This window comes from Streptomyces sp. NPDC048751, from assembly GCF_043198595.1.
GTDB lineage: Bacteria > Actinomycetota > Actinomycetes > Streptomycetales > Streptomycetaceae > Streptomyces.
On sequence record NZ_JBICUX010000027.1, the window covers coordinates 1 to 57,671 of the forward strand.

The following is a 57,671-nucleotide window of genomic DNA, read 5'->3' on the forward strand; positions in this document are numbered from 1 at the left end:
ACTCGGCTACGGGCGTCGCGTCGGCATGCCTCCGGCGTATCGCCACGGACCCGAGTGCGCCCAGGCGCACAGCAGTGGCGACAGAAGCACGCAGCTCCGGCGTCCGCTCCTCCCGGGCGATCCAGCGCAAGTGCGCCGACGAAGTCGCGTTCCGGTTCCTGGCCGCCGACCAGGCACCGGACTTCCGCCCAGGGAGGGCCGGTTCCCCGACCTGATCGACACCGTCCGGGAGGTCCACGTCCCGCCCGCCTGGACGGACGCGGACGCGTTCGTAGCGGAGATGCCCAGCTGGTTCCGCCTTGACCGCACCGAGGGCCAGGAGCACGCTCTGGACGTCGCGGCGGAGAAGGACACCCTGCGCCAGCAGCTGACCGGCTGGCTCGCCGACGCGCGTCTGGCACTCCGCGAAAGGCACAGCGCATGCACGTCGTCCCCGGGCTCAAGGTCCTGTACTTCGGAACTCCGGTGGTGCTGGTCAGCTCACTCAACATGCCGCACCAGCTCCAATCCACGACCGTCTGAGCAGGCAACCGGCGGCCCTCGCCTGCCCCCGAAGGCGTCGACGGACCCGCCCCCTGCGTCGTCCTGGCGCACGGTTTCGGCGGCATCAAGGAGATGCGGGCTCGCAGCCTACGCCGAGCGGTTCGCCGCCGAGGGGCTCGGCGCCCTGGTCTTCGACTACCGGTCCTTCGGCGAGTCCAGCGGGCGTCCGCTCAACCTGCTCGAGATCAAGCGGCTGGTCGCCGACTATCACGCCGCCGTCTCCGCGGCGAGGTCCCGTCCTGAGGTCGACTCCAGGCGTGTCGCTGTGTGGGGCAGCTCCATGTCCGGCGGCACCGTGGTGCTGGTCGCCGCGGAGGACCCGAGCATCGCCGCAGTGGTGTCGCAGGCGCCCCTCGCCGACGGCCGGGCCGCGCTGGTGCACATGGTGAAGAGGTCGGCGACCCATGTGCTGGGCCTGGGCGTGGCGGGCGTCCGGGACGCCCTCGGGGCTCACCTCGGCCGTGAGCCGTACACCGTGAAGGCCGTGGGCCGCCGCGGTGAGCAGGGCGCCGTGCTGGCCACTCCGGACGCCTACGAGGGAATGCTGCGCCTCCTTCCGGCGGAAGCCCTACGACAACGAGGTCAGCGCGCGCGTGATCCTGTCGCTGCCCTTCTTCCGCGCCGTCGTGGCCGCCCCCCGGCTCACCTGCCCCCTGCTGGTCCAGGTGATGGACCACGACGACCTCACGCCGCCGGGCCCCGCTGCCGCTCTCGCGGCCGCGGCTCCGCACGGCAAGCTGCTCGCCTACCCCGGCGGCCATTGGGACCCCTACGTCGGGGAGGGCTTCGACCAGCTGGTTCCCGACCAGATCGCCTTCCTCAAGCGGACTCTCGGGGCTCCAGCCGCTCGGTGACGGTGCGGCGCACCCTCACCGGCGCGTCGGCGGGGACCGCTCCCTCGCCGGCGCCGGTGTCGTACGCACGTCGGTGCGATCTGCCTGATCAAGTCGCCCTCGCGTCAGCACCGCGCACTGTCGGGACTGCCGCAGCGGCTGGCCACACTGGCTGATCCGCGGCACCGGCGCGGGAAGCGTCACCCGTTCGTGAGCGTGCTGCTGATCGCGTGCTCGGCCGTACTGGTCGGGCCCCTCGTTCGCCGTGATCGGCCAGTGGGCCAAGAACGCTCCGCAGGAGGCTCTCGCCCGGCTCGGTGCCCGCACAACCAGCGTGTTCGCCGTCCGCGTTGCGCCGAGCCCGGCGACCGTCCGCCGGATCATCAACACCACCTGTCACGGCGGCCTGGCCTGCTCGGCGCCGACCCGGCCGGGTCCGACACCCCGGCCGTGGACGGCAAGAGCACCCGCGGCTCGTGCAGCGGCGACAGCCCGGCCGCACATCTGCCGGCCGCTGTGACCTGTGCCATGACGGCCGTCACCCAGCTGCGAGTGCCGGACAAGACCAACGAAATCACCTGCTTCGCGGCCCCGTTAGAGCCCTACAACCTGACCGGCGTGAGGTGACCGCCGACGCCCTGCACACCCAGCGCGCACACGCCCACTTCCTCGTCGAGCAGAAGGACGCGCACTATGCCTTCCCCGTCAAGAAGAACCAGCCGATCCCTTATGCGCAGCTCAAGACACTGCCCTGGGACAAGGCGACGGCGAAGTTCTACGACCGGTCCCACGGCAACGGGCGGTTGGAGACCCGGACGGTACAGGTCCTGACGTCACCGCCCTCGGCATCGACTTCCCGCACGCCGCGCAGATCGTCCGCCACCGGACCTGCGTGAAGAGGGGCAGACGCACCCGCGAGACGGTCTACGTGCTGACCGACCTCACCAGCCACCAGGCATCCCCCGAGCGTCTCGCGAAGATCGTGCGCTCGCAGTGGACCATCGAGAACCGGCTCCACTTCGTTAGCCCTCCACCCGAACGCAGGCTGCCGACTCTCGCTCCTCCAGCATTCCCAGCACCGATGCCACCGCGCCCCCCTCGACCATGCAGCGGACACAAGACGTCGCGATGCCTCCCTCAACCCAATCGAAACCATGCCTGACCAGCAGGAATCAAGGGATCACGTTCGGTTGGGATACGGCTTCTGAGGATCGGGGGCGCGGTCGACGATCCAGACGCCTCGTCCCCGGTCGGCCAGGAAGGCCACGAGCGCGAGCAGGAGCGCGCCTCCTGTCACGGCTTGTGCGCCGACTGTCCCGAGGGGGCCGCCGGCGCACAGGACGGTCATGGGGACCGCCGCCCATTCCACGGGAGCGAGCCGTCAACGTAGTGGGGTCGAACCGGAATCGCTACGGCGCCCACGCCCGTAGTGCCGCATCCACCACCGCATCCACCGTGTCGTGACCGAGCCGGGCGCCCACAAGAAAACGCTGGTAGACGAGTGGGCCGACAGCCGTCATGGCGAACGTCTCGGCCGTGACGTCATCGCGCAGCCGCCCCCGGTCGACGGCCGCGGTGATGGCGGGCCGCAGGGCGTCCACGATCTGGGTCAGCAGGGTCTGTCGGAGGTGCTGCATGCCGTCGTCGTACTGTGCCCCGCCCAGTACGGCGGCGAGAACGGCCCCGGCCTGGGCGTCGTCGAGCCGCTCGCCGAGCTGGCGCAGGTAATGGACCAGCTCGGCGCGCGGCTCAGCACCTGACGCCGCCCGCACGTCCTCGGGCGCCGGTGACAGGGGCGGCATACCAGCCTGCAGCGCCGCCAGACGGAGACCGAGCACGTCGGGCCAGTGGCGGTACACCGTGGCCCGGCCGACCCCGGCTCGGGTGGCAACCGCCTGGTGCGTGACGGCCTCCAGGCCGCCCTCGGTGAGCAGCGTGGTGGCTGCGGCCACCATGGCCTCGCGGCTGCGCACCTGGCGTGGATCCACTCGTTCCTCCTGCATGCGCCGCCCTTCGTGTGAGACAAGTTGCCTCACATGCTAGTCGCAAGGCTTCTTGATCCGGAGGCATCGGTCAGCCTGCCGCTAGCCTCGCTGGCGCGCCGGACCAGCGCGTACGAGCGGCTTGTCTGCCGCATGACCATGGTCTGCAGGGCGAGTTGGAGCCCTCGGTCGACATCACCTCCGACCATGAGCCAGAAGTCGGCGGCGTGGTCGGCATACGCCCCCGGGTGGCGTGTCACCAGTTCCTCGTAGCGTCTCGCTGCCCGGTCCCGCCACGGTTGGGCCTCCTGGTGGCGGCCTGCCGCTCGCAGGGTAAGCGCGAGGTGGGCGATGTACTCGGGGTCGTCGCTCGTCTCCGCCAGCGGGCGCAGGCGGGTCACAGCGGTCTCGGGGTCACCCAGGAGCAGGTCGACCTCGGCGAGATGACCGGTCGCCGGGGCATAGCCCGGCACGCGGCGCCGGGCCGCGTCGAACCAGGACCGAGCCGTGGGTAGGTCACCTTCGCGCAGCCACATCACCCCGCGGCGGAAGTCCAGTTGGGCGAGCGGGAAGGGCGAGACGCCCCGGTAGGCGGCGCGCGCCTCGTCGAACACGTGCTCCGCCTCGGCGGTCTCGCCGCGTTCCGCCTGGAGCACGGCGAGAGCCGACAGCATCGTGAAGTCGGACTGGTGGAGGGCTGCGCTCCGCAGCAAGGAGTGGGCTTCGGCGTAGCAGCCGACCGCTTGCAGGATCGCCGCCCGTTCCGCGTCCAGAGTGGCCTGCGCCGCGCCAGCCCGGCGTGCCGCGTCGAGGTCGGCCATGGCCTCGGCGAACCGGTGCAGGGTCGCCCGGGTCCGGGCTCGGGCCAGCAGGGCGGCACGGTCGTCAGGTGCGTTCCACACCATGTGTTCGGAGAGCTGTGCGGCTTGCTCGTAGTCGGCGACGCGGCCCAGGAGGTGTCCGCGGAGTGTAAGGAGGTCGACCAGGGCCGCTTGTTGTGCGACGGCGAGTGGCGCGGTCGAGGCCGCCCGGCGTACGGGTGCGGCCAGGCCGTCGATCTGGGCCGACAGGTTCACCAGGGCCAGGGCGCCGTTGGTCGTGACAAGTTCCTGGTCGGTCGGCTCGCGCCGGTTCTTCATGCTGCTTCCTCCTCCGGCTCCGGCGGGGCGAGCAGCGCGGTCATCACCGTCATGAGGTCCGGCGGGTTCGGGTTGGGGGCCACGAGGTATGGGAAGTCGTGCGTGGCCGGCCGGGTGGCCTGGTCGACGCCGTCGCTGATGCGCGGGCCGTCGACGCCGCCCACCAGGAGTGTGTAAAGGGTGTCCACGATGTCGTCGTTGGGCGCACGGCCACCGCAGGTGGTGTGCTCACGTCCGGCGAGCAGCGCGGTCTCGATTTCGAAGCAGCTGTCCTCGGCGAACGGCTTGGAGATGTCGACGACAAGGAAGTCAGCCAGGAGGAGTTCCGTCATCGGGTGAGTGCCTTGGTCGTCCGGCGGCCAGACGAGCTCGCCGTCGAGGCGGTCGAAGAAGGCCAGGTTGGCGTCGAACCGCGCCCGGTAGGCCCCGGCGTAGTCCGGTCGCACAGCGAAGGCGTCCTCCTCGTTGTAGAGGTCTCGGATCTCCAGGTCGCTGTTGACGGGGTCGTGGCTCTTGCTCGCCAGGACGACGTTCTTGATCTCGGGGCGGCCCATGCGTTCCAGCCGGACCGGGCGGCCGCCGGAGGTCACGGTCTCGCCGACGACGCCGAGCAGGGGGCCACAGTCCAGGCCGAACACCACTTCGGGGTCGACCTCGACGACGATGCTCAGCACGTTCATCCCTTCGAGGACGTTGTTCGCGCCGGGCCGGAAGGCCAGCTTCTGTGTGGCGTCGGCGGCCAGAACGCCTGCGAGGTCGATGAAGAACGGGTCGAGTCGTGGTCCGGCGAAGATCCTCAGCCCTTCGGCCTCGGCGGGTGTGTCGCCGCCGACCTGGAAGAGGACCTGCTCACTGCTGGGCGTCGTGCAGGTGCCTATCTGGACCGGTGCGTCGCTGCCGGGGATCTTACCGGGCGTGGCGAAGGTGAAGTCGAGGCCGTACTCGGTGTCTCCGACAGTGAATGCGGCCCGCTCGGCCGCCGGGGCGACCGGCCGGACCCGGAAGCGGTAGGTGATCGCGTCGGAGAACAGCGCGGTGGGAGCGGCGGCCGGAAACACGTCGAGGACGAGTACCAGGCAGCCGGGGTGGTCCGGGCTGGGGAAGGCGAAGACGTCGGCGACGTCGGACGCAGGGTCGAAGAGGATGCGCGGTCCGGAGAAGTGATCCGCCATCGGGAACTCCTTCGAGTGATGGGTGGGTCGAGGTGTGCCACCTGTGAGACACGATGACTCACAGAGCTGCTGTGGGTCAATCTGTCTCATAGTGGCGAGCGCCATGCGACTGCTTGCGAGTAGTGCATTGACAAGCCGAATCGGCGAACTGATGATGTGATCAGTCCTGCGGAGATGGTCAGAAAGTGGGGCTCGTCCCGCTTGCCCGCCACTCCGTGGTCGCCTATTTATGGCGATACGTGAAGTATTGCCGCCCACGCCCAAGGAGAGGCGCCATGAGCGAGACAGACCTGCACGCCAAGTTCCAGCAGTTCCCCGATGCGGTCCGCGAGAAGGTCGAGACCGCCCTGTTGGACGCGAAGATCGCTCTCAAGGTCAAGGCCGCCGAGATCCTCGTCGACAAGGAGGAGATGGCCGAACACGCGGTCACCACCGCCGGCCGGATCGGCGCCAAGAGCGGTGAGGTGTCCGAGCTGACGACGATCCTGCCGCTGAAGCCGAACGGTGCGGCGCACCTGCGGAAGTTCTTCCGGCTGGTCGGGGGGAACCTGGCGGGCGCCGGTCAGGTCGGCACCCTTCACAACATGCGGTTCGCGTTCCTCGAGAACGACACGAAGCTGCTGTTCGCGACCGCCTTCGACGGCGAGTGGGACCCCTACATCGACGACTTCGCCACCAAGATCCCCGAGATGATGGACTACCTGTTCAGCAATGTCGAGGGCTGGCCCGGCATCACCTCGCCAGATGTGAAGGACTTCATCGTCAAGTACCAGATTTCGGCGGAGGCGTGGTTCGTCGCCCACCCGGGCCTCACCGTCGCGGAGGGCCACCGGCTCAAGCGGCAGGAGGCCGCCGTGCAGCGTTTCCTGTCGGACCTCAACTGAAGGCAGGCGCACCATGCCTTCCCCGCTGTTCCGGCGGCTGCGCCGCCCGCCCACTCTGGATCTCGACGACATCCAGGCGACGTTGCTGCGGGCCCGGCCCGAGCCCTACTTCGGCACCCACGCGATCCTGGAGATCACCGAACCGGCCGCGGGCAGGGAGCTGCTGCGCCGACTGGCCCCGCGGGTGACATCGGCGGCCCGCTGGGACGAGCCGCAGCCTTCCTGGCTGGCCCTTGCGATGAGCTACCAGGGACTGGTCGCACTGGGGCTGCCTGAGACCTCACTGGCCTCCTTCCCGGCCAACTTCCGCGCCGGGATGGCAGCCCGCGCCGAGCGGCTGCGGGACACCGGCGTGAACGCGCCGGACCGCTGGGAGTTCCCCTTCGGCACCCCGCGGGTGCACGCGGCTGTCTCTGTCTACGCCGCGAGCGAGGACGACTGGCGGGCCGAAGTCGCCGCCTACGAGAAGGAGTTGGGCGAGGTACCGGGCGTCCGGCTGCTGTCGCACCAGGACTTCGCGGCCGACGGGTTCAACGTCTTCGGCTACCGGGACGGCTTCAGCCAGCCGGTGGTCGAGGGCAGTGGCGCCGAACCTCTGCCCGGCGACGGACGGCCCATCAAGGCCGGTGAGTTCGTCCTCGGCTACCCGAGCGAGACCGGCGTGCCGCTGCCCGTGCCGGCTCCGGACGTCCTGGGCCGCAACGGCACCTACGTCGTCTTCCGCAAGTACCACTCCCACGTCGCGGCCTTCAACAAGTGGCTGCACGACAACGCTTCCACCGAGGCCGAACGCGAACTGCTGGCCGCCAAGCTGGTCGGCCGCTGGCGCAGCGGCGCACCGCTCGCCCTGACCCCGGAACGGGACACCCCCGCGATCGGTGAGGACCCGAACCGGATCAACGACTTCGACTACTCCGCCGACCCGCGCGGGCTGCGCACCCCGCTCGGCTCCCACATCCGCCGGATGAACCCGCGCGACACCAAGCTGACGGTCCTCACCGACGTCAACATCCGCCGCATCATCCGGCGCGGCACCTCCTACGGCACCCCGCTTCCCCCGGACCGCCTCAAGGACGACGGCACACCGCGCGGCCTGGACTTCATCGCCCTCGGCGCGCGGGCCATCGACAACGTCGAGTTCCTGCAGAGCGAATGGGTCGGTTCCGGCAACTTCATGGGCCTGGGCAAGGAGAAGGACCCGATGATCTCACTCCAGGACAAGGGCGCCTACTTCACCGTGCCCGGGACCCCGCCGCGCCGGGTGCAGAACATCCAGTCCTTCAACACCCTGCTCGGCGGCGAGTACTTCTTCATGCCCAGCCTGTCCGCCATCCGCTGGCTCGGCAGCAACTGACCCCACCTCGCGCGGAGGCACTCCCCATGACCTCGTACGTCCGCTACAGCCCTGACCTCGAACAGCCCTTTCCGGACGAGGACGAACTCGTCCGCCAGGTCGTCGCGGCCATGGGCAAGGCCAACCAGCAGGTCGCCGACAAACACCGGCACGGCCTGCGCGACGCCCACGCCAAGAGCCACGGCGTCCTCGCCGGCGAGCTGCGCATCCAGTCCGGCCTTCCGGCACACCTCGCCCAGGGCCTCTTCGCCGCACCGGCCACCTACCCGGTGATCGTCCGCTTCTCCTCCGCCCCCGGCGACCTGCGCTCCGACCAGGTGCCCGTCCAGCGCGGCCTCGCGATCAAGGTGATCGGTGCCCCCGGGTCGCGCGCCCTCGACGACGGCTTCAGCACCCAGGACTTCCTCCTCGTCAACCACCCCACCCTGCCTTTCGGCAACATCGCCGAGTACGCCAAACTCCAGGACCTGCTGGAGAAACAGCCCCGCCAGAGCGACCAGCAGCTCCAGCTCACCGGCGCGGCCGCCCGAGTGGCCGCCAAGGCCCTCACGCGCGTCGGACGCCCGCTACCGCCTGCCGTCGAGACCCTGGCCGCCGCCAACGACCACATCCTCGGCGAGACCTTCCACTCCATGGCCGCCCTGCGCTACGGCGACCACGTGGCGAAGATGTCCGCCGCGCCCCGCTCGGCGAACGTCAAGGCCCTCACCGGCAGCCACGTCGACAAGAAGGCCGGCGAGTCGGCCCTGCGCGACCTCGTCACCGACTTCTTCGCGCACAACAGCGCCGAGTACGACATCCGCGCCCAGCTGTGCACGGACCTTGACCGGATGCCGGTGGAGGACGCCTCGGTCCTGTGGCCCGAGGAACTGTCACCGCACCAGACCGTGGCCGTGCTGCACCTGCCCGCCCAGGACGCCTACAGCGACGCCCGCCGCCGCTACGCCGACGACGTCCTTTCCTTCAGCCCCTGGCACGCCCTGGAGGCCCACCGCCCGCTGGGCTCCATCATGCGTTCCCGCCGCGCCGCCTACCCCGCCTCCAGCGACTTCCGCCACCACTACAACGGCATCGAGCCGCAGGAGCCGTCCGACATCAAGGAGCTGCCCGCCTGACCAGGTCCCGACCGACCCCGGACGCGTCCGGGGTCGGTCGGGACTCGCGTGCCAGAATGGAGAAGTCCCTTCTCCGCCCTGGCTTCTTCGAGGTTCCTTTCGTGTCCCAGCCCGTCGGCCGCGTGCCCCAGCGACGCAACGCCCGGTCCAACCGGGCCCGGATCCTCGCCACCGCCCGCCAGGAGCTCGGTCGGAACCCCGACATCACCCTGGAGGAACTCGCCCGCGCCGCCGGCGTCGTACGGCGCACGCTGTTCGGGCACTTCCCCGGCAGGGCGGCACTCCTGGACGCGCTGGCAGAGGAGGCCACCGAGGCGCTCCAGGCCGCCGTCGCGGTCGGCGCGGAGGTGACGGAACCGGCCGACCGGGCGCTCGCCCACTTCACGTTGGCGCTCTGGCCCGTGGGCGACCGCTACCGGATGCTCCTGGCGCTGGCCCGAAGAGACCTCGGCATGGACCGCGTCGCCGGGATCCTGGAGCCCGCCCGGGTCAGGGTCACGGCCATCCTGGAGCAGGGACAACGGGACGGCGTCTTCCACACCCACCTGCCGGCCCCGGTGCTGAGCGTCGGCCTGGAGGCGATGACGGTCGCCCTGCTGGAGGAGGTCAACACCGGGGCGCTGGAGGACGACGGCACCCGGGTGGCCGTCACCACGCTCATCGCGGCCGGTGTGCCGGAGAAGCGGGCGCAGATCGTCGTCGACGAGATGGCCGCCACCGAGGCGTGAGTTCGCCCCCCACAGTTCGACGTGACCCCGATGCGAAGCGCCGGGGTCTTTCCTTGTCCGCCCCCGCGCCAGCGTCGTGGCGATGCGGTAGTGCCGGGCCAGCGCCGCCACGTCATATGGGTAGGTCCACTCCGCCCGCCGGACCGGGTCCCGAGGGCCAGGACCAGATCTTCGACGATGCGCACTTCCTAGCGAAACACTTGGCCGGACCGCGCAGTTCGTCGAGGCCGACCTGCATGCCTTGGAACACATTCGGCGGAATCGGGACGGCAAGCGCCGCCTTGCCGTGGTTGAGGTCTTCCAGATGCGCGTTGAATTCTCGTTCCCTGATCAGGTCCACGGGCACAGGCGACTACCACCGGCACGGCCGAACTACCTGGACATACCTCGGCTCGGAACTCCTCCAGGGCGTGTTCCGACGTCCCATCCGTGATCTGCTGACGGGGCTCAGCGAGAGCGCCGTCGTCCCGCCCGGGCTCCCAGCCCTTGAATGGTGCCTGCGCAGTGCGCTCCACCGCGAGCAGCCCGGCGGACGCATGTTCAAGACGAGCCGCAGCCCCGTGGAACGGCAAGGGCACGGACGCGGCACATTGGCCGGCCACCCGCATGGCCAGACGCCGCCAGGCACACGCTTCCACCGCCTCGGCCTGCACCATCGCAACCCGGTTGAGGATCACCAGGACCAACGGAACGCCGAACGAAGCGGTCGTCACGGACGAGAAGACATTGGTGAGGAACGCCTTGTCCGCCCAGAATCCCGCGTGATCTCGCCACCAGCCCAGGCCGAGCAGCGCCATGCCGACCATCCGCAGCGCCGCACCCGGCACTCAACCGCGCGGCGTCTCTTCTCAGATCCCCCCGCACCTGCTCCGCCCCTCCCCGAACGGCTTGATCACCAGCTCCCCGACGCTGCACCGCCCAACTCGGCGTCAAGCCAGTGGTGCCAAACCAAGTCGCCCCCGAAGCCACCCCATAGCGCCTGATCTTCGAAATCATCCTGGAACTGGTCCCGGTTGGGGTCACCTATGAGGGTCCGCTGAACGCCACCCCCAGCCACCCGGGACGGACAGCGAAAAAAGGGGGACGGTGCCGGGTGTCCCCTCCCGGCACCGTCCCGGGGCCGTGCGCCGCTCAGGCACAGCCCGTCCTGGGGGTGGAGGAGGCCGGAATCGGGGTTCCGGCCTCCGGTGTACAGGGCTCAGGCGCCCACGGTCTCGGTCTGCTCCTCGGTCATTGGCGTCGCTTCTTCCTCACCGTGCTTGGAGGTGTGCTTGCGGCCGGGCAGGACGGCGATGACGATCAGGGTCCCGGCGGCCATGATGATGCCGCCGATGAGGCTGGTGTGGGCGATGGCGTGGGCGAAGGACTCGTGCACCGCTCCCAGCAGGGTCTGGGCCTGCTCGGCGCCGCCCTGGGGGTTCTTGGCCACCTGCTCGGCGACCGCGATGCCGCCGCCGACGGAGTCCTTGGCGACGTCCATGGCCTCGGCCGGGAGGTGGCCGCCGACCATGTCGGTGAGCTTGTCCTTGTAGGACGTGGCCAGCAGCGAGCCGAGGATGGCGATGCCCAGGGCGCAGCCGAGTTCCAGGGCGGTGTCGTTGGCGCCGCCGGCGACGCCCAGCTCCGACTCGGGGAAGGAGCCCATGATGGTGTCGGTGGCCGGGGACAGGCTCAGGCCGATGGCGAAGCCGAGCAGCAGCAGGGGCGTGAGGAAGTCGGTGTAGGTCGAGCCCGTCTCGATCCGGGTGAGCAGGAAGACGCCCGCGGTGCCGATGACCATGCCGGTTCCGACCACGATCTTCACGCCCAGCTTCGGGGCGAGCTTGCCGGTAACCGCGGCGCCGACGAAGACCGCACCGGCCAGTGGCAGCAGGCGGATGCCGGTCTCCAGGGCGTCGTAGCCGAGGACGAACTGCAGGAACTGAGTGGAGTAGTAGATCGAGCCGAAGGTGCCGAAGAAGAAGAACAGCACTGCCATCATCGAGCCGCCGAAGGGGCGCTCGGTGAACTTGCGCACGTCCAGCATGGGGTTGGGGTGCTTCAACTCCCAGGCGACGAAGGCCAGCAGACCCACGCCGGCGACGACGGCCGCGGTGATCGGGCCGGTGCCCCAGCCGAAGTGCGGGCCCTCGATGGTCGTGTAGACCAGGGAGCCGACCGACACGATCGACAGCAGACCGCCGACGTAGTCGATGCGGCCCATGCCCTCCGCCTTCGACGGCGGGACCAGCAGCAGCGCGCCGACGACGCCGAGGACGGCGACGGGGACGTTCATCAGGAAGGTCGAGCCCCAGGCGTGGTTCTCCAGCAGCCAGCCGGCGGCGAGCGGGCCGGCGGCGATGGCGAGGCCGGAGGTCGCGGACCAGGCGGTGATCGCCTTGGCGCGCTCGGCGCGCGGGAAGATCGCGACCAGCAGCGAGAGCGTGGCCGGCATGACGACGGCGGCACCGACGCCCATGATCGCGCGGGCTGTGATGACGAGGTTCGTCTCATCGACCAGGCCGCCCATCACCGAACCTCCGGCGAAGATCAGCAGACCGAGGACGAGCGCGCCGCGGCGGCTGTACTTGTCGCCGATCGCGCCCAGCACCAGCATCAGCGCGGCGTAGGGGACGGTGTAGCCGTCGATGACCCACTGCAGGTCACTGCTGGACAGCCCCAGGTCCTTGGTCATGTCGGGGGCGGCCACAACCAACGACGTGTTCGCCATGACCACGATCAGCAGGCTCAGGCACAGGACCAGCAGCGCCCACCAGCGCCGATGGTAGGGCTCCGTCATCTTCTCGACGGGCGTGTTCGGAAAGAGCGGCATGGTCAGGCTCCTCAGCAGGAGGCGAAGCGCACGCTTCGGGGGTGCGGAATCGATGGATCGGTGCACGCGGGGCCAAGAGGGGGCCCGGCACCAGGGCAGCTAATTGCCCGTTGATGTGCAGACTAGTTTATTGCCCGTGGATGTGCAACTATCGAGTCGCCCTCCCCGCCTACCGGAGGTTCGACATGATCCACGCACACTTGACAGCCGCCCCGGAACGCAGCCGAACCCTGCTCACGCGCGCCCGCATCCTTGAGGCGGCCAGGCAGGAACTCGGACGCGACCCCGACAGCAGCCTCGGTGACATCGCCGAGGCGGCAGGGGTGGTGCGCCGTACGGTCTATGGCCATTTCAACGGCCGGGCCGCACTGATGGAGGGGCTGGTGGAGGAGGCCACGTGGGCCTTGCGGCAGGCGCTCGCGGTCCCGCGTGCGCCGGTGGCGGATGCCGTCACGGAGCTGGCGCGCTTCGTCCTCGCGGTGTGGCCGGTCGGAGATCGCTACCGCATCCTGCTCCGCCTCGCTCCCCAGGACCTCGGGGCCGATCGGCTCGCTGAAGTCCTGGCCCCCGCTCGGGACATGGCGGAGGCGATCATCGGCCGTGGGCAACGGCAGGGCGCCTTCCAGACCGGCATCCCCCCGGTCGTCCTGACCCGGGCGCTGGAGGGACACCTGCTAGGGCTTCTCGACTGCGTGAACAGCGGGGTCTGGAGCGACGACGGCACCGGCACCGCGACCGCCGCCCTGATCGCGATGGGCGTGGCAGGAGACAGCGCTGCGGCGTGCGTCCGCGGGCTTGTCCGGCCCGAGGGCGACGCCGCGTAGGCGCGCACTTCCCAAGCACCACTCGAAGAGGAGAACCGTGTATCAGTCCCACCGCGACGAGGAGTACGTCGGCGAGGCCTACTACGGCGACGGCTCCGTGTACGTGAGCCCTCCGACCCGGACCAGACGGCGGATGATCATCGCCGCGGCGTCCCTGGTGGCCCTGCTGGTCGGCGGAGTCGCGGTCGACCGGATCGCCGCTGTTCGCGCGGAGAGCCGTACGGCCAAGGCGTTCGAGGACGGCATGGGAACCGCCGATCGGCCGTCGGTGCACGTGAGGGGATTTCCCGTACTGAACCAACTGGCTGCGGGCAGTTTGGACCATGTCGACCTGACCGCCCACGACATTCCGGCCGACGGCACCACCCTGCCGCTCCCGGTGACGAGGCTGACGGTCGGGATGGACGGGCTGAAGACGTCGGGGAGCGCCGACGAGGCTCACGCGGACGGCGTCACAGCGACCGCGTTCCTGTCGTACGCGGACGTGTCGAGCGCGCTCGGCGTGCAGGTGTCACAGGGGGACGAGTCCGGCCGGGTCAACGCGACCGCGAGGCTGCCGCTCGTCGGCGACGTGACCGTGAGCGCGGCCGTCTCGGCGGCCGGCGGCAACCGCATCGCCTTCACGGACGTACGCGCGGAGCAGGGCGAACTGCTCCCGCCGCTGAAATCACTGCTCGACAAGGCCCTGGACGAGCCCATTCCGCTGCAGAACGTGCCCGAAGGGCTCCGGCTACGGTCGGTCACCACCAGCGAGGACGGAATCGACGCCCGCTTCACAGGCCACTCGGTCACGTTCCACCCGGACTCGTCGTCCGCGTGAGGTCAGGCGGCGTCAGGCAAGGGGCGTCGGGCGACCTCGTGCGCTTCGTCCGCGGGCAGGCCCAGCATCCGCAGGACCATCTCGGCGAGGTTGACCGCGGCCTCGTCGCCGTCCACGTCGGGGCGGGCGAACCGCAGCTCCACCAGGGACAGCAGGGTTCCGCCCAGTGCGGACAGGGCGGCCACGGGGTCGACGGGCGTGAAGCGGCCGGAGGCGATGCCGACCTGGAGATCACGCAGGGCGCGTCGGGCCAGTCCCTTGCCCGAGTGGATGTGCGCGAGGCCGCGGCGGCGCAGGACCTGCATCAGCTCCGGGTGGGAGTCGGCCATGCGGGCACTGAGCCGGAAGCCGCCCGCGACCCGCTCCGCCGGGTCGTCGACCCCCGTCAGACGCTCGTCGAATTCCTGCGCGAACTCCTCGAGGGCGTCGATCACCGCCGCCTCGAACAACTCCGCCTTGGAGTCGAAGTGGTTGTAGAAGGAGCCGAAGCCCACGTCCGCGCGCTCGGCGATCGCCTGGATGCTCGCGCTGGTGTCGCCGCTCTCGGCGAGTATCTGCCGGGCCGCTCGCACGAGAGCTCCACGGGTCTCTGCGCGACGTCGCTCGAACCGGTTGCTGGGCGGGGCTGACGTAGACATGCGCAGAAGTCTAACGGTTACCCGATGCAGATCGCAGTCCTGATGAATTCATCATTTCCTGCAGCGAACGCCTTGACGACGGAACTGTCACAGTTGATGATTTCCTCATTGCGGCAATGTTGCTCGGAGGGCACCATGTCTGAAACACGCGTCAACGGGGACGTCATCACGGCCCACCAGGACCTCCACAGTGAGCAGGGCGCCCTGCGCGGCGAACACCCCGGCCGCTCCCGGAACCCCGTGATCAAGGTCGCGGACCTGGCCTGGCTGGAGTTCGAGAAGCCCGACCTGGACCGGGCGGAGGTCTTCGCCCGCGACTTCGGTTTCGGCGTCGCCGCCCGCACCGAGAGCGAGCTGTGGCTGCGGGGCAGCTTCGCGGGCTCGCCCTGCATGGTGATCCGGCGTGGTCGTACGTCCCGTTTCATCGGTCCGGCGTTCCGCGCCGCCGAGCGGGGTGACCTGGACCGGCTGGCCCGCGCGACGGGCAGGGACGTGCGGGACGCCGACGTGCCTGGTGGTGGCAAGGTCGTCGACCTGCTCGACCCGTCGGGCTTCCCGGTGCGTGTGGTGCACTGCAGCGAGCGGCTGCCCGCGCTGCCGGAACAGCAGCCGCTGCTGCTCAACTTCGGTACGGATCACCGTCGTACGAACACCACGCAGCGGCCGCCGCGCGAGCCGTCCCGCATCCAGCGGCTGGGCCATGTGGTGCTGGAGACACGCGTGTTCGCCCGGGCCCTGGACTGGTACCTGGACACCCTCGGGATGATCGTGTCCGACTTCCTGTTCCTGGACGGGCAGCGCGGGCGCGGTCCGACGATGGCGTTCATCCGCTGCGACCTGGGCAGCGTGCCGGCCGACCACCACACCCTCGCGATGCACCTGGGGCCGGGCACGGGGTACGTCCACTCCGCTTACCAGGTCACCGACCTGGACTCGATCGCCGCCGGTGGGGAGTACCTCAAGGAGCGTGGCTACAAGCGCAGTTGGGGCATTGGCCGGCACATCCAGGGCAGCCAGCTGTTCGACTACTGGCGCGACCCCGACCGCTTCATGCTGGAGCACTTCGCCGACGGTGACCTGTTCTCCTGCGACGTCGAGCCCGGGTGGGCGCCCATGTCGACCAGCGGCCTGGCCCAGTGGGGCCCGCCGGCCACCCGCGACTTCCTCGGCGCGAGCCCCTCCCCGCAGCGGGTCCGCGATGTCATCGAGGCTCTGCGCGGCGACAACGAGATGGACCCGGCACGACTGTTCGGCCTGCTCAAGGCCGCCAACTCCTGACCCCCGCACGCGAATCCCCCTCACAAAGGCACTGACATGAGCACCAATGTCCTGCGCACCGCTGACGGCTGGTGGGTCGTCCTCGGCGAACGCGCCGTCCCGGTCGACACCAAGGCCGCCACCACCGCCGAACTGCTCGCCGACCGCGACGCCGTACGAGAGGCGGCCCTCTCAGCTGAGGCGGGCACACCCGTTGCCGACCTGGTCGCGCTCTCGCCGGCAACCACCCCCTGCCGGGTGGTCGCCCAGATGGTCAACTACCGCAGCCACGCCCGCGATTCGGGTTTCAAGGGCGACATCCCGCCGGCCTTCTTCCGTAAGGCGTCAGGCTCGGTGAGCGGCCCCGGCGAGGCCGTCGTCCGCCCCTCCCACGTGAAGTTCCTCGACTACGAGATCGAACTCGGACTCGTCATGGGCGCGTCCCTGCCCGTCGGCACCGTCGTCGAGGAGCGGGATCTGCCGTCGTACGTCGCCGGGCTGGTGATCACCAACGACGTCAGCGCGCGTGAGGTGCAGCTGACCAAGACGCAGTTCTACGAGAGCAAGTCGTACCCGACCTTCACGCCGACCGGCCCGTACCTGTCGTTGCTGGAGCCGGAGGACTTCGCCCATCTCCTGGACCTGCGGCTGAAGTTGAGCGTCAACGGCGAGCTCCGCCAGGACCGCACCCTGGCCGACATGATCGTCCGTCCGGCCGAGGCACTCACCCTGCTGGCCCGCTTCCAGACCCTGGACGCCGGTGACCTGCTGCTCACCGGCACCCCCGGCGGCACCGCCCTGAAGGCCCCGCCGAAGGCCGTCGAGAAGATCGGCGCGCTGCTGCCTCCCGCGGTGAAGTGGAAGGCCTTCTTCAAGAGCCAGGCCAAGAACCCGCACTACCTGAACCCGGGCGACGTGATCACGGCGACGATCGCGACCCCCGACGGCCGCATCGACCTCGGCGAGCAGCGCACGCCGGTCGCGGACGCGAACTAACACCCGAGGTGAGCCGCACATGAACGTCGACGAAGCCGCACGTGTGCCCGTCGTGATCGTCGGCGCCGGGCCGGTGGGCGTGACCGCCGCCCTCCTCCTGGCCCGGCGCGGAGTCCGCAGTGTCGTCCTCGAACGCCACCGGTATGTCTACCCGCTCCCGCGCGCCGTCGCCAATGACGATGAGATCCACCGGATCCTGCAGGCCGCCGGAGTCGGCGAGGAGTTCACCGCGATCTCCCGCCCGACGAAGGGACTGCGGCTGCTGGATGCCCGGCACCGGGTGATGGCCGAGTTCCGGCGCTCCCAGCAGGGGCACCACGGGTATCCGCAGTCCAGCATGTTCGACCAGCCCGAACTGGAACGCGTGCTGCGCGACGCCCTGGCTCAACGCCCGGAGTGCGAGCTGCGCGGCGGCGTGGAGGTCACCGCCGTCGGCCCGGACACCACAGGCCCCGTACGCGTCACCTACCGCGACGACGATCGCGAGCATGAGCTGTGGGCCGACGCGGTCCTCGGCTGCGACGGCGCCAACAGCCTCACCCGCGAAGCCATCGGCGGCGTCTGGGAGGACCTGCACTTCGAGGAGAAGTGGACCGTCATCGACGCCGAGACGACGGGCCCCGTCCGTTGTTGGGAGGGCGTCGATCAGGTCTGCGACCCGGACCGGCCGGGGACCTTCATGCGGGTGAACGAGACCCGCTACCGCTGGGAGTTCCGGCTCCGGGACGGGCAGCAGTCGGTCCGCGAGCTGATCGCCCCGTGGCTGCCGGCCTCGTACGACGGGGACTTCGAGGTGGTCCGCGAGACGCAGTACACCTTCCGGGCCCGCGTCGCCGACCGCTGGCGCAGCGGACGGGTCTTCCTGCTCGGCGACGCCGCCCACCTCACCCCGCCCTTCATCGGACAGGGCCTGTGCTCGGGACTGCGGGACGCCTACAACCTCACCTGGAAACTCGCCCGCGTCCTCCAGCAGGGCGGCGACGAACGGCTGTTGGAAACCTACGAGAGCGAACGCAGGCCGCACGCCCGTCATGTGGTCCGCCTCGCGGTCGCCATGGGCTGGGCCATGACCGGCGGCCAGGACGGCGCCGCCGCGATCCGCCGCCGGGCGCTGGCCGCCGCCTGCCGCATGCCCGGCCTGACCGAGCTGGCCGGCCGCGACCTCAGCCCGCCCCTCACCGCCGGACCGCTCGTGCGGCGCGGGGTCCGCCGACGCCTGGCGGGCACACACTCTCCACAACCGTGGGTGAGCGTCGACGGACGGCGTACCCGTCTCGACGAGCTGCTCGGCGACTCCTTCACCGTGCTGACCGCCACCGAACCCGGCCCCTCCCTGACGGCGCTTGCCCATAGCCTCGGTATACGCGCGCTCTCCGTGGCCGGCCTCGGCGACGACGGCACCCTCGCAGCCTGGCTGTGCGGCGGACGCGCGGACGCGGTCCTGCTGCGGCCCGACCGCGTCGTGATGGACGTCGTCCCCTCGGGCAGTCACGACTTCACGTCGACCGCCGCCTGGGCCTCCCTGCTGCACACCACCCGAAGCCCCGTCCCTTCCGAACGGACGGCACCGAAAAGCCTGTTGAGGAGTACGACGCGATGAGCACGCCCTTCTTCACACCCGACCCGCAGACGGCGGCCGTCAGTCGCATCGCGGACTTCGCCCGGCGTCAGGGCATCGCCCCCGACGACTACGCCGCCCTGCACCGGTGGTCGATCACCGACCTGGAAGGCTTCTGGGGCGCGGTGTGGGAGTACTTCGACATCGACGCAGACACCCCCTACGAGAGTGTCCTGGCGGAGGACCGGATGCCCGGCGCCCGCTGGTTTCCCGGCGTCACCCTCAACTACGCCCACCACGCCCTGCGCAATCTCGCCGACGAGGCCGTGGCGATCGTCGCCCTCGACGAGACCGGTTCCGGGTACGAGATGACCGGCGCCCGGTTGCGTGCCCTGGTGGCGTCCGTGGCCGCCACCCTGCGCGAACTCGGCGTCGGCAAGGGCGACCGGGTCGTCGGCTATCTGCCCAACACCCCGCACGCCATCGTCACGTTCCTCGCCGCCGCGAGCCTGGGCGCCGTGTGGTCGGTGTGCGGGCAGGACTACGCTCCCAAGGCCGCCGCCGACCGCTTCGCCCAGCTCGAACCCACCGTGCTGATCGCCGCCGACGGCTACCTCTTCAACGGCACCACCCACGACCGCCGCGACGCAACCCTCGAACTCGCGGGCGCGCTGCCGACCCTGAAGGCCACCCTGTTGGTGGACCACGTGGGCCTGCCGTGGCCGTCGCAGGCCTACCCGTCGCTGGTCGTCCCCTGGGAGGACGCCTCGACCCGCACCGAGCGACTCGACTGCGTACCGGTCCCGTTCGACCATCCGCTGTGGGTCGTGTTCTCCTCCGGCACCACCGGCCTGCCCAAGGGCATCGTCCACGGCCACGGCGGCGTGCTCCTGGAGCACCTCAAAACCCTGGCGCTGCATTCGGACTTGGGCCCCGGCGACCGCCTGCTCTGGTACACCACCACCCACTGGATGATGTGGAACCTGGTCGCCTCCACCCTCCTGACCGGCGCCACGACCTGCACCTACGACGGCAGCCCGGCCCCCTACACCAAGGTCGACCGCCTCTGGGAACTGGCCGCCCGCCACCGGGTCACCGTGTTCGGCACCAGCCCCCAATACCTGCTCGGCATGGCCAAGTTCGGCATCGACCCCTCCGCGCACGACCTCTCGGCGATCCGGGTGGTCGGCTGCACCGGCTCCGCGCTGCCGGCCTCCGCCTATCCCTGGGTCCGGGATCACGTCGGTGACCGCCTGCTGCTGGCTTCCATCAGCGGCGGCACGGACGTCGTCTCCGGCTTCGCGGGCAGCGCGGCCAACACCCCCGTCTGGGCCGGAGAGCTGTCGGCTCCGAACCTGGGTGTGGCGCTGGCCGCGTACGACGCCGAGGGCTTCCCCGTCATCGACCAGGTCGGCGAGCTGGTCGTCACCCGCCCCATGCCCTCGATGCCGCTGTACTTCTGGAACGACCCGGAGGGCACGCGCTACCGCGACGCCTACTTCTCGGCGTACCCCGGGGTGTGGCGGCACGGCGACTGGATCACGGTCACGGGGCACGGCTCGGTGATTATCCACGGCCGCTCCGACTCGACGCTCAACCGCAACGGTGTACGGCTCGGCAGCGCCGACATCCACGATGTCGTCGAACGCCTCCCCGAGATCACCGAGGCCCTCGTCATCGGCGCGGAGGAACCCGACGGCGGCTACTGGATGCCCCTGTTCGTGGTCCCGGCGGCCGGGGTGACCCTGGACGACACCCTGCGCGAGAAGATCCGCGACGCCGTCCGCACCGGCGCCTCACCCCGCCACGTCCCCGACGAAGTCCTCGAAGTGCCGGGCATCCCGCACACACGCACCGGCAAGAAGCTGGAGGTCCCGATCAAGCGGCTGCTCCAGGGCGCCGCGGTGGAGCAGGTCGTCAATCCGGCCACTGTGGACAGCCCCGAACTCATCGACCACTACGTCCGGCTGGGCGCCGAGCGCCGCAAGGGCAGGTCCGCCTCATGACCACCGCGCTCGCTGTCGCCCTGTCTCTGATCTTCCTTCCGCTAGGGCTGGCGAAGCTGGCCTCGGCGCCGTTCATGCGCCAGGCGGCGGCCCATCTCGGCTTGCCGGTACGGCTCTACCGCGTCGTCGGCGCCCTGGAGGTGGCCGGGGTCGCCGGACTGCTGACGGGGCTGACCTGGACGCCGCTGGGCGTGGCCGCCGCGACAGGCCTCGCCCTGCTCATGGCCGCCGCGGCGGTGGTCCACCTGCGCCACGGCGACCCGCCGCCCCGAGCCGTCCCGGCCGCCGTAATGGCCCTGATCTCCTTGACATACGCGGCAACGGCGATGACGTCCGGCTAACGCGTTCTGGACGGCCGGGCACGGGCGGCGGCCCCCTGTGAGGGGGCGGCCGCCCCTCCCCGGCTCCGCGTGGGCTGCCATCGCACATCGGCCTCCCCCTCCCCCCTCCGGTCGGCCCTGGACGCGCTGGGGTTGGTCATCGGCGTCGTGGTGCAGGCCGCCTCGGCCCACGACAACACCGCCGGCACCGCCCTGCTCGGCCAGGTCGTCGAGCGGTGCGGGATGCGGCTGCAGAAGGCCCTGGTGGATCAGGGCTTCTAGGACGAAGTCCTGATCCATGGCGTGTTGTCGGACATCGATGTCGAGGTCGTCCGCCGCAACCCCGATGACCAGCGCAAAGGCTTCGTCCCGCAACCGAAAAGGTGGATTGTGGAGCAGGTCAACGGCGTTGTACCGCCGTCTGGCCCGTGAATACGACCACCGGCCCGGCACCTCTGCCTCACGGATCTAGTGGGCCTCCATCTCGAACATGACCCGCTGCCTCACCGCCCCAGGTCCGGCCTGGCGCGACACTCTCGAGCTGGCTGCGTGAACGTCATCGAGCTCCTGGCAGACCTCCAGGCGCTGCACGAGAAGGCCACGGCCCGGGCCGGTGAACTACACGCCCAGATCAAGCACTTGACCGCCGCCTTGGTCGAGATCGAAGCACGACTCACGGACCTGGCGACCACCCGGCAAGTCATCGCCGAACTCGCACCGACCCAAGAAGACTCCGATCGAGCACGGCCTGCTGCCGCTCGTTGAGGCCCCTGTGCATACGGTGCTCCCGTAATTTCCTGGGGCGTGCTGCCCCGGACACAATGCCCGTCGCTTTCGCAGGAATTCCGGGTGGCACGAGAGAACCCTCGTTCGGATGAGGCGTCCTGTGCGGCCCATTTACAGGGAGAACACGTTTGAACGAGGCTGCCGATGAAGGAGTGAACGACGTGGTCCGGTGCGAGCATCCGGGTGAACCAGCGCTCGCGCAGCTCGCTTTCAGCACGTCGACGACAAGGCCGGCGCGGTGGTGGTCGGCCATCGAGTAGCGACGATCCATCGGGTAGCAGACCCCTGCTCATCTCAAACCGTGCTGGATTCGTGCTGGGAAAGACGAGAGCGCCCGTGCTGGGGCTTGCACTGTCCAGATTCCCGCGGCGGCAGGAAGCGCGTCGGCGAACGGCCTCCGCACCCCTTTCGCGACCGTGAGGTCGAAGTGGATCAGCCGCCACCCGGCGTTTTCGGGTCCCCTGGCCTCATGCCTCCTCGGCGCCGCGCGCCGGCATTGAGCCGTACTGGCTGCGCAGGCGGGCCTTGAGGATCTTGCCGGTGGCGTTGCGGGGCAGGGCGTCGATGAGGACGACCGATTTGGGGAGCTTGTACTTGGCGAGTCGGCCGGACAGGGAGTTCATGATGTCGTCGGGCGACACCTCGGCGCCCGCGCGGGGCACGACCAGCGCTCTGCCCACTTCGCCCCATCGTTCGTCAGGTACGCCGATCACCGCGCATTCGGCTACCGCGGGATGCTGGGAGAGGAGTTGCTCGACCTCGGCCGGATAGACGTTCTCCCCGCCGGAGATGTACATGTCCTTGATCCGGTCGACGATCGTGACGTACCCCTCCTCGTCGACGGTGGCCGCATCTCCGGAGCGGAACCAACTTCCTTCCACGAAGGCGTCCTTGGTCGCTTCGGGCCACTGCCAGTAGCCCTTCATCACGTTGGGGCCCTCGATGATCACCTCGCCGACCTCGCCCGGTGCGACATCGGTGAGGTCGGGCCGCACCACGCGTACGTCGGTGAAGAAGCAGGGCGTGCCGGCCGAGCCGGCCTTGCGGATGCTGTCCTGTGCGCGCAGGCCCAGTGCGGCGGGAGCGGTCTCGGTCAGGCCGTACGCCTGGAGGAAGGTCAGGCCCCGGTCCTGGTATGTGTGGATGAGGTCCTTGGGTACGGGTGCCGCCGCGCACTGCAGGATCCGCATCGACGACAGGTCGGCCGTCGCCCACCGCGACGACCGGGCCATGGCCTGGTACATCGCGGGTACGCCGAACATCCTCGTCACCCGGTGCTCGGCGATGACGTCGAGCACCCGTTCCGGGTCGAAACCGTGCATCAGCACCGACGTCCCTCCCTTGAGGAAGCCCGGCAGGAAGACGGTGTTGAGGGCGGCGGTGTGGAACATCGGTGCCACCACCAGAGCGACCTCGTCGGAGACGATGTCCACGTCCAGCAGGATGTTGAAGCAGTTCCAGGCGATGTTGGTGTGAGTCAGCATGACGCCCTTGGGACGGCCGCTGGTGCCGGAGGTGTACTGGATCATGCACACCTCGTCGAGGCCGACCGTTTCGTCCAGGGGGGCGTCGGGTGTGTTCGCGAGCAGCTCCTCGTACGCGCTCCCCACCTCGACGTAGTGCTTCACCTCCGCGTCGTCCCTCAACGCGTCCACGACATCGGTGAGTTCGGCGGCGTACAGCAGTACCGACGCCCCCGCATCCCTCAGGATGAAAGCCAACTCGGGTGCCGCGAGGCGGGTGTTGAGCGGCACGAAGACGGCGCCCAGCGCGTTCGCGGCGAACAGGGTCTCCGCCAGGGCCGGATGGTTCGCGCCCAGGTAGGCCACCCGGTCGCCGTGGCCGACCCCCAGGGCACGCAGGGCGTGAGCGAGCCGCGTCACGCGGGCGGCCAGCTCTCCGTAGGACAGGGATCCGCCGTCGTGCACGACGGCGGTGGCCTCCGGTGCCATGCGGGCGCGCCGCGCGGGCCACGAGCCGAGCCCTTGATTGCGCATGGTGCGTCTCTCCTCTCTCGGATCTCTCAGAGCCAGTCGGGCCATGTGTAGTCGGCCGAGTCGTCGTGGTCCCGGCGGGGCGGCAACGGGGCGAGCCGCCCCCGGGAGAAGACCAGCGGCGAGACGCCGGTCTTCTCCACCCCGAGTTCCCGTACGCGGCCGAGGACGAAGTAGTGGTCGCCGAGGGTCCACACGTCGGCGATGTCGCAGTCGATCCAGGCGGCGACGCCCGCCAGGACGGGGCTGCCCGAGGGCGCGCCGCGCCACGGGTGGCGGTCGAAGACGTCGGGGGCCTTGGCGCTGACGTCCCGGCAGAGGCCCTCCTGGCCGGCGGCCAGCACGTTCACGCAGAAGGCGCCGCCGGCCATGATCCTGGGCCAGGTGGTGGAGGAGCGGCCGGGGAAGAATGCGACGAGCGGGGGGTCGAGGGACACCGAGGTGAACGAGCCGATCACCATGCCGGCCGGGGTGCCGTCGGGTTCCTTCGCGGTGACCACCGTGACACCTGTCGGGTAGTGGCCGAGCACGTGCCGGAACCGGCCGGGGTCGTCCGCCGGGCCGCCGCCGGGCGTCGTCGCGGCGGAGGTCGCCCGGTTCACGCCGGGTTCTCCACGCCGAGCAGAGAGCGGGCGTATCCCGTGGCCCACCAGCTGTGCTGGGCGTTGATGTGCGTCTTGTACGTGGCGACGTCGCGCAGATACCGCTGCATGCGCTCGCCGTTCGCCAGCGCGCTGGAGCCACTGGCCGAGGCCAGCATCTCGACGGCCTGGCAGGCGAGTTGCCCGGACTGCCGGGCCGTGAGGGAGAGGGCCTGGTCGTCCAGTTCGGAGAAGGGCGCGCCCCCTGCCAGGCCCCGGGCCGCGTAGGCGGTGTAGTCGTCGGTGACCGACAGGACGATCCGCTGCGCGCTGTCGGCCAGGGCCGTGGCCAGGCCGAGGTTGCGCTGGTGTTCCGGATCGTGGCTGCGCGGCTTGAAGGGCGGCATCGGGCTGTTCTTGGTGGTGATGATCCGCCGGTACTCGTCGACCGCGGCCCAGGCGGTGCCCGCCACGATCGAACACAGCTGGATGTTGAAGAACGACATCAGCCGGCCCGCGTACATCGGGTTGCCGTGCAGTTCCACCCCCGGCCCGTCGGTGGCGTCGTTCGCCAGGAGGTGGGTCCTGGACACGTACTCGTACGGTACGAGGACGTCCTCGGCCACGACGCTGTTGGAGCCGCTGCCGCGAAAGCCCAGGATCTCCCCCCAGTTGTCGAGCATCCGCCAGCCGGAGGGCACGAGCACCATGCCCGGCGTGGGCATGCCGCCCTCTTCGTCGATGATGAGCACGCCACCCAGGAAGTGCGTGGAGACGTTGACTCCGGAGGAGTAGTCCCAGCGGCCGTTGACCAGGTACCCGTCGGGAGTCCTCGTCGCGGTGGCGCTCGGGGCGATCGGCAGCGGGGCCCGGAAGTCACCGTCCGGCCCGAACACCTCGCGCTGGGTGCTCTCGGGGAAGCGGCCGGCCACCACCAGGCTGTGGGAGGCGGCCAGACACAGGTTCCAGCCGCTGGACGGGCAGCCGCGGGCCACCTCGGTGACCATCCGGGAGTAGGTCCGCAGGTCGAACTCGTAGCCGCCGAAGCGGCGTGGCTGGAGGGACCGGTAGAAACCCGCCTCCAGGAACGCCTTGTGCGTGTCCTCGGAGATACCGGTTCGCTGTTCGGTCTCGTCCTGATGATCACGTAGCCAGGTCCTCATGCCGGCGGCCCGGCGCACCAGTTCCTCCGGTGTCAGGTCCGGCTCCGGCTGCGGAATCTCGATGATTTTCTCGGCTGTCTCGGTTGTCTCGGACAATTCGCACCCCATCCGCTGCTGTTCTGGGTCGGCCTGAAGGGAGTGTCGGCAGCGCGGCGAAGGACGGTCCAATGCCGGTATCTGTGGGCTTGATGAGTGCCGTGCATCACAGCAGGTCGGAGGGGGTGGCGGGAATGCCGCACATTTCTGCCTGGTGACGTGCGGGGAAGCGCGCTGTAACCTGGCGCGGACCACAACGCCGTGGACCTCGCCTTTCTGGAGGGCGGAGTGGAACTCCGGAGCCTGCGCCATTTCTCGGCGCTCGCCGAGACCTTGAATTACCGGGTCGCCGCCGAGCGTCTGCACCTCACCCAGCCCGCGCTGACGCGCTCGATCGCCGCCCTCGAGCGTGAGCTGGGCGTCCAGCTGTTCGACCGCGACAAACGGCATGTGGCGCTCACCGCCGACGGTGCGGAACTGCTCGAACGGGCGGGCGAGGTGCTGGCCGATGCCGACCGGCTCGCCGCCGCCGCAGACACCATCAGGGCCAGGCGACGGGACGAGGTGCGGGTCGCGCTCTACGGGGTGGCTCTTGCGGAGCTGACGCATCCGGTCATCGAGGCGTTCCGCGAGCGGTATCCCAGAGCCACGATCCGGGTGCACGAAGCGGACTTCCACCAGGGGCACGCCCCGCTGCTGGCCGGCGAGTGCGACGTGGCGCTGATGTGTCTGAGCGTCGACATGCCGGGCCTGACACGCGTACCGATCTTCACCGAGCCCGTCTCCCTCGCGCTGTGGAAGGGGCATCCGCTGGCCTCGGCCGCCGCGGTGGACATGGCCGAGGTCTACGACCAGCCCTGGGTCACCCCCCACCCGGGCGACGACTGGTGGGTGGGGGGACGCCACGGGGACCACGACGCCCCGACAGTCGGCTCCCACGCCCGCTCGGTCCTGGACATGGCCTCGAAGATCGCCTACCAGCACATGGTGGGACTGATGCCCTTGTCGGGCGCCCGGATGTTCCCGCCACACCCGGGAGTGGAGGCCGTCGCTCCGAAAGAGCCCCTCGGCGCGGTGGCCGCGGTCGCCTATCCGGAGACGGGCCACTCGCCCGCCGCCCCGGCCTTCGCCGAGCTCGCACGCCGGGTGGCCCGACGTGCGAGCGGCGTTCCGTACGCCGAACTCGCCCGGTAGCAGCGGTCAGCCGCCGTACGGCGGCTCGCCCGCCCGGGCCGCGTGCAGGACGGCGCGCAGATCGTCGGCGCAGGCCGGGCGGGGATTCGCGTACGGCGCCGCCAGAGCGACATCGACGGCACGGTCCACGTCGGCGGCGGTCAGGCCCAGGTCGGCGAGCGATCGCGGGATGCCCAGACGCTCGCCCAGCTCGTGCAACTCCCGTACCGGATCCGGGACATCGAGCGCCCGGCGCAGCGCCGCCAGTGCCTCGGGGACCGCCGGAGCGTTGTGGGTTCTCACCTCGCCTCAGGTGCCTGAGATTGTCTGCCGCTCCGTCGACTTGAGTACCTGCCCGTGTATGAGATTGATCTTGACTTTGCTTGCGAGTTGATGGCCAGCACGTTTGAGGGTGCGTGCGTCTGTGGCCTGAAGTTTTGAAGGGCTTGAGCTGCGGGACCTCGATTCATCTGAGATTCCTTGACGTCGTTGAGAATCCTTATGGGGATGAGTGGCTCCGGTGCAGGTCAGGCTCGTTCCTGGAGGGCGAGCGTGGAGCCGCACTGGTCACGTAGGGTTCGGCGTAGTTGCTCATCGGGAGGCAGAGGGGGAGCGTTGGCCGAGGAGCACGCGGAGGGGCGTGTTGCAGTATTGACGCCGCTGTACGAGCGGCTGCTGATGCAGGCGTTCATGTCTCTGGGCGCTTTGGCGCCTACTGTGTTGACCATCTGTCGCCCCGGGGAGAAACCTCTCTTCGAGGCACCTGAGCAGTGGCCGGTTCAGCATGAGCCGACGTGGGAGACCTTGTCGGCACGTGCGACTGAGCTGCTGGCCTCTGGGTCCGTCCTGTTGATGCCGCCCTGGGGGCGGATCTCATCGGCGAAGCGCTCGGTGGGTAAGGCGCCCTCGCAGTGGGAAGACGCAGTCCTGCGGTCATGCCGCCCAGCCTCTTCCGACAGTCTGCTCGCGGTTCTGGTGCCCTCGCAGATGTGGGTGTCCGAGGCTCCGTGGGCCGTGGACCTGCGAGTGGCCCTTGCCGAGCACTGGGACACACTTCTCGTGGTCTACGGTCACGGCGCCATGGAGGGCTTCCATTCCAGCCTTGAAACGGCTGCGGTCTTCCTGGCCGCCCGCACGGCTGACCAGCAGCCGTTGAAGATCTTCCGCTTCTCCGCGCGGGACGACAAAGCCGCCGTAGAGAAGGACTTCCATGGGCTACTCGCCCGGGGCGGGGGCCGAACGCGCCACGGCTACGTGGCGCGCAGGCGCCCCGATCCCGGAGCATCATTGGCGTTCGATCTTCATGACCCGGACATCGAAGACCGCCGTTCCGACCTTGCCGGCTTTGGTGGCGTGAGTTCGCTTGGCGACCTCTATCACCAGCTGCCTACGCTCCATCTTGCCGACGCGAAGAACTGGACGTGTTCGGCAGAAGACCCCGGTGCGGTACGGCTGCTGGGAGGCCGCGATGTCGGACGTGACGGGACGATTGCACCCGCCACGGAGGAGACACTGTGGGGGCATGTTCCCGAGTCGCATCTGCTGGCCCCCGGTGACCTCTTGGTGCGTTCAGTCCAACACCCAACGGATCCTGGCGGGTTCGTCGTTGCGGAACTGACCCCTCAGGACCTCCCGGCGGCCGCGACTCACATGGCCATTCCGCTGAGGCCTCGCCCCGGTCTGGACGCGCAGCAGCGCCGCTTTGCCGTGTTGTTCCTGGGCATGCCGCTGGCCCGCAAGTTCATCGGACTTCAGACGGGCGCGCATCTGGGAGGCAGCCGGCTTCGAGCCCTGCCGGTTCCGCAACCTGACGAAGCACTTGCCAAGGCGCTGGACGACGTCACCGCTGCGAGGACGCGCCTTGTGGAGTGGGAGGGGGAAGCAGACTCCCTGTTGGCCTCGGTGTTCTTGGACAGGACTGCGGCTGCGGCGCGGTCGCGGATCATCGCATCGGGCCGAGGCCTGCGGCTGCGTGTCGAGGCCGCATCGTTGCTGGACGACCTGGGCCACACGGTGCGCACCCGATTCCCCTACCCTGTCGCCTCCCGCTGGCGTGAGACCGAGGCCCAGACAAGCGCCGGACCATCGCAGGGCGCTTACGCGGCCGTGCTGGACACGACCGAGATTCTGTTGTGCTACACGGCCCAGCTGGCACTGGCACTTGCCTGGTCTTCAGACATCGAGCTTGGATCGGCTACCGCCATCAAGGACAAGCTGTCCGCTGGACGTGGTGGTCCCGGGTTCGGTGATTGGGCCTTCGTCCTGCAAGAGGTCGCCACCAGCCGCAAACTGCGTGCTCTGCCACCAGGACACCCGCTTCACGACTTGCGGTCTCTGCTCGACAACAAGGAGACCGCCCAGTCTCGCCAACGGCTCAGCGACCGCCGCAACGACCAGGCACACCTGCGGCGGATCGACCCCGTGGACCTGCCGCGGGCTACCTCAGAGGCCCTTGCCGACCTGATTTGCCTGTTGGAGGCAGCGAGGTTTCTCGCGGACTGGCCTCTCCTGCACCTCACGACCCTCCGCTGGGATGCACTCACCCGGACTGCCGCACTCGAATACCGTGAGCTGACAGGCGATCATCCGGTCGTGCCGACCCGCACCATGACGGTGACCCGCAATGACCTCGAGGCCGGCAGCCTCTACCTGCGCGACAGCGACCACGAGCTGCACCTCCTTCGCCCGTTCCTGGTCGGCCGGGACTGTCCTACGTGTCGGCTGTGGTCCACGTTCCACGTGGACCGGGCTCCCAAGGGCAAGGTCATCCTCAAGAGCCTGGAGCACGGACACGTCGTCGAAGACGCCTCGCCGGCACTGCGGGCCAGCCTGGAGCATGTACAGCTGCTGTGACACCTGGGACGGTGTAGTCCTCACGTTGTCGCCAACCCCGGGGTGTCCGTCAATTTCACCCGCCGCCTGCGTGGCTCGAGCTCCTTGCGGAAGCAGCGTGAAGGCTAGCCGGAGGGCGGCGGATCTGAGCGCGTACTCAGCGCGGTCCGCCCTCTGGCCGCGCCGTCGGGTCAGGAGGGGACGGGCGGGCTGGGGCAGGAGTGTCGGACAGGACGGGGGCGGCGTGGTGTCCGTGGAGCCGGTAGACCATTTCGTCGGGTGCGTGCAGCATGCGGGCCTGCCGCCAGGCAGTGTCGTAGGACAGCGGTGTCTTGCTTCGCCGTTGCAGGAGGAGGGCCTGCAGGCTGGTCAGGGGGGAGAGCACGGCTCTCCAAAGGACAAGCTTCACGGTGAGAGTCCTTATTCGCCACGTGCCAAGGGCCGTGTGGTGGACGTCAGTTGGCCTGCGCCTGCGCGGTGGGTGGGGTGCCGTCGTTGAGTGCGGCGACGGAGTTGAGCAGGGCGAGCATCGCCCGCTGCTGCTTGTCGGCATCGCTGAAGCCGTCGCCGAGCTGTTCCCACTGCTCCAGCAGCGGATACCACCACTGGTCACAGCCCTTGATCGTGCGGGCCAGGCGTTGCAGCGCGGCGGTCTCCTCGTCCGGGAGGCGTCCGGGATGGCGTTCGAGACGGTCGAGCACGACGAGGCCGGGGTGGTCGTAAAGGTGTGTTTTGAGGAACTGCAGGCGCCGGACACGTTCGGTGTCCGCTGCACGCTGCGCGAGACGTTCCCGGGACTCCCGGGACAGACGCAACACAACCTGGGCTGCCAGGATCCGGTAGTGGCGGCTGCCCTCGTGCCAAGCGCCCAAAGCGGCGTTCAGGGCGTCCTGGGCAGTGGGCAGGTCAGCGGCGTCCCACCGTGCCGCCGTCGCGGCTGCCTTCTGATGGATGTCGGCGCGTACGAGATCGTCGAGGTTGGGGCGCAGGCGCAGTGCGGGACGCCAGCGCAGCGTGTAGACCGCTTCGAACGGGATGCCGGGGGTCGCGCTGTCCAGCAGCCGTGGCAGCGGGCAGGCGGTGGTGCGTTCCGCCCGCTGCCAGGGCCACCTCATGCTGGGTCCTTCGGCAGAGAGAACACCGGCTGCAGACGGTGGTCGACCAGGTGCTGGTAGAAGTCCTCGCCGGCGTTGACGCCCTGGGGCGTGGTGACGTCGGCCAGAGCCTTCATCAGCTCCATGCCGGCGTGGAACATGTTGTGACCGCGCAGCGCGGGCAAGAGCTGGTCGCGCAAGCGGCCGTAGGAGGCGGGGTCGGGCGCGCACGTACGGATCCATCCGGTGAGGTACGGGATGACCTCGGCCGTCGTGTCCGGACTACTGAGAAGGTCCTGCAAGGCCCGCTGGACGTCGATGCCCTGCGCGCGGTCGGACATGAGCCAGGGCATGCCGTCGTCCTGGACCGGCATCAGGGCCAGAAAGGCCAGGCTCCCGCTCTTCGCGGATGCCTGGGACTCCTGCCAGTCGCGTACTTCGGCCACCAGCCGGGCGGTGCCCGTGGGCCGGCCGGCCAGTTCCTCGAAGGCCTTGAGAACGTCACGGCGCAGGTCCGGCTCGCTGGTGGTGTGGGCGATACGCCGCAGTCGCACCATGGCCCTCTTCGCCGTTGAGGCGTTGGCGGCGTCGTCGTGCAGGACGCGGCGGCAGGTGGAGATGACGGTGGGTGCATAGGGCTTCTGCTCGGCCCAGCGGTACAGAACGTCCCAAGCCAGGCGTCCGACGTGTTCGTCGTGGACGGCCACGTCCAGGACAGCGCTGAGCAGATCGGGGTGGGATTCGCGGGCGATGGCACCCAGGGTGGTGAGGTGGGCGGTCGTGCCGTGGCGTAGGACCAGGGCGGACAGGGCGGCAACCGGGAGATCGGCTGCGCTGTCGTCGGTGGCGCTCTGCACGAGCCAGGCAAGCATTACCTCGCGCATGGCCTCGTAGTTGTCCCAGACGTACTCGAGGATGGCCCGGCCGTAGGCGGGCCGGTCGAAGAGCACGGTGTCCTGGGAGCCGACAGCCGCACCGATATCCTGGATACGGCGGCGCAGTCCGCGGCCGGCGAAGGAACTCTGAGCGGGCAAGAGGCTCGATCTGGTGCCTGTGTCTTTCGAGGCGAGGGCTTGGTGCAGGGCGCGTGCGGTGCTGGCCACAGTCGGCAGGGGAGCCGACTGGCGCACCGCCAGGGCCAGCAGCAGGCAGCGGTCGTCCAGTGTGAGGGAGCCGTTGGCCTTGTCGTGAGTGGTGGCCACCTCGCCGAAGAGACCGTCGAGATGATCCCTCCAGTCCGACAGAGCTGCTGTGATGCGGTCTTCCAGGCTGAGATCGGCGTCAGCCGGCGCAGACCGGGGGAGGGCCGCTGAGGTACGGGTGTCCTGCAGGCGCCGGTGCTCCTGCCACGTCATGACGATGGTGTTCGCGGCACGCACGGCTGCCATCGCGTGCAACCCCCGCAGGGAGGCCACGGCCTTCGGGAAGGAGCGAAGTTCGGCAACGAGCGGCGCATGCCCGGCCGCGGTGAGACGGGTTTCCACCACCCGCAGGGCATCTGGAGGCTCGCTGACGTACACGACCTGCACACCTCTGCGTGTGGTGAGCCGGTCGTCCCACAGCTCCTGGGCGACCGTCAGCACGAGGTAGGAACGAGCATCCTCGAGGTGGCTGGCGAACGTGCTGAGGGCGTTGAGGAAATCCGCCGACGGCCGGTCTCTTTCGGGATCCTTCAGATCCAGCTGGTAGGCGTGCTCTTCCTCTAACGGCAGTCGCCCCTGGCTCGGTGCATTCCAGTCCCCGTCCAGCTTGAACAGCGTGGTCGTACTGTCGGTGTGCTCGGCCAGCAGCCGCAACGCGAAGGTCGTGGCGCCGAAGGAACGGGGTGCCACCACAATCACCACACGCTCCCGCGGCCGCGGCGCCTGCGGGGCAAGTGCCTGTTGCCAGGCTTCGGCCCACTGCCCCTCGCAGACGAAGGGCCTGCTCAGAACCTCTCCACGATCGATCCGCACACCCTCCAGCAGGTCCAGCTTGCGCGTTTGCCTGACGAACTTGTGGATGCTGCCGGCGACCACGTCAACCTTGCCGTGCAGATGCGTGCTGGTGCCGTTGGTGAGGAGTACCTCCGGCATGCCATCGGCCGGGCCTGCGTCCGCGTGCGGGCCTTCCGGCGCGGAGCCCTGCGGCAACACACTGCTCGGGGAAGAGCCGTCCGGCCGGTCGGGTGCTTGCCGTCGCCACGGCCGCCAGCTGCCGGATCCGTTCGGTTCCGGCTCACCGGGCTGGGGGGTGGGGGTGGCTGAATGCTCGGTCCCTGACGGCCCGAAATCCTGTTCTGACATGCACTTCCTCGTCTGTTGATGGGGAGGGAGCTGCGAACGCCGGGTGAAAGGGTCAGCGCCCAGGACTGTTGTGGTAGTAGGTGCCGACGCTGCCGATGACGTTGGTGTCTTTCATGGACCCGAGGAAATGCATCGTGGTCCCGCCGCCTGCCGGGGCAGACGGCGGATCGGCTGTCACTGCGTCGGCGGCCGCGGGCACTTCGGTGATGTAGTCCTGCAGCGTCTGGGCCGCCATCCCCGGGACATGGAGGTGGCAGGGCCGCTCGAAACCCTTGCCCTCAACACGCGCGACAGCCGTCAGGAAGTGCGTCTGCTGCAGGTGCGCTGTGCGCCCGGCGAGCACGGTGCGGTCGTACACCGGTGATGACACGACGGCCGCGACGTAGGCCCCGTGCTTCGTCGCGGCGGTCATGGCCTGCCGCACGGCCTGGCTGTCCACCAGCCGGCAGGCCTCGTTGATGGCGTCGCCCCGGTGGTCAGGCAAAGAAAGCGGACCGACGTGGACGCTGACGCGGACGCAGATCGCAGATCCGCCGCGCAGCCGTGACTGGTCGTAGCGAGAAAGAGCCGCGTTCAGGTGGCCGAGCAGCGGGTCCACCAGCCGTGCGGTGTCACGCGCCGGCACCACGCAGATGGCGCCGTCGCCGGTGTCCCGGTAAGCGCCCTCCCGCGACCGAGGGTCGTCGAGCTCGCTCTGCGGGAAGACCGTGTTGAGGATGACGTCATCCAGGTCGGCACGGATCGGAGCCATCTTCGCTTCGGGGAGCTGGCTGTAGTTCCTCATGTCGACGACCAGGAGCGCATGCTCCGGCGGTACATCGAGACTGTCTGGAAGGACAGAAGCGTCCATAGAAGCCGGGCCTTTCAGTCATGGCGGTCACAACAGGTGCCATGCTGATTTAGGCCTTCTGCGGGTGGTGCCCAGGAATGGGCACCACGGTGATGCCGTGCGTCACGTTTCGGCCCGGACGTGCCGTCGGATGGCCGCGATGTCGCGCACGACAAGCCCCCCGCCGGGAGTCGTGTCCAGCCAGCCGTGCTCGCGCCACGGCCTGAGAGCGGCGCCGACAGCGTTGCGGGAGGCCCCGATCATCTGGGAAAGCTCGGTTTGCGTGAGACGGACCGACAGAACGCGTGCCGTTGCTGAGGAGAGGTCCGCCAGGCGGGTCAGGGCCGAGGCCAGCCGGGCAGGAACTGACGCCGTGGCCAGCTCGAGCCGCACCGATTCCGCCTCACGCACGCGGGCGATGGCATGCCGCAGCAACGGCGCCAGCAAGTCGTACTTGTCCACGAAGGCGAGGAAGTCCGCAGCCGGAACGATGTGCACCAAGCACGTCTCCGCCGCAATGACCGACGCCGAGCGGGGCTGGGAATCCAGCACCGCCAGCTCACCCAGCAGTTCACCGGCTCCCCGCACGGCCAGCAGCGTCCGTTCCCCGCTCTGGCCCGTCAGCGTCACGAGCGTGGAACCGGAATCCAGCAGAATCACATGAGTCCCGGGATCGCCCTGCCGTAACAGCACACTGCGCGCCGGCCGTGACCTCCGCGGTGCGAGATCACGCAACTGAGACCACAACTGCTCACCGATCATCGTGATATGCGGCTGATACATAGTCCCCCCGGGTGTGGCGCCCCTCACAATCGGATGGTCTCAATGTGGTGCGTAGGTGATCAACAGCCCAATTCCAGCCATCGCCAGGGCAACCACTACCAGATCGACCGCCAGACGGACCGCCCGGAATTTCCGCCGCGCCAGAACAGCCATCACCGACAAACGCTTCTCGGCCAGGTGCTGTTGGCGCGCACTGCTCATCTCGGCAAATGAGGCCACCAGCAACCCGGCGTCAGCTCCCCGCCGCAACCCCAGCAATTCGCCAGGCGCACCGGCCGCAGGAAGCGCCGGGCGCAAAGCCCACAAGGCCGCGCCGACCGCCGCCGTCAACAACAACGACGTCGACAGCAGCATCACCTCAAGGGGCGGAGGGGCATCCACACCGCACAACATCGCCACGCCAGCTGTCAGAAGTCCCGCCGCCGCCCCGCACACAGCCGTGGCCTTAGCGTCCGCTCGCTGCAGCTCGACGACCATGTCGGCAGCCATGGCCCGTAACCGCAACACCTGCTGCCCATCTGCCCTCACCACGTCACCGGCCGTGCGCCCCATGAGCACCCCCTGCATCTCCAGGCGAAGCCAACCACCGCATTGATGCTTCGACTGTGCCCTGCTTTCCTGCAGGGCGGTGCCCACCAGCGGGCCCCGTGCGGGCGTTGTAGGTCACGCAAGAGCGAGCGCTGCAGCAGAGGGCACGGCGGGCACTGACGTCGCTGTCAGGGTTCGACGTTGATGCCGTAATCAGCGGCCAGGCCGGCGAGCCCCGTGTCGTAGCCCTGACCGACACCGCGTACTTTCCAGCCCGCTGCGTGCCGATAGATCTCCACGACGATGGAGACGGTCTCGCCCAAAGTGAACGCTGCTGGCTCGAAGGACAGAGCGGTGCCCGAGGGCTGGGTGGTCTCCGCACGCCATGTGGTGTGTTGGCCGAAGACGGCCGTGGGCTGTGCTTCGACATCGATGCTGGCGATGACGGCTACGGCGTGGACGTCATCAGGAACGCGGGGTAGATCCGCGGTGACCGTGTCGCTGCTGGTGCGGACTCCCTCGTGGTGCGGATAGTTGTAGAAGACCAGGTCGTGGTCGCTGCGCACCTTGCCGTTACTGCTGAGGAGGACGGCAGAGACATCGACTGGGACACCGGTGGTGATGAGGCGCACCGCTACGGATTCGGGGCGCAGAGGGGCGTTGGCCCCTTTGGACAGCACGTGCTTGGTGCTTTCCAGCAAGCCTGGGTCGGCCACCGCCGTCCCTGCGGCCGGTGCACTTGCGGGTGGACTGGTGTCGGTGAGAGTGGCGAGGGTGCGCTGGAAGACAGACCAGCCTTCAGGTTCTCTTCCGGGCCAGACCAGGGCCAGCCGTCTGGAGCCGAACTGTTTGAACGTGGGGGCCTGTCCGAGGGCTTCGTGGAGCTGCACGTAGCGCAGACTTTCGATGGCCAGGCTGTTGAGTTGCCATTGCCGTTGGGCTTCTTCGGGCTGGTTCATGCGCAGTTCGTCGTCGACGGCGACGCCGCCGAGCGCGGTGTAGACCCGGCGGGCGAAGTCATAGCTGTCGCCCGGCAGGAGACGGGCCGGGTGCTCCTGCTGTGCGGGCGCGGGCTCTCCGATCGCGGTGTACAGGCCGCCGAGGTCGCCGCCGGTCCACTGGTTGGCCGCGGCGGTGGCGAACTGGGCGAACTGAATCAGTGTGGGCGGCCGGCCCTTCGCGGCCACGTGCCGGTGATGGGCGCGGGCGACGTCTTCCAGCGCGGTGCGCCAGCGCTGCTCAAGGTAGGTGCCGAGATACTGATCGGCCCAGGCACGGCGATGGCGGGTGACGATGTCGCGGACCCGCTCGAAGCCTTCCCGACGGCTGCCGCTGCTGTAGCTCATGGTCAGGCCGAACGAGCCGACGGCCGTGTCCACCGGGAGCTCCCTTTGGTCCCTGACGATCGACTCCTCCGGCCCCAAATTCCGTTCAGCAGTGCGCAGTTCCTCGAACAGGCCCGTCGGGACGGGGCAGCCGGCATCTCGCAGCGCGCTGAGGGGACGGCTGTAGTAGTCGGCGACACCGGACAGAGGGGCGCGGGAGTAGGGGCCTTCGCAAACGAACCAGGCGGTGAGCGCGACCCCGTGCCAGAACTCCAGGGTCGGGCCGAGGGTTTCGGCCATCAGCTGGTGGGGGTGTGGGTTGCTGACGATGCTCCTGGCGTGCCGCTGCAAGGTCACCGACTGCCACAGCCGGTCCACCTGCTCATTGACGGAGGCGGGCAGCACCTGCCGGTACAGCTGCTGGGTGAAGACGTGCTCGTCCGGCCCGAAGCCCATGATGCCCTCATCGACGAGTCCCCACAGCGACCGCATGCCGGGGCGCTGGACGGCGTGCGCCTGGTCGAAGGCCGTCCACCACTCACGCAGGACCGCCACGCGTTCCTCGACGGGGGAGAGGGAGGTCGGGCCGCCGAGGAAGGCCGCGAGCATCGCATGGATTTCTTCCTCCGGGATGCCCGCCTCGGCCGCCATGCCAGCCGCCTGGGCGGACATCCCCACATACAGGCGGGACTCGGGCAGCGCCGTGATGACCTCCTCGTCCGGGTGCGGCGGCGCCTGAAGATAGTCCAGTACGGCCAGCCAGTCGCCGGCGAAGTAGCCGGAGACGACCGGCTGCAGAGGGCGCGTCAGGACCCGGCGCGCCAGGGCGGTCCCGGCCTTGGCGGCCTTCTTCGCGAAGCCAGCCATCAAGGCCTGCATGCACAGGCTGCGATGACGCGTGACCAGTTGCAGCGGATCGACGGCGGCAAGCGCGTCCAGGAGACGCAGGCGGGCGCGCTGCTGCCCGGGCCGGTCCAACTGGTGCCAGCCGCCGCCGAAGCGGAAGGCTTCCAGCGCCTCGTCGGCAACACCGAGCAGGCGGTAGCGTTCCTCGATGCCGGACCACAGCCGTCGCTGGTCGTCGATGGTCTTTGCCGGGCCCGCAGCCCGCACCCGGATCGGCTCGGTCAGTGTCTCGAACAACGGCACCAGTACCGACCACAGCAACACCGCGTCGGCCGAGCCGTCCACCAGGCTGATGCCGGCCGAGTCGTCCGCGGCCAACGTCATGGCGTGAGCGGGCCGTTCACGCACCAAGTGCGGCAGGTTCACCGCCCCGGCTTTCAGCGACATCTTCTGCGGCAGGTACCAGGCACCGCGCCGCTGCTGCTCCTGAACGCCGAACGCCTCAGCACACCACGACTTCTGCCGGGCGGTGAGTCTCAACACCTTGACGCTGTCTGCGGCCTCGAGCCCTGTACCCCTGACCACCGAGGCCACCCGCCGGCCGGCTAGTGCCGCGGCCAGCAGCCGGGCCGCGAGGGCGTCGAGCTGAGCGAACCGCTGCTGCCGACCGGCAGCCGCCTCCAGGGCAAGTCGATCCTCAGGGCGTGCGTCGAGGGCAGGCTGCCACCAGCGCGATGGGTCAGTGGCCACCGGTCAGCCTCCGCATGTACTCGACGAACTGCTCAAAGGGCATCGGAGACGCGGTGTTCTGCGCGTAGACGGCGTAGCGCTGGGCCATCAGCTGTATCTCCCGCTCCGCCCTCCGCGCCTCCACCCGGTCCAGGGCATGCACCACCCGCTGCTCGACGCGCCCCTGCTCGTACAGCACGAACGCGTCGACCCCGCCGGGGAACGCACCGTCAGATGCCCCTTCTTCAGCACCGTTGGCGTCCGCGACCCCGGCCTCCAGCGAGTCGACATCGATCGGAGGTACGTCGAGCAGCAGCGCGGGATCCATGTCGTTGTCATCGCACATGGCCTCCAGATGGTCCTCGAGGCCGAGTTCGGCATGGCAAACCACATCCAGGTACTGCTGATCGGCTGCCAGACCGGGATGCCGCAGCACCCGCACACCACGCCCGACGAACTGGTAGAACTCGCCGAAGCTGCCGTAGGGACGCACGGGCACGACCACGGTGATGGGCGGGAAGTCGTAGCCCTGGCCGAGCATCCGCAGCTGCACGATGCCCTGCAGATCACCCGCGTCCGACTCGAAACGCCGCCGGGTGGCCTTGATCGCTGAAGCCGACATGCTGTGGTGCAGCGTGGCGCACGGAATGCCGTGCTCTTCGGCGATGCGGGCGATCTGGCGGGCGTGGGCCTCACCCATTGCCGCAAACAGCGCCCGGGGCTTGACCGGGGCCAGCAGCTTGGCCTGCGCATCCAGACATGCCCGCGTCACCATCATCACCCGCCGGATCGAGGCATCGGACTGCGCGGTGATGCGGGCCATCTTCCGCTCGTCCCCGAGCGCGGCCAGCAGGGCATGGCGGCCCACGATCTGCTCGCGCCGCCCGTCGGGCCACACCGCCTCGTACACCGTCGCTGCCGCATCCGGGGCGAACTGGTGCACGCGCAGGTTCTTCGCCGAGCCGTCTGCGATGGAGTCCACCAGCCGGTAGCGGTAGACCACGTCGGCGTCGATCGGCTTGCCGTCCAGGCGCTGGAAGCACGCCGACATCAACAGCGTGCGCGCGTCCCGGAAGTGAGCGAACAGCCGCTGGTAGGAGTCGCTGGCCGCGATGTGTGCTTCGTCGACGACAATGAAGTCGACATCCTCCGGTTCCAGCTTGGCCAGCAGGTCGCCTTCCTTGTCGCCGGTGCCCAGTGCGTGAAAGTTCGTTACCAGCACGTCCGCGGCCAGCAGCCGCTGCCGGCTCACCCGGCTGATCTGCTCGTCGTCCGCGTCCAGGACCAGGGTGGCCGGCGGCCGCGCACCCGGCAGCAGGGGGCCGCCCGCCAGCCCGTACAGGACGTTGCCCGGCATTCCGGGATCGAGGGCCTTGGCGAAGGTGCCGCGGATGACCGAACCGGGAGTCACCACCAGCGCCCGCCGCCTGGTGAACGACAACGCGGCCGCCACTCCCAGTGCGGTCTTGCCGGCCCCGACCGCCATCACCGTGGCCGCATGGTGGCCGCCGGAGGCGTAGTAGTTGGCCAGCGCGGCCAGGGCCTCGTCCTGGCAGGCCCGCAGCGGCTTCCGGGCCACCTGAGCGCGCGCACCGGCGAAGTAGGCGTCATCGGCTGGTGACCGGGTGCCCCGAGGGGGATCGGCCGCCCGCAGGGGATCGCCCACCATCTCCGGCACCTCGATGCGCGGCGCGGCGGTGACCAGTGGCGAGAGCAGGGCATCCTGGCGAAGCATCGCCTGCAACTGGGCGACGCAGCGTGCGGTGTCCAGGCGCACGGCGTCGTAGGAAAACCGCAGCACCGTCAGCCCCGTGGCCGCCAGGTCGTTCTGTCGCAGCCGGTCGTAGGTGAAGGCGGCATGGTCACTGTGGAAGGTGAACCCGTCCAACTCCACAGCCAGGTGCAGTGACTCTCCCGCGATCAGATAGTCCAGCCGGTAGGTGCGCTCGTTAACCGTCACCGGATGCTGGCTGCGCACATGGGCCACGATGGCGCGTTGCGCGGCCGGAGTGAGCACCCAGCGCAGGAAGGCCTCTTCCAGGTAGGACGCCGAGGGGATCAGCTGTTCCAGCCCGGCGCTCATGCCCTCCCGCCAACCGTCGCCTCGGCCGCCAGCGCGCCGATCTTCTCCGAGAGCCGGCCCACCGCCTCCTCACCCTGGTCGAAACGGGCCAGCCGTCGCGCCAGTGCGAGGGCGTCGGTGAAGGCGCCTTCACGTTCCAGCAGCATCACCAGCCGGGGCACAGACGTCACGTGCACGAAGGATGTCGGGACGGAGCCGGTGTCGAAGGAGACCGCCTGCGGGGCAGCCTCCATCAACTCCAAGTCCAGTAGCGCGAACACCTCGAGCAGTTCAAGCCCGTCAGGGTAGGAGCGCCTGCCGCTCCACAGGCGGTCTACCGCCCCTTGGAGGACGAAGTGGTAGTCCATCGCTTCACCGGGAAGCTCCAGCGCCTCCCAGACGCGGGTAACCAGGCCCGCCCCGCTCACGTCCGCCCGCACATGTCGGCTGGCCGGCGTCGCCGACGTACTGCCCTCAGCAGACGGCCACATCAGCGAGCCGTACGACACCTTCGGACGGACGCGGGCCGCTGCGAGCGCTTCGCGGACGACACCAGGGCTTCCGGTGAACCGCACACCAGGAATCGCTGCCATACGCTCAAACCACGTTGCCATGTCCCCCCCGGCTCATCCCACTCCAACAGCGTCCACCGTCATCCAACCCGCACAGAGACGCTGTGGTTCGGCCGGTCTGAGAACTATGTGCCCCGGTGGCCCACTGTGTACTGCCCACCGACCCAGGCGCATCCTCTCGCGAAGCCCTCAGTCGAGCGCAGGATTCTCCAGAACAGCACGCTGACTGGGCGACGGCCGTGTGTGAGTGGCTACACCGTGCGGTACGGACGTTCGCAACGCAAGGGACCAAGATCCCTCAACCGGGTGTGGTGTGCAGGCACTATCGGAAAGCGCCTGCTGATTCGTCCGTCACGCACCGCGAACACGACGGCCGTTCAGTACGGCGCGAGCTGCTGCATCTCAAACCGGGAGCGGACGAGTTGGTCCGACGGGCCATCCGGTCGAGGCTGAGCGGATGCGGCGAGTTCTGGATCGGCAAGTCCAAGGCCCCTTCGCGCGGACGGAGTTCATGCATACGGGTAAAGGCAGCAGCGATCCGCCTCTGGCGGCCAGCGCCTCTTCCTACGCTGCTGGTGAGGCAGGGAACGGGGAGGTGCCATGGCGGACAGGACGGCAGACTTGCAGGAGTTGTGGCCACAGCTCCTGCAAGTCATCGAAGAGCGGATGCGGTTCGCCTGGATCCTGCTGAACCAGAACGCGAGCACGCTCTTCTACGACGGCACCACGCTGACGCTCAACATGTTCAGCCCCGGCGCATACGAAACCTTGATCAACTCGGATTGTCACCGCGTGCTCGAGGAGGCGCTCGCAGAACTTATCAATCCTCCGCCCGCCGTAGAGCTGCTGGTGCAAGGCAGGATCCCGGCTCCCCCCGACTTGCCCAGCACTGAAGGTCCCAGGCAGGTGCATACGCCCGGTTCGGTCCCGGCCACCGACACACCACCGGAACCGGACGAGACCCTGACGGCCATCTTGCATCTCGTCCTTGCCCAGACAGCGTTCCTGCTGCACGAGGACGGAAACAGCCAGGCCGCCGCCTTGCTGACGGACGTGGAAGACATCGAGCATCTCCCCAGCGACCGATCTGAGGAAGGCGATGACGTCGCCTTCATCGTGCCGCTCTATCTCGTTGCTCGCTTCACCGAGGAGGTCCTCGCCGCCATCCGGCCCCTGTTCGTCCACGTGGCGGCACGTCATGACCTGCTGGTCAACAACGTCAGCGCCATTCCGGCCCTCCCCGAGACCGGCGACGACTGGCGGCAGAGCCTCCAAGAGAAGCTGATCAACAAAACACCCCTTAGCCAGTACCCGCGGTCTCGTGCCGAGGAGGCAGCCGCCACCCCCAGCAGGGACGGTTTCGCCTTCGGCTCCCGGGAGCAGATGCTCGTCTACGAGGCGTTGAAGCGGGCGCAGGCACAGATGCCGCAGGATTCCACCATCGCCATCTTCCCTCTGCCGAGAGCCCGCGTCGGCAGCGGCAGCACCTGGGCCCCGGCCTTCCTCGTCACCGCCTCCGGCCGGGTGGGTGCCATCGAGGTCGACGAACCCCATCACCACGAACATTTCGCCGCGGCCGCCGCCCTCGACAGATCCTTGCGCAACAGCGGAATCGCCCACATCGAACGCATCCAGCTCAGGGGATTCAGCGCCGACTGCGAAGTCGACGCCTTCGTCCGGCATTTCCTCACCCGGCTGCACGAAGGCCACTGACCACAGCGCCAGCCCGGCCGATCACCGAACAGCCGAAGGCGGCCGCAGGACGTGCGGCGTCCACAGGCTGCGCTGCGGTGGGGTTCGCCAATGCCTGCCTTAAACCGACGCCTCTACTCATCCCGCGGCTCGACTCACACGAGGTGGTCCACCGTTTGAACCTCGTGCGCAGGATGGAGCGTCTCCCTTTTGCGTGACCTGCTGGTTCCAAGCTGCTGTGGTTCATCCCGAGGCGGGCCTGTCATCGGATTCCGTCGGGGGCGCGGGCCTTGAGTTCCTCGATGATCGTGCTCCAGACCGGCCTTGCCGCCTCGGGCATCTTTCTCAGCATGTCCTCCATGGAGGTGATGATCTCGCTGTGGTCCTGCTGGAAACGCAGTGACCATGAGGCCGCTTGCAGCACGTCGGAGAGCCTGGTGAGCACCGCAGCAGGGTCGGAGTGGTGCTGCAGCAGTTCTGCTGCGCAGTCCGCGCTGGCGGCAGCGTAGGCGTATGCCTGACCGTCTTCGTTGACGAACAGCCCCTGTACTACACCCTCCCGGTAGGCGTCCGGCCACCGCTGCGGGTCATCCGCGCAGGCCCGGATCCCTTCGAGACGGACGTTGAAGGTTTTTCTGGCCGTGCGCTGCCCCACGGCAACACCCAGACGGTACTGCTCAGCCTCGACGAGGCGTGGGATATTGGCTGCCTCCAGCCGAGCGGCAAGGTCGCCTTGGGAGAAGAGGCCGCTTTGAAGGTCATCCAGCAGTGGTCCCACGGCACCCAGGAGCACGGTCTTGAGCCGGGCCAGGGCCCAGCGCACCCACACCAGCGCGGCGTGGACGGATGCCTCGACGACCTCGTCCGTGATGTCGTGGACGGTGGCACGGCCGTGCCCGGTCCCGTAGTGGTTGCGTAGTTCCCGCAGCTGAACAGCCATCTTCTTCGCGGATTCGGGAATCTGGCGCACAGGATGGTTGCCGGGAATATTCGACCCGATCACGTGCTCGATGACCTTATGCGCCGCCGCGAGCACCTTCGTGTAGTCGTCGCCGTCGGGCACCACACGACCGTGGGCCACGAGCGTGACCCGGGCAACGCACTCGACAAGCTCTTTGGCCGAGCCGACGATCAGCGGACGGTCATCTGCGGCGACAGCAGCGGCAAGACGGCCGTAGGCGTCCTCGACCGCCCGCCACTGATCATGCTGGAGCCCTTCGGCCCGGGGGAGAGGCTGCTGCACCAGGTGTTGGATCACAGGTCACATTCTCCCCACGTCCGGCGGTCCATGGCCCGCCGGGCACGGTTCCCCGGCTCGCCAGTGTGGGAGGTTCATCCGCCGCCTGCCGCCCTGCGGGCTCGTTGGCCTGCCGTTGTTACCGCCGCTCAAGACGTCCTGCCGGCAGAACGTCCGGCTGCGCTGGCTGGCGTGTTGAACAGCTTCTGAAAGGTGCGAAGTTCTTCTTCGGTGAGCGCTGGGTCGCCGCTGATGGCCGTCACTGTGGTGTCCCACTCCCGGTAGCCGTCACTGCGCGGAGTGAGCAGCACGCCCACGGACGTGAGGTCGGCAAGGTCCACGTGTTCGCCGCGTTCGTGGTGGCGCAGTCGGAGCCACGCCGAGAAGGCGGCGCGGGTGTGCTCGGTCAGGGCGGAGCAGACGGCGAAGCCGAGCTGGTCCTGGTCGGGGCCGGCGAGGAAGGTGCGCATCCGCCACGCTGTGGTACCGCCTTCGGCCTTGGCCACCGCGGAGAGCGCGTCGAGAAGGAAACGGCCCAGGTCCGTGCGATAGCCAACGAGCAAGCTGTCGAGAGAGGCCAGCACCTGCTGCCAGGCTTCCTTCTCGGTGGGTCCGGTCGGGCTGGTGGCCACGTCCTCAAGCATGATGCGGACCATCGTGTGGGCCTCGTCGTCATCGCTGCCCGCCGGCGCAGCGGGCAGCAGCGGGACACTGCTCAGATGTCCGCCGCGCCGCATCCAGGACCGGGCCTCCTCGCCCGGTACCGCCTCGGCGTCCGCGGCGGCCAGCTCGTAATAGCGCTCGGGCTCCCCGCCCAGCATGGGCGCCGAGGCACCGGCCCGGTGCAGGTATCCGACGACTGCGTGGGTCGAGCGCAGCTGATTGAACAGGAACTCCCAGTCGCGCCGCAGCAGCGCGATCACCGGCGTGTTCCCCTCCTGGGCGGGAAGAGCCAACTCCTGTGGGGGATCAGGATGTTCGATGATGATGACGCCGACCCAGTCGATGGCCGGACTGTCGATACGGATGCTATGGCCCCGTCCATTGACCATCTGCACGCTCTGCGATTGCAGGCGGCGTACCGTGCCGTGGATCTGTTTGCCCGCCGCGGTCAGCTGTTTGAGGACCCAGGACGTCTCCCGCTCCACGGAGGCCGGCTCACCTTCGCGGGCCTTGATCTGCAGGACCACACCGCGCTCACCGACCACCAGCAGACCATCGCTGATCTCCCGCACACCGCGTCCTTTGCGTTCCGCGCTCGGGGCCAGCACAAAGTCGGGCAGGCCCCAGGTAGCGGCCGCATCCTTGACGGCGGTCTCCGCAGCCGTGCCCCGCCGGTCGTGGTGGCGCAGGGGGGTCGCGTGCGGGACGACCCGCTCGTACACCCCGTCAGGCGTCCTCACCATCAGCGTGAGCGTGTCGGCGTCCTGGACCCGCCCCAGGCCGATGTCCGAGGAGGCCACCGCCGCCAGTTCCTCAGCGGACCAGTGCTTCGACGAGCGCGCGGCCTCGATCCAGGCATCCGAAGCCCCGGCGTGTTCGGCAGGCAGCACACGCCGGTTGCCCGGCACCCGACTGGACAGCCACGCGAACGAGACGGCGAACCGGGTGACCGCCTCGATCACCAGCGACAGCCGCTGGTCGAAGGTGTCCTCACCGTCGGCCGGGACGAACCCCTCGGTGAAACACAGATCGACCCTGGTGCCGGCCTGCGCGTTCACAGCGCACCCGCTCTGGTAGGAGCGCAGCCGGTAGCGGGCCAGGACACGCCCCTGCTCGTCGAGCGGACCGGGCTCCGCCGCCTCCACGCTCTCGACCATCGCGGGCGCTGCGGCATGGACTTGCGGTTCGACGGGAGTCGCCCAGGCACCCATCACCGCCCCCGTATCCAGCGCTGCCTCCCACTCCAGCAGATAGCCCAGGCCGCGGCGGATCCGGTCGATGACCTCGTCGCCGTCGCTGTCCTGGAAGGGCTGGCAGTCCTTCACCATCGCCACGTGCGAGTTCAGGGTGCCGTCCATGCACGACTCAGCCAGCGATGCCCTGAACCCCTCGAGAGAATCAGCGACCGGGAAAAACCGGGGGCACTCCGGCCTGCGCAGCCGCTGCAGCGCGCTGAATGCCTCCACCGACTCCGTCACCAGTGCATCCAGACACGCCCACAGCTCCCGCACGCACCCGCGGAACAGTTCGGTCAGCTCCGCCTGACCGCCCGAGGGCCAGGCCAGCCAGGCTTCGACGAGCCCCGACCCGTCCGGATGCGTCACCACGCTCTCCTCGACGAGGCCACCCTTGAGGAGCGTGCTCCACAGCTGCGCCATCGCCGTCTTGGCCTGCTGGGCGTCGTGCAGATGCTGCCACGCCCGCGGGTAGTACTCCCTGATCACAGCACCGACCCTAACGGCGGGCACTGACACCGAGCCGTGCCCGTCGCGGTCATCACCACCCACGATGCCGGCCTGCCCGCTCAGCCTGCACGGCCGTGGCCAATCGGTCGTGGCTGCGGCCGTCGGCAAGAAGCGGCGGCCGATGTCAGTGGGGGATGCCACCATCATCCCGGTACCGAGGCGAATCGCCGCGCGGACACACACCACCAACGGTCCTGGGAGGCAGGATGGACGATGACGCACAACCAGCCAGCCTGAAGACGATCAGGCCCTCGGTGTATCTGGATCAGTGGGTGTGGGTGCGTCTGGCGAGCGCAGCGATCGGCGAACCGCGCGAGCCGACCGACCGGCAGGTGCTCGCCGCGGTACGTCAGGCCAGCGAGGCAGGTGTCGCCTTCCCCCTGTCTGCCACCCACTATCACGAGACAACCCGGATCACTCACCCCCGCCAGCGGGCAGATCTCGCCCGCACGATGGCCTCGATCTCGCATTGCCGGACTCTGTGCTCCGACAGGATCCTGCTGCGCCATCAGTTCCTTGAGGCCATGCACCTGAGCTTCGGCCGGCCGACGTTCAGACCCACACCACCCCAACCGCTGGGCATCGGGTGCGGCTGGGCGTTCGCCGGCAGGCGGCTGCAGCCGCAACTGCACACGCCATCCGGAGCCGTCGATCCAGCCTCAAGGCCGGGCATGACCGACTTCCTGCGCAGGGCCGCCCAGTTCACCGAGTACCAACTGCTGGCCGGGCCACAAGATGCCGACATCCCTACACTGCGGCAACTCGGCTACCGGCCCGAAGAAGTCGAGAAGGCAGGCCAGAGCAGAGTCGACTGGGAAATATTCTTCGCCGATCTACTGGCCGGTGATCCCGTCAGCCGCCCGGAACTGCGAGTGCGCGTCCAGGCCCGCGAAATCATCCACGAACACCACGACCTCCTTCGCGACCTGTGCGCCGAATACCGGCTGGACCTGCTGCGCGCCACCGGAGTCGATCCCGCCCGCCCCAAAGCGTCGCGACACCGCATGGTCGCTTTCGCCGACCGCATCCCCTCGGTGCGCATCGCCGTCGACCTGAAGGTGGAGCTGTTCCGCAACGCAGCCAGGACATGGAACCGCAACACGGTGAACGACATCGACGCGGTGAGCTGCGCTGTTCCCTACTGCCACGTCGTCGTCCCTGACCGGGAGATCGCTGATCTGATGGGCCGGTCGAAAGCCGGGCCGCGCAACGGCACGCACGTGCTGCGCGGGTTGCGTGACCTGCCCGACGTCCTGACCGACCTGTCCGCCCAGGCCGCGCACAGCAGCTGGGACGGCGAGGACTGGATCAGGGACGGCGAAGAGTTCTGTATGGACCTGGCAGACCTGCGCACGCATGCCACCACCACTCTCGCCAGCGGCTGACGCGTTCCGCCACCCGGGCAGGCACCTCCGCCAAGGCAAACGCACGTGACAGGAGCCCAAGGATGCTGCTGGCCGCCGACGGCGAGGACAGCGCCAGCACGGCTCCTCACGGGGTCGAGCAGCAGTACGGGGCAGTGAGCGGGCCCTCTCATGCCCGTGCGTCAGCCGCCGACATCGACGGCTTCCAGCAGCTCCGGGGTGATGTCCTCGATGCCATCCTCGATGGCTGTGACGGCTGCCTGGCAGATGAGCTGGGACAGCAGTCTGAGGTAACCGCCGGTGCGCAGGTGCAGGTACTTAGCTTCACGGACCAGTGCGTGGGGGGAGAGCCCATGCAGACAGAGAGCCTCCTCAAAGCCGCGCACGACGCTGGGCCAGGCATCCTGGTCGCCCTCGCACAGCGGGATGGGGTCGAGCCAGGTCACCGGGAGTCGGCTGGGATCCGCCTGAGGGAGAACCTTGTGCTCCTTGCCGTCTTCACCGGTGATGATCGGCGCCCGCAGACTCAGGCCCTGGTGCGCCTCGCTGAGACCATCCGCCTTCACACGGGCCGCCCGCACGATCTCGCGGGCACCGGTGCCACAGAAGATGGTCGTGATGCCGAGTTCCTCGCGCAGGCGGTCGAAGTAGTGCAGCACCGGGACGAGTTGATCCGGGTGCACCCGCTGCATGCCGTCCACGAGCAGCAGTTGGGTCCAGCGCCGCTCCAGGACGTGCCACACGGACTGAGAAAGATCGGGCGTGCGCCTGGGCTGACGCACCTCGTCCTCGGTCAGCGGCGCCGGAGCCAGTCCCAGGAACTCAGCGATCGCCCATACCCAGTTCGCGAGGTTGTCCGCATCCTGCGGGGCCATGATGTGCACGACGGGGATCCGGTCGCCATGCACTTCCTCGATGCTGCTCTGGAACTCCCGGCCGATGGCCCGCAGTAGGAAGGTCTTGCCGGTGCCGGGGGGCCCGTCGATCACCCGGTCCATCAGCCCCTCGCGCCGGTTGCGGTTGACCAGCAGCAACCGGTGCGCCTTCAACAATGCCGCATCGAAGGCGGGATTCGGCACCACCAGCAGATGCCCGTGATAGCGCAGACGGGCGTCGTCGGAGGTGACTGGAGTGCCGAGCGGAGCGGAGTCCGCGAGGTCCGGGCGCTTGATCATCTCGTGGACATAGGCGTCCCAGCCCTGCAGAGTGAAGATCCAGCGGGGCGCCATCGGCGCTGCCCGCGCATGATCCAGGACCTGTCGCTCCCGCTCGGCGCGCGCGGCGGAGCGTGCGGAGGTAGATGTGGCCACAATGTCCTCCTCGGGAACGGTGCGGGCCAACATGCCCTCATCGGGCACGGTCGGGTAGGCAGGTGAATCTCACTAAGCGTTTGCGTCGTCTGCCGGTGGTGGCCGGTGGATCTCGCGGCCGGCGATGGGCAGGGCCGGGTAGGCGGTGACCGCCTCGAGGTCGATGGACACTCCCGCATACGGGTCCACCACCGGCTCCGGCTCGGCGCTCACCTCCAGCCCCTGGAACGGGATCCTGGGAGCGTTCCTCTGCGCCTTGCTGGGGCCCTGGCGCAGCGAACGGCGCAGCGCCCGCACCGCCTTGACGATCGCCAACTGGTCCTCCTTGCGGCCTTCGTTGTCCACGACCTCAGCGGTGGCTCGCTCCCACAGGTCCTGCGTCCACCCGTCCTCGAGCAGACCCCGGTAGATGAACTCCACCTCAATCCACTCCTGCGAATACAGGTGGTCGAAGAGGTAGGCCACTTCGGGGTGATAGGGGTTGTAGCGGGCTTTGAACCGGTCATGATGCTCGTTGATCCCGGACCGCTGCTCGATCAGCAGCCGCATCCGCCGGTCCGAACTCTGATAGGTGCGGTTCTCGATCGTGATGCCCTTGTCGCTGATCTTCACCCAGGCCGGGATCAGCAACTCGCGTGCCTCGGCTGCGGTGATCGGCCGCGGCCGGTAGCCCGCCATGGGCATCAGCTGCGCGTACATCTCGTTCGGCGACAGAATCAGACCCGGCGTGAACGGACTGCGCAGCCCCTTGTGCGGCGTCTGCTGGTAGTCGAGGGCGACCCACTGCTCGGCCAGATCCTGCAGCGTGTTGATCGGATACAGGGGGCCCTTGTCAATCCCCAGCCCGCGGTGGGCGAAACCCTTGCCGGTCCAGCCCACCACGTGCTGGCTGAACCGGCTGCCCAGGGTGCGGAAGAACCGTTCCTTGATCGGCTTGTCGGTCGGGGTGTCCTTGCGTGCGTACACGATGGTGATGTCGAGCATCTCGCACACGTACTTGAAGTGTTCGCTCAGGTAGGGGCTGCCCTGGTCGATGATCACGGTGCGGGGATGGATGACCGGACGTGCGGCAACCGCGCGGGTGAACCGTTCGTCCGCGTCCCGCAGATCCTCATACGGCAGCGCCGAGTTGGCGGCCAGCGCCAATGGATCCCAGTGCGGACGCCAGGCGAGCGGGGCAAAGCACTGCGCCAGCAGCAGCACCAGGTCGTAGGCGCGGGTTGCCCGGCCTCCGATCCGTTTGCCCGGCGAGCCTTCTCCGGTGACCACCGGGACGACCATCACCGCGCAGTTGGACCGGGACGCCACGTCGATCGCCGAGGTCAGCTCGGCAGAGATGACGTGGCCGTCGTCCCCGATCGCCTTCACCTTCAGCGGTGAGGTGTCGATCTGCACCACCTCGCCCGGCCGCCGGGCGTGAGAGGGCCGGTAGGGAGGAGGCGGTTTGCTCGCCCGCTGCGCGCGCCGCTTCGTGGGGGCAGCCAGGTACTCGGTGAGCCCGGTGTCCTCCATCCGCCGGTAGAACGTGGCCCGTTTCAGCAGCAGCCGCTGCACCTCCTGCGGATCCTCCAGTTCTGTCCTGAAGCGGTCCTGGACGACATCCAGCACCTCCTCCCAGATGGTCTGGATGTCCACCCCTGAGCCGCGGCCATGGCTCATCACCACTTCCCGCATGGTCTCGATGACCCGCGCGTCTGTGCGATGCCCGCTCTCGCGGGGGCGCCGTTCGACCAGAACCAGCGGATTCTCGCCCGCCCGTTTCCACTTCAGCCGCATCGACTCCAGCGTCTTGGCGCTGATCTCCGTGCCTGCGGCTGCCAACTCCCGTGACTTGCAGGAGTAACGCTCGGCCAGTGTCGTTGCGCCCGGCTCGTATCCGGGACGGGCCTGACTGCTGCCCGGCAGCAGGCCGGTGTCGAGCTCCTTCATGTGCCGATGCCACCGTTTGGCCTCCTTGCGCTGGGCCTTGGACGGCGGATCATCCACCGCGGGCAGCGGGGCGCACGCAACGGGACAGCCGTCACCATCCAGGACGGCGAAGCCCGGCGCGGAGACCATCGCCGCGTACAGCACCTCCACTGGACTGGACGTCTCCTCGTCCAGGAGCACCACATTCGCCCCCTGAAACGCCACCACCTGGTGGGCCCTGTGCAGCCACGGCACCCGGTCACCCAGGCGCACCTGCCCCGGTGTGAACGCAGACGGCCCGCTCATGCCGCCACATCGGCACGCCACGCCGTCGCCCGGGGCATCAGGGGCCGGTCCCAGTGGATCTCCAGACGGCGCTGCCACACCAGCCGGTACACCAGATCAAGCGCCGCGGCGTACGGCACGCCACTGGCCCGCGCCCCCTCACCGATGGGGCGTTCGCGGCGAAAGGCCTCCTCGACCGCCTCCCGCTCCGCGTCCGGCACCCGCACCGCCTGCCGATAGTCGGCCACCCACTCCAGATTGTCCAGGCGCATCCCCTCCGGCACGCGCCGCACCCGCACCTGCCAGCCGGCCGCCACAGCGACCCGGCCTACGGCCTCAAGGTCCTCCTGCCACTGCGGACCGCCCTTCTCAGGCTCCACCAGCACGACCTGACGTGCTCCGGCGAGCGTGCGCACCACGAAATCCGGACGCCAGCGCCGTCTGCCCTGCCCGCCCTGCCAATGCAGCTCCACCGGCTCGCCGCCGATCCAGGCGACCTCAGGATCGAAGTCCAGTTCCAGCGCCACCCGGCGGCGCCGCAAGGAACCGCACACCACATGCCCGCCCGTCGTGGCACACCACCAGTGGGACAGCTTCCCGGGACGGCCGTGAAAGGCCACCGGTTCACTCGGCGGACGCCGTTCTTCCACCCTCACCCCCACCAGACCAGCGGGGGGAGTGGACACCAACTGGCCGCGGTCATCCAGATGGCACACCCGCACGTCGTCCATGGCGCCCTCCCGTCCGTTCCAAGATGGGTGCCAGCGGGCGGCGGGCAACCGGCCACCTGACAGATGTCCTCCGAAAGAGGGGCACGCCCTTGACAGATCCGTGGCAGCGGCCCTTCGCCTGGGCCTGCTGCCCCCCGGCCCCGGCTGCCGCAGGGACCCAGGGGGATCTCCTGCAGAGCGCGGCACCCCCGGCAGTCGCAGCCCAACCGGCTATCCGGCGCCGAGGGCGCCGACGACCGTGCTTCCCGCCGGGGCGCACGCGCTGTGGGGACAGCCGCGCCGGTTGCTCCTTGTGCCGCACCAGCCAATCCGCCTCGGCAGGGCGCAGCCGCCGGGGTAACTGTGGGTAAGTGCTGCAGAGATGCCAGAGCACAAGCCGCCTGGCTTCATCCGGCCCGATCCGTCACTAGGGGGAGGCCGCACGCGCCGTCTGGCCTGGGAGTGTTGCTGCTGTGGCCTCTCGCCGGAGGAGATGGATGGGGCGGGGAAAGCCACTGAGAGAGACGTGTTGCACGGAACACCAGTGCTCTCTGCTGCCCCTGTGAACACGCTGTGCATCCAGACGATTACTACGACGGATGTACGAGATCCGCCACAGAAGCATGAAAGCGCTGAACGCCACCCTCGCCGCGAGCCGTAAGTGCCTTTAAAGTGCCACTACGGGCTCACGAATTTCACGGGGGGAACATGACGTCACCTGTCATCCGATGCAGAGACAGAAGGCCGATGCTTCCGGACCCGAACGTTCGCCACCTCAAACGCTCGCCGATCGAACTGGTGGTCTTCGAGCTTTTGCTCCCGCCTGGCCTCGAGCCCCTAGGCGCTGCACAGATCCTGGAGCTGAAGGAAGCCGTCGCATCCCACGGATGGGCAGCGACCCGGTTCGAGTCCGCCTTCCGTCGCAACCTGAAGCTGAAACTCGAGCCAGGGGAAATGCTCGCGGATGAGGCCAGAGGGTGGACGCTGATCGGGCAAGAGGACCCGCCGGTGACCGCCTCAATCTTCCCCACCGTCGTCAACATCCAGGCCAACAGGTACAGCTCCTGGCGCCACTCGCTCCGGCAGACCTTCGAGGCAGTGATCACTGCCATGCATGAGGTGATGAAGCCCCCCGCTGTCCAGCGGATCGGCCTGCGCTATATCAACCGCCTCGTCGACCCTGAGGCACAGAACGCCGATCACTGGCGCGGCAAGGTCGTCGATGAACTCCTGGGCGCGGCGTTGCATCCCGTTCTCGGGCCGGCCCTCGCGGGAAGCCAGCAGCAGCTGGACCTGGCATGGGAGGGGGGCGTCACCGGAGTGATCAGGCACGGAGCATTCAAAGACGGCGCCGTGTCGAACTCGTTCAGCTACCTGCTCGACATTGATATCTCCGACGCGAATGGCGGTAATTTCACTCCCGCGCGGGTACTCTCTGTAGTGGACGGACTACAGTTGATGGCCGTGTCCGTGTTCCAGCAGTCTCTGACTGAGCGGTATCTCGAAGTTCTACGGGGGGAGAACTGATGCCTTTGACGTCCCCTCTTGCGCGCGGCAAAACTCTGCGGCGCCCGAGGGCAGAACACGAGTCCGCTCTGGTCACACGACGCACCGACGTGGAGATCTCCCGGATCATCGATCCGGTCCTCAGGGACACCCTGATCGCATTCGAGGCACGTCTGAGCGTCGTCGGAGGCCCTTCACTACCGCTGTACTCACGCACGGTCTGGCCCCTTGATGCCGTCATGATCGCGCTCTCCCAGGAACTCCAGCCATCCCCCCTGCGCTCCACCGGGATGGGCTGGCTGGGCAGCACCCGCACCAGGTCCCGTTCGGTGCAGGTGGTCCTCAGGGCGGTCGCAGAACTGCAGGATCTGCTGGGCTTCACGCAGCAGGAGGTCCTGCAGGCAGCAGGGGTGAGCAAGAGGACCTTCCAGAACTGGCGCAAGGGAAGCGTCGAGCACGTGCGGCCAGCCAGCATCGGCCGGCTGTGGGAGCTCTACGCGCTGGTCCAGGACCTGACCGAAATCAAGGGCATCAGCGGTCTGCAGCACTGGCTGGCCCAGGACAAGACCCGGAAGAAGGGACTGAGGGAGGGAAGGTTCGACCCCCTCATGCTGCAAGCCTCCGCTCCCGACCCCACGAAGACCTCGGCTCCCCTCATGCGGGTTGAAACGGCAGAGGTGGAAGCGGAACCCAGGATCTTCGTCGATCCACACGAGATGGACGACCTGGAGATCGACGCCGATGATGTTGTGGAGCCGCCAGAGTGAATCTGGAAGCACTGATCGACAAGGACGAGTGGTCTGAGGACATCGACCAGTCCTTAGATCGGTTCCATCAAGGCCACTTGATCCGCAACATCCCGCTGTTCTACGCGGGCAGTCCCACCGCGCCGATCACCGTCAGCACCAAGAAGGTCGCAGAGGCCGCGAGACGGGCCGGCGGCGACGTCCCCGATCTGAAAGTCATATCCCTGCCCAAGGCGAAGCGCTATCCGTTCGCGGTGATCACATCGGCAACCTGCGACATCGCAGAGGCAGGTACCCCCAAGAACCCCTTCATCCAGGTGGCGCCCGTCTTCGATATCGGTCCCAGTCTCAAAAACGGTGAAGCCAACTTGATCCGCGCAGGCAGGTACGGGGACTTCGTGTACCTGACGAAACCACCCAGACCCACCGGTGTCTGGGTGGTCGACCTGCGTGTGGTCTTCCCGGTCGAGAAGGGCGCCCTGCGCGATCGCAAGCCGCTCGAAGGATTTGCCACCGAGGCCGACCGCCTCCGTTTCGCCAGACGCCTGGGCAAGCGCGTCATGCGGCCGGCGCTGGCAGACATCGTGCACACCCAGATCGTTGCCGAACTCGATCGGTGGATCAAGGACGACGAACGGGAGGCCGCACAGAGCGCTCCCAAGGTCCTACGCGGAGGGCTGGCGCGCTTCGCTGATGTCAAACGGGTAGCCCTTCGTTTCGAAGGCGACCGTCTTGAGCCGGAGTGGGTCCAGGTCGTCGTCTTCCAGGACACTCCGCTGAGCACGCCGGACAAGCTCCATTGGCGGAACTGGCGCAGCAAAACAGAAAAGAAGCTCCGCAAGCACGGCATCCGCCTGCAGCCGGTGGCCTTCACCTCCCTGGCCGAGATGTCAGTCGCTGAGTACGAAGGCCTGGTCGAAGTCGTGGTTTCCGGCCTGGGACGCGAGACGTACTACTGACCACTGGATACAGCGGCAGCTCATGACAGGACGCCACACCCCCATGCTGCTCAACGGCTCGCGTTCATCGCACCGCGGGCTGGCCGCAGACCCACCCCGCCAGGTCAAGGCAACCTGCCGCCAGGAAGCTGCAGCAAAATTCATGCTGCGGGCATGCACGAGCGCTGCTCAAGCGAGCCCGTGCGGGATGCGATCCGGTTGTGCCGCTCCGCCAGCGGGAGCCAGCGCCGTCCTGCCATGGCAGCCTTGCCACCAGTTGCAGCGGGACTGCTGTGGCGTTCCAGCCACTGCAGCAGCGCGGTCTTGCCCGCGGCGAAGTCGACATCCCACAGGTCCGCTTGATGCTGCACTCGCACCAGCCACCTGCCCCGGTCCTGCGGCGTGCGCAACCCGGCCTGCTCGAATCGCAGCATCAGCCAGGCCAGCTTGACCGCCTCAGGGAAGACGACCAGCGGAACAGCACGCGCCGAACGGGCCTCCAGCCCCGCCGCCCAGGCACGCTGCACCCACACCAGCGTGTCAGGCGCATATCTCCACCACCGGTACATGACCTGGCAGGCATCGGCGAACAACTCCTCGCCGGCCGCCTTGAACCTGCTCCGCAGACGCAGCCTGTCTTGATGCGCTGCAACACACGCTGGTAGCGCGGCCACCGACACGATCTCCGGATCGGTGCTGCGCGAGTCATCCGTCCACCGCAGGTGCCGGCCGCACAGCTGCCAACCGTCCGCCGACATCAGCCAAACCCGCTCACCGACCTGCCGCCGGTGCCCGCATGACGTGCACCACGGCACCAGATGCCCGCCCTCCGCTTCCCAAGGCCACTGCCACATGGCTGGCCCCGTACCGGGCAGCAGCAGGTCATCCGCCAGTGACGGCAGAGCCCACTGAAGCAGCCCCACCTCCAGACCCGAGAGCACCGACAGATAGGTGCGGCCCGCCGCGTTCATCTTCATCTCGGTGTACTGCGGATACTTCTCCACCTGCTCCGGATCCTGGGATGCCTCACCCTGGCCGACACGCTCGAGGAACGACGCCAGGTTCAGCCCGTTGGCCCGTCCCAACCGACGCACGAACGATCCGGTCGACTCACCGCCCATCGGCCGCACCTGCACCGGCAGCGGACGGCTCGGCCCCAACAACCCCGTCAAGTCCACGGGCACCTCCCTGCCGCAGCACGCCTCACCAGGACGTTCGTGCCGCTTCGCACAGGTCGTCAAGTCCCGGCCACACCTTCGAGTGAACCTGCCCGGACTCGGTCCCCGGCACTTCGAAAACCTCATCACCCTCAGGGCGAGGACTGCCATGACACCCGGGGAGGACAACGCGTGGCAACCCTGACCCTCAACGGACTCAAGACACCGCTGTACGGTCACCAGGACATGGCCGTGGGCGCCATCGTCACCAGCTTCGACGAAGGCGCCACCCGCGTCACCAGCACCATGGCCACCGGTTCCGGCAAGACCCACGTAGCTCTCCACGCAGTTCAGGAGACCGCCCCCCGGGGGCGGGCCCTCGTCCTGGTGCCCTCGCAGGCACTGCTGGAACAGACCGCGGAAACCTGGCATAGGGAGGGACGTATCGGCCGCTACCTGGGCGTCTGCTCGCCCGATGAGGCCCTCAGTCGTGCCCTGGCCAAGACGCTGATGGTGGTGAACACGCCCGAGAGTATCGCCGAGGCCGCCGCAGACATCGACGGCCCGCTCAACGTGTTCTGCACCTACCAGTCGCTGTTCAAAATCGTCCAGGCACACGCCGATTACCACCTGCCGGACTGGGACGTCGTCATCGCCGACGAGGCCCACCACACCGCAGGCCGCCTCGATAAAGCCTGGGGCGCCGTCCACGACAACGACGCGCTGCCCGCCCGTCACCGTCTCTACATGACCGCCACGTTCCGCAAGTTCGACCACAGAAAGAATCCGGGCGGCGGACCCGACATCGAAATCGCCTCCATGGACGACCAGAGCCTGTACGGGCCCGTCGTCTACCGCCTCTCCATGGCCGAAGCCATCCAGCAAGGCCTGCTCGCCGACTACCGCATCGCCGTCATCACGATCACCGACAAAGATCTACGCCACAGCCTGCGAGGCGGCGTCACCAGCTACACAGGCGAAGCACTGCGGACTGCCGCCGCCCAGATCGCTCTCCTGGTGGCACAAAAACGCTACGACCTCAGGCGCACCCTCACCTTCCACCCCTGCATCGCGGCCGCCGAAGTCTGCGCCGAAACACTCCCGCAGACCGCCGCCCGCATGCCCGGCTACGACGTGTCGCGGCTCCAGGTCAACACCGTCAACTCCAAACAGAACTCCTTCGTCCGCTACCAGAACTACGAAGCCTTCCGCAGCGCCCCGCTCTCCACCAACCCCTCCGACACCCAGCCGCGCCGCGCCGTGTTGACCAACTGCCGCTGCTGCGCCGAAGGCATCGACATCCCCGCCATCGACTCCCTCCTGTTCGCCCACCCCAAGACCAGCACGATCGACATCGTCCAGGCCGTCGGCCGCACCCTGCGCCAGACCCCCGGCGACGGCAAGATCTCCACCATCATCATCCCCATCTACACCGCACCAGGAGAGGACATCGGACAGGCCACCCGGCGCACCCGATTCCACCTGATCTATCAAGTCCTCATCGAACTCAGCGTCTACGACGAGCATGTCTTCGAGCGCGTCGAATACCTCACCGGGGACGGCGAGCCAACCGAGCCCGAACTCGCAGTCCACCCCATCCGCGTCGACGAAATCCTCGCCGTCCTGGGCCTCAACCACGTCGATGCCCCCAACCAGGTCTGGGAGATGGGCTTCGAACAGGCCCAGCGCTACCACACCGAACACGGCAACCTCGACGTCGCCAGCCGGCACCTGACTTCCGACCGTTTCTACCTGGGCTGGTGGCTCGGCAAGCAGCGCACCCTACGCACCAACCGCATGCTCCTGCCCGA

The 57,671-nt window shown here is 68.6% G+C and carries 48 protein-coding genes and 2 pseudogenes (1 of these 50 running past the window's edge); 26 read left to right on the top strand and 24 right to left on the bottom strand.

Translation table 11 applies throughout. The annotated features are described in order from the left end of the window. From ACGFNV_RS44245 to ACGFNV_RS44265, 5 genes and pseudogenes are all read left to right on the top strand, one after another. Nucleotides 1-215, top strand: a pseudogene (locus ACGFNV_RS44245) (hypothetical protein); the annotation flags it as partial. A 329-nt stretch (nt 216-544) separates the two neighbouring features. Continuing rightward, nucleotides 545-901, top strand: a pseudogene (locus ACGFNV_RS44250) (alpha/beta hydrolase); the annotation flags it as partial. Between the two features lie 235 nt (nt 902-1,136). Continuing rightward, a complete protein-coding gene (locus ACGFNV_RS44255; protein WP_393631161.1) occupies nt 1,137-1,397 on the top strand; it encodes a hypothetical protein in 261 nt (86 codons plus the stop codon). Between the two features lie 429 nt (nt 1,398-1,826). After that, a complete protein-coding gene (locus tag ACGFNV_RS44260; protein ID WP_393631068.1) occupies nt 1,827-2,003 on the top strand; it encodes a hypothetical protein in 177 nt (58 codons plus the stop codon). Beyond that, nucleotides 2,000-2,272, top strand: a complete 273-nt coding sequence (locus ACGFNV_RS44265) for a hypothetical protein (RefSeq protein ID WP_393631069.1) — start codon at nt 2,000-2,002, stop codon at nt 2,270-2,272. Before ACGFNV_RS44260 ends, ACGFNV_RS44265 begins: the two co-directional genes overlap by 4 nt. A 513-nt stretch (nt 2,273-2,785) precedes the next feature. Here the strand turns inward: ACGFNV_RS44265 and ACGFNV_RS44270 are convergent. The 3 genes from ACGFNV_RS44270 to ACGFNV_RS44280 are packed head-to-tail and all read right to left on the bottom strand — an operon-like array spanning nt 2,786 to nt 5,669. Further along, nucleotides 2,786-3,379 carry a TetR/AcrR family transcriptional regulator gene (locus ACGFNV_RS44270; protein WP_393631071.1) on the bottom strand — a complete coding sequence of 198 codons (594 nt, stop codon included), beginning with the start codon at nt 3,377-3,379 and terminating at the stop codon, nt 2,786-2,788. Nucleotides 3,380-3,408: 29 nt separating this feature from the next. Then, nucleotides 3,409-4,497, bottom strand: coding sequence for a tetratricopeptide repeat protein (locus ACGFNV_RS44275; RefSeq protein ID WP_393631072.1), 1,089 nt, complete (start codon nt 4,495-4,497; stop codon nt 3,409-3,411). Beyond that, complete coding sequence (locus ACGFNV_RS44280; protein WP_393631074.1) at nt 4,494-5,669, bottom strand: DUF4331 family protein; 1,176 nt, start codon at nt 5,667-5,669, stop codon at nt 4,494-4,496. Before ACGFNV_RS44280 ends, ACGFNV_RS44275 begins: the two co-directional genes overlap by 4 nt. A gap of 275 nt (nt 5,670-5,944) precedes the next feature. Between ACGFNV_RS44280 and ACGFNV_RS44285 the strand changes: the two genes are divergently transcribed. The 4 genes from ACGFNV_RS44285 (at nt 5,945) to ACGFNV_RS44300 (ending at nt 9,750) form a co-directional block, all read left to right on the top strand. After that, nucleotides 5,945-6,553: a hypothetical protein gene (locus ACGFNV_RS44285; RefSeq protein ID WP_393631076.1), complete on the top strand. Its 609-nt coding sequence runs from the start codon at nt 5,945-5,947 to the stop codon at nt 6,551-6,553. 13 nt (nt 6,554-6,566) lie between these two features. Continuing rightward, nucleotides 6,567-7,907 (top strand): Dyp-type peroxidase, encoded by a 1,341-nt coding sequence (locus ACGFNV_RS44290; protein ID WP_393631077.1) that lies wholly within the window; start codon nt 6,567-6,569, stop codon nt 7,905-7,907. Nucleotides 7,908-7,933: 26 nt separating this feature from the next. Continuing rightward, the gene (locus ACGFNV_RS44295) at nt 7,934-9,022 is read left to right on the top strand and encodes a catalase family protein (RefSeq protein WP_393631079.1); all 1,089 of its coding nucleotides are present in this window, start codon (nt 7,934-7,936) and stop codon (nt 9,020-9,022) included. A 101-nt stretch (nt 9,023-9,123) separates the two neighbouring features. After that, entirely contained in the window at nt 9,124-9,750 is a 627-nt protein-coding gene (locus ACGFNV_RS44300; RefSeq protein WP_030250837.1) for a TetR/AcrR family transcriptional regulator, read from the top strand. Between the two features lie 112 nt (nt 9,751-9,862). Here the strand turns inward: ACGFNV_RS44300 and ACGFNV_RS44305 are convergent, their stop codons facing one another. Together ACGFNV_RS44305 and ACGFNV_RS44310 are read right to left on the bottom strand one after the other, a co-directional pair. Then, nucleotides 9,863-10,090, bottom strand: coding sequence for a hypothetical protein (locus tag ACGFNV_RS44305; protein ID WP_393631081.1), 228 nt, complete (start codon nt 10,088-10,090; stop codon nt 9,863-9,865). A gap of 858 nt (nt 10,091-10,948) precedes the next feature. Then, on the bottom strand, nt 10,949-12,562 hold the full coding sequence (locus ACGFNV_RS44310; protein WP_393631083.1) for an MFS transporter: 1,614 nt from the start codon (nt 12,560-12,562) through the stop codon (nt 10,949-10,951). A 185-nt stretch (nt 12,563-12,747) separates the two neighbouring features. On the opposite strand from ACGFNV_RS44310, the gene ACGFNV_RS44315 reads away from it, so the two are divergent. Further along, nucleotides 12,748-13,386, top strand: a complete 639-nt coding sequence (locus tag ACGFNV_RS44315) for a TetR/AcrR family transcriptional regulator (protein WP_123980001.1) — start codon at nt 12,748-12,750, stop codon at nt 13,384-13,386. 37 nt (nt 13,387-13,423) lie between these two features. Next, entirely contained in the window at nt 13,424-14,206 is a 783-nt protein-coding gene (locus tag ACGFNV_RS44320) for a DUF2993 domain-containing protein (RefSeq protein ID WP_393631085.1), read from the top strand. A gap of 2 nt (nt 14,207-14,208) precedes the next feature. Here ACGFNV_RS44320 and ACGFNV_RS44325 read toward each other — a convergent pair whose 3' ends face one another. Beyond that, nucleotides 14,209-14,844 (bottom strand): TetR/AcrR family transcriptional regulator, encoded by a 636-nt coding sequence (locus ACGFNV_RS44325; RefSeq protein ID WP_393631087.1) that lies wholly within the window; start codon nt 14,842-14,844, stop codon nt 14,209-14,211. A gap of 135 nt (nt 14,845-14,979) precedes the next feature. Between ACGFNV_RS44325 and ACGFNV_RS44330 the strand changes: the two genes are divergently transcribed. The 7 genes from ACGFNV_RS44330 (at nt 14,980) to ACGFNV_RS44360 (ending at nt 21,746) form a co-directional block, all read left to right on the top strand. Continuing rightward, entirely contained in the window at nt 14,980-16,122 is a 1,143-nt protein-coding gene (locus ACGFNV_RS44330) for a VOC family protein (protein ID WP_393631088.1), read from the top strand. A gap of 36 nt (nt 16,123-16,158) precedes the next feature. Further along, a complete protein-coding gene (locus tag ACGFNV_RS44335) occupies nt 16,159-17,097 on the top strand; it encodes a fumarylacetoacetate hydrolase family protein (RefSeq protein ID WP_393631090.1) in 939 nt (312 codons plus the stop codon). A 19-nt stretch (nt 17,098-17,116) separates the two neighbouring features. Continuing rightward, the gene (locus ACGFNV_RS44340) at nt 17,117-18,697 is read left to right on the top strand and encodes a bifunctional 3-(3-hydroxy-phenyl)propionate/3-hydroxycinnamic acid hydroxylase (protein ID WP_393631091.1); all 1,581 of its coding nucleotides are present in this window, start codon (nt 17,117-17,119) and stop codon (nt 18,695-18,697) included. Next, the gene (locus ACGFNV_RS44345) at nt 18,694-20,661 is read left to right on the top strand and encodes an acetoacetate--CoA ligase (RefSeq protein WP_393631093.1); all 1,968 of its coding nucleotides are present in this window, start codon (nt 18,694-18,696) and stop codon (nt 20,659-20,661) included. The genes ACGFNV_RS44340 and ACGFNV_RS44345 overlap by 4 nt, the downstream gene beginning before the upstream one ends. Next, nucleotides 20,658-21,002: a DoxX family protein gene (locus ACGFNV_RS44350; RefSeq protein WP_030250875.1), complete on the top strand. Its 345-nt coding sequence runs from the start codon at nt 20,658-20,660 to the stop codon at nt 21,000-21,002. The genes ACGFNV_RS44345 and ACGFNV_RS44350 overlap by 4 nt, the downstream gene beginning before the upstream one ends. Before the next feature lie 69 nt (nt 21,003-21,071). Then, entirely contained in the window at nt 21,072-21,263 is a 192-nt protein-coding gene (locus tag ACGFNV_RS44355; RefSeq protein ID WP_393631094.1) for a hypothetical protein, read from the top strand. A gap of 267 nt (nt 21,264-21,530) precedes the next feature. Further along, on the top strand, nt 21,531-21,746 hold the full coding sequence (locus ACGFNV_RS44360) for a hypothetical protein (RefSeq protein ID WP_393631096.1): 216 nt from the start codon (nt 21,531-21,533) through the stop codon (nt 21,744-21,746). 488 nt (nt 21,747-22,234) lie between these two features. On the opposite strand, the gene ACGFNV_RS44365 is transcribed toward ACGFNV_RS44360, so the two are convergent. Genes ACGFNV_RS44365 through ACGFNV_RS44375 form a run of 3 tightly spaced genes read right to left on the bottom strand, consistent with a single transcriptional unit; the run spans nt 22,235 to nt 25,601 of the window. Continuing rightward, complete coding sequence (locus ACGFNV_RS44365) at nt 22,235-23,764, bottom strand: long-chain fatty acid--CoA ligase (protein ID WP_393631097.1); 1,530 nt, start codon at nt 23,762-23,764, stop codon at nt 22,235-22,237. 26 nt (nt 23,765-23,790) lie between these two features. Then, nucleotides 23,791-24,363 (bottom strand): flavin reductase family protein, encoded by a 573-nt coding sequence (locus ACGFNV_RS44370; RefSeq protein WP_393631099.1) that lies wholly within the window; start codon nt 24,361-24,363, stop codon nt 23,791-23,793. Beyond that, nucleotides 24,360-25,601 carry an acyl-CoA dehydrogenase family protein gene (locus ACGFNV_RS44375; RefSeq protein ID WP_393631101.1) on the bottom strand — a complete coding sequence of 414 codons (1,242 nt, stop codon included), beginning with the start codon at nt 25,599-25,601 and terminating at the stop codon, nt 24,360-24,362. The genes ACGFNV_RS44370 and ACGFNV_RS44375 overlap by 4 nt, the downstream gene beginning before the upstream one ends. A gap of 228 nt (nt 25,602-25,829) precedes the next feature. Between ACGFNV_RS44375 and ACGFNV_RS44380 the strand changes: the two genes are divergently transcribed. Continuing rightward, nucleotides 25,830-26,735, top strand: coding sequence for a LysR family transcriptional regulator (locus ACGFNV_RS44380; protein ID WP_393631103.1), 906 nt, complete (start codon nt 25,830-25,832; stop codon nt 26,733-26,735). 6 nt (nt 26,736-26,741) lie between these two features. Here the strand turns inward: ACGFNV_RS44380 and ACGFNV_RS44385 are convergent, their stop codons facing one another. Next, a complete protein-coding gene (locus ACGFNV_RS44385; protein WP_393631104.1) occupies nt 26,742-27,017 on the bottom strand; it encodes an iron-containing alcohol dehydrogenase in 276 nt (91 codons plus the stop codon). Between the two features lie 312 nt (nt 27,018-27,329). Here ACGFNV_RS44385 and ACGFNV_RS44390 point away from each other — a divergent pair, with 312 nt between their 5' ends. Then, nucleotides 27,330-29,567: a hypothetical protein gene (locus tag ACGFNV_RS44390; RefSeq protein ID WP_393631105.1), complete on the top strand. Its 2,238-nt coding sequence runs from the start codon at nt 27,330-27,332 to the stop codon at nt 29,565-29,567. A gap of 434 nt (nt 29,568-30,001) precedes the next feature. On the opposite strand, the gene ACGFNV_RS44395 is transcribed toward ACGFNV_RS44390, so the two are convergent. The 8 genes from ACGFNV_RS44395 to ACGFNV_RS44430 all read right to left on the bottom strand — a co-directional run bounded on the left by ACGFNV_RS44395 (nt 30,002) and on the right by ACGFNV_RS44430 (nt 40,620). Then, nucleotides 30,002-30,661: a hypothetical protein gene (locus ACGFNV_RS44395; RefSeq protein WP_393631106.1), complete on the bottom strand. Its 660-nt coding sequence runs from the start codon at nt 30,659-30,661 to the stop codon at nt 30,002-30,004. Beyond that, nucleotides 30,658-32,715, bottom strand: coding sequence for a hypothetical protein (locus tag ACGFNV_RS44400; RefSeq protein WP_393631108.1), 2,058 nt, complete (start codon nt 32,713-32,715; stop codon nt 30,658-30,660). The genes ACGFNV_RS44395 and ACGFNV_RS44400 overlap by 4 nt, the downstream gene beginning before the upstream one ends. Before the next feature lie 262 nt (nt 32,716-32,977). Continuing rightward, nucleotides 32,978-33,775, bottom strand: a complete 798-nt coding sequence (locus ACGFNV_RS44405; protein ID WP_393631110.1) for a hypothetical protein — start codon at nt 33,773-33,775, stop codon at nt 32,978-32,980. A gap of 102 nt (nt 33,776-33,877) precedes the next feature. Beyond that, a complete protein-coding gene (locus tag ACGFNV_RS44410; RefSeq protein WP_393631111.1) occupies nt 33,878-34,516 on the bottom strand; it encodes a Crp/Fnr family transcriptional regulator in 639 nt (212 codons plus the stop codon). 60 nt (nt 34,517-34,576) lie between these two features. Beyond that, nucleotides 34,577-35,173, bottom strand: coding sequence for a Pycsar system effector family protein (locus ACGFNV_RS44415; protein WP_393631113.1), 597 nt, complete (start codon nt 35,171-35,173; stop codon nt 34,577-34,579). A gap of 80 nt (nt 35,174-35,253) precedes the next feature. After that, nucleotides 35,254-37,986: a TerD family protein gene (locus tag ACGFNV_RS44420; protein ID WP_393631115.1), complete on the bottom strand. Its 2,733-nt coding sequence runs from the start codon at nt 37,984-37,986 to the stop codon at nt 35,254-35,256. Then, the gene (locus ACGFNV_RS44425; RefSeq protein ID WP_393631117.1) at nt 37,976-40,048 is read right to left on the bottom strand and encodes a DEAD/DEAH box helicase family protein; all 2,073 of its coding nucleotides are present in this window, start codon (nt 40,046-40,048) and stop codon (nt 37,976-37,978) included. Before ACGFNV_RS44425 ends, ACGFNV_RS44420 begins: the two co-directional genes overlap by 11 nt. Continuing rightward, on the bottom strand, nt 40,045-40,620 hold the full coding sequence (locus tag ACGFNV_RS44430; protein WP_393631119.1) for a hypothetical protein: 576 nt from the start codon (nt 40,618-40,620) through the stop codon (nt 40,045-40,047). Before ACGFNV_RS44430 ends, ACGFNV_RS44425 begins: the two co-directional genes overlap by 4 nt. Before the next feature lie 579 nt (nt 40,621-41,199). Between ACGFNV_RS44430 and ACGFNV_RS44435 the strand changes: the two genes are divergently transcribed. Further along, nucleotides 41,200-42,312: a hypothetical protein gene (locus tag ACGFNV_RS44435; RefSeq protein WP_393631121.1), complete on the top strand. Its 1,113-nt coding sequence runs from the start codon at nt 41,200-41,202 to the stop codon at nt 42,310-42,312. A gap of 241 nt (nt 42,313-42,553) precedes the next feature. Here ACGFNV_RS44435 and ACGFNV_RS44440 read toward each other — a convergent pair whose 3' ends face one another. Further along, complete coding sequence (locus tag ACGFNV_RS44440) at nt 42,554-43,549, bottom strand: abortive infection family protein (RefSeq protein WP_393631122.1); 996 nt, start codon at nt 43,547-43,549, stop codon at nt 42,554-42,556. A gap of 128 nt (nt 43,550-43,677) precedes the next feature. Further along, nucleotides 43,678-45,915: a hypothetical protein gene (locus ACGFNV_RS44445; protein ID WP_393631124.1), complete on the bottom strand. Its 2,238-nt coding sequence runs from the start codon at nt 45,913-45,915 to the stop codon at nt 43,678-43,680. 227 nt (nt 45,916-46,142) lie between these two features. Here ACGFNV_RS44445 and ACGFNV_RS44450 point away from each other — a divergent pair, with 227 nt between their 5' ends. Further along, nucleotides 46,143-47,321, top strand: a complete 1,179-nt coding sequence (locus ACGFNV_RS44450) for a hypothetical protein (RefSeq protein WP_393631126.1) — start codon at nt 46,143-46,145, stop codon at nt 47,319-47,321. A gap of 161 nt (nt 47,322-47,482) precedes the next feature. Here the strand turns inward: ACGFNV_RS44450 and ACGFNV_RS44455 are convergent, their stop codons facing one another. Genes ACGFNV_RS44455 through ACGFNV_RS44465 form a run of 3 tightly spaced genes read right to left on the bottom strand, consistent with a single transcriptional unit; the run spans nt 47,483 to nt 51,534 of the window. Continuing rightward, nucleotides 47,483-48,643, bottom strand: a complete 1,161-nt coding sequence (locus ACGFNV_RS44455) for an ATP-binding protein (RefSeq protein WP_393631127.1) — start codon at nt 48,641-48,643, stop codon at nt 47,483-47,485. A gap of 39 nt (nt 48,644-48,682) precedes the next feature. After that, on the bottom strand, nt 48,683-50,824 hold the full coding sequence (locus tag ACGFNV_RS44460) for a transposase (RefSeq protein WP_393631129.1): 2,142 nt from the start codon (nt 50,822-50,824) through the stop codon (nt 48,683-48,685). Beyond that, on the bottom strand, nt 50,821-51,534 hold the full coding sequence (locus ACGFNV_RS44465) for a TnsA-like heteromeric transposase endonuclease subunit (protein WP_393631130.1): 714 nt from the start codon (nt 51,532-51,534) through the stop codon (nt 50,821-50,823). Before ACGFNV_RS44465 ends, ACGFNV_RS44460 begins: the two co-directional genes overlap by 4 nt. Before the next feature lie 726 nt (nt 51,535-52,260). Here ACGFNV_RS44465 and ACGFNV_RS44470 point away from each other — a divergent pair. The 3 genes from ACGFNV_RS44470 (at nt 52,261) to ACGFNV_RS44480 (ending at nt 54,724) form a co-directional block, all read left to right on the top strand. Continuing rightward, nucleotides 52,261-53,040, top strand: a complete 780-nt coding sequence (locus ACGFNV_RS44470) for a TIGR04255 family protein (protein ID WP_393631132.1) — start codon at nt 52,261-52,263, stop codon at nt 53,038-53,040. An 89-nt stretch (nt 53,041-53,129) separates the two neighbouring features. Beyond that, a complete protein-coding gene (locus ACGFNV_RS44475; RefSeq protein WP_393631134.1) occupies nt 53,130-53,786 on the top strand; it encodes an antitoxin Xre-like helix-turn-helix domain-containing protein in 657 nt (218 codons plus the stop codon). Beyond that, nucleotides 53,783-54,724 carry a hypothetical protein gene (locus ACGFNV_RS44480; RefSeq protein ID WP_393631136.1) on the top strand — a complete coding sequence of 314 codons (942 nt, stop codon included), beginning with the start codon at nt 53,783-53,785 and terminating at the stop codon, nt 54,722-54,724. The genes ACGFNV_RS44475 and ACGFNV_RS44480 overlap by 4 nt, the downstream gene beginning before the upstream one ends. 140 nt (nt 54,725-54,864) lie before the next feature. Here the strand turns inward: ACGFNV_RS44480 and ACGFNV_RS44485 are convergent, their stop codons facing one another. After that, nucleotides 54,865-55,881 carry a TniQ family protein gene (locus ACGFNV_RS44485; RefSeq protein ID WP_393631137.1) on the bottom strand — a complete coding sequence of 339 codons (1,017 nt, stop codon included), beginning with the start codon at nt 55,879-55,881 and terminating at the stop codon, nt 54,865-54,867. Nucleotides 55,882-56,052: 171 nt separating this feature from the next. Here ACGFNV_RS44485 and ACGFNV_RS44490 point away from each other — a divergent pair, with 171 nt between their 5' ends. Next, nucleotides 56,053-57,671, top strand: the 5' portion of a protein-coding gene (locus ACGFNV_RS44490; RefSeq protein ID WP_393631139.1) for a Helicase associated domain protein. 688 nt of this gene lie beyond the right edge of the window; 1,619 of the gene's 2,307 nt are visible here — the first part of the coding sequence; its start codon is at nt 56,053-56,055; its stop codon lies off the right edge, out of view.

Bases quoted from the DNA above. Each gene is read 5' to 3' on its own strand.
- ACGFNV_RS44275 (WP_393631072.1), bottom strand. From the start codon at position 4,497: ATGAAGAACCGGCGCGAGCCGACCGACCAGGAACTTGTCACGACCAAC.
- ACGFNV_RS44410 (WP_393631111.1), bottom strand. From the start codon at position 34,516: ATGATCGGTGAGCAGTTGTGGTCTCAGTTGCGTGATCTCGCACCGCGG.
- ACGFNV_RS44345 (WP_393631093.1), top strand. From the start codon at position 18,694: ATGAGCACGCCCTTCTTCACACCCGACCCGCAGACGGCGGCCGTCAGT.
- ACGFNV_RS44425 (WP_393631117.1), bottom strand. From the start codon at position 40,048: ATGAGCGCCGGGCTGGAACAGCTGATCCCCTCGGCGTCCTACCTGGAA.
- ACGFNV_RS44460 (WP_393631129.1), bottom strand. From the start codon at position 50,824: ATGAGCGGGCCGTCTGCGTTCACACCGGGGCAGGTGCGCCTGGGTGAC.
- ACGFNV_RS44340 (WP_393631091.1), top strand. From the start codon at position 17,117: ATGAACGTCGACGAAGCCGCACGTGTGCCCGTCGTGATCGTCGGCGCC.
- ACGFNV_RS44285 (WP_393631076.1), top strand. From the start codon at position 5,945: ATGAGCGAGACAGACCTGCACGCCAAGTTCCAGCAGTTCCCCGATGCG.
- ACGFNV_RS44290 (WP_393631077.1), top strand. From the start codon at position 6,567: ATGCCTTCCCCGCTGTTCCGGCGGCTGCGCCGCCCGCCCACTCTGGAT.
- ACGFNV_RS44450 (WP_393631126.1), top strand. From the start codon at position 46,143: ATGGACGATGACGCACAACCAGCCAGCCTGAAGACGATCAGGCCCTCG.
- ACGFNV_RS44335 (WP_393631090.1), top strand. From the start codon at position 16,159: ATGAGCACCAATGTCCTGCGCACCGCTGACGGCTGGTGGGTCGTCCTC.
- ACGFNV_RS44395 (WP_393631106.1), bottom strand. From the start codon at position 30,661: ATGAGGTGGCCCTGGCAGCGGGCGGAACGCACCACCGCCTGCCCGCTG.
- ACGFNV_RS44330 (WP_393631088.1), top strand. From the start codon at position 14,980: ATGTCTGAAACACGCGTCAACGGGGACGTCATCACGGCCCACCAGGAC.
- ACGFNV_RS44400 (WP_393631108.1), bottom strand. From the start codon at position 32,715: ATGCCGGAGGTACTCCTCACCAACGGCACCAGCACGCATCTGCACGGC.
- ACGFNV_RS44315 (WP_123980001.1), top strand. From the start codon at position 12,748: ATGATCCACGCACACTTGACAGCCGCCCCGGAACGCAGCCGAACCCTG.
- ACGFNV_RS44310 (WP_393631083.1), bottom strand. From the start codon at position 12,562: ATGCCGCTCTTTCCGAACACGCCCGTCGAGAAGATGACGGAGCCCTAC.
- ACGFNV_RS44325 (WP_393631087.1), bottom strand. From the start codon at position 14,844: ATGTCTACGTCAGCCCCGCCCAGCAACCGGTTCGAGCGACGTCGCGCA.
- ACGFNV_RS44455 (WP_393631127.1), bottom strand. From the start codon at position 48,643: ATGTTGGCCCGCACCGTTCCCGAGGAGGACATTGTGGCCACATCTACC.
- ACGFNV_RS44295 (WP_393631079.1), top strand. From the start codon at position 7,934: ATGACCTCGTACGTCCGCTACAGCCCTGACCTCGAACAGCCCTTTCCG.
- ACGFNV_RS44470 (WP_393631132.1), top strand. From the start codon at position 52,261: ATGCTTCCGGACCCGAACGTTCGCCACCTCAAACGCTCGCCGATCGAA.
- ACGFNV_RS44280 (WP_393631074.1), bottom strand. From the start codon at position 5,669: ATGGCGGATCACTTCTCCGGACCGCGCATCCTCTTCGACCCTGCGTCC.
- ACGFNV_RS44365 (WP_393631097.1), bottom strand. From the start codon at position 23,764: ATGCGCAATCAAGGGCTCGGCTCGTGGCCCGCGCGGCGCGCCCGCATG.
- ACGFNV_RS44270 (WP_393631071.1), bottom strand. From the start codon at position 3,379: ATGCAGGAGGAACGAGTGGATCCACGCCAGGTGCGCAGCCGCGAGGCC.
- ACGFNV_RS44465 (WP_393631130.1), bottom strand. From the start codon at position 51,534: ATGGACGACGTGCGGGTGTGCCATCTGGATGACCGCGGCCAGTTGGTG.
- ACGFNV_RS44350 (WP_030250875.1), top strand. From the start codon at position 20,658: ATGACCACCGCGCTCGCTGTCGCCCTGTCTCTGATCTTCCTTCCGCTA.
- ACGFNV_RS44405 (WP_393631110.1), bottom strand. From the start codon at position 33,775: ATGGACGCTTCTGTCCTTCCAGACAGTCTCGATGTACCGCCGGAGCAT.
- ACGFNV_RS44435 (WP_393631121.1), top strand. From the start codon at position 41,200: ATGGCGGACAGGACGGCAGACTTGCAGGAGTTGTGGCCACAGCTCCTG.
- ACGFNV_RS44430 (WP_393631119.1), bottom strand. From the start codon at position 40,620: ATGGCAGCGATTCCTGGTGTGCGGTTCACCGGAAGCCCTGGTGTCGTC.